The sequence below is a fragment of the Sediminibacterium soli genome (assembly GCF_009939225.1).
GTDB classification, from domain to species: domain Bacteria; phylum Bacteroidota; class Bacteroidia; order Chitinophagales; family Chitinophagaceae; genus Sediminibacterium; species Sediminibacterium soli.
On the sequence record NZ_JAACJR010000008.1, the window covers coordinates 405,136 to 462,806 of the forward strand.

46 protein-coding genes (1 of these 46 running past the window's edge) are annotated in these 57,671 nt (G+C 52.5%); 19 read left to right on the top strand and 27 right to left on the bottom strand.

Annotated elements, in window-relative coordinates:
• Positions 1 to 110 precede the first annotated feature (110 nt).
• From GWC94_RS09000 to GWC94_RS09020, 5 genes are read right to left on the bottom strand one after another with little or no spacing between them, the layout of a single operon-like run.
• Positions 111 to 1,898, bottom strand: a complete 1,788-nt coding sequence (locus GWC94_RS09000; RefSeq protein ID WP_235918495.1) for a DUF885 family protein — start codon at positions 1,896 to 1,898, stop codon at positions 111 to 113.
• Between the two features lie 21 nt (positions 1,899 to 1,919).
• Positions 1,920 to 3,161 carry an NAD(P)/FAD-dependent oxidoreductase gene (locus tag GWC94_RS09005; RefSeq protein ID WP_161834705.1) on the bottom strand — a complete coding sequence of 414 codons (1,242 nt, stop codon included), beginning with the start codon at positions 3,159 to 3,161 and terminating at the stop codon, positions 1,920 to 1,922.
• A gap of 11 nt (positions 3,162 to 3,172) precedes the next feature.
• The gene (locus GWC94_RS09010) at positions 3,173 to 4,174 is read right to left on the bottom strand and encodes a 4-hydroxyproline epimerase (RefSeq protein WP_161834706.1); all 1,002 of its coding nucleotides are present in this window, start codon (positions 4,172 to 4,174) and stop codon (positions 3,173 to 3,175) included.
• Between the two features lie 8 nt (positions 4,175 to 4,182).
• On the bottom strand, positions 4,183 to 5,784 hold the full coding sequence (locus GWC94_RS09015) for an aldehyde dehydrogenase (NADP(+)) (RefSeq protein WP_161834707.1): 1,602 nt from the start codon (positions 5,782 to 5,784) through the stop codon (positions 4,183 to 4,185).
• Positions 5,768 to 6,712: a dihydrodipicolinate synthase family protein gene (locus GWC94_RS09020; RefSeq protein WP_161834708.1), complete on the bottom strand. Its 945-nt coding sequence runs from the start codon at positions 6,710 to 6,712 to the stop codon at positions 5,768 to 5,770. The genes GWC94_RS09015 and GWC94_RS09020 overlap by 17 nt, the downstream gene beginning before the upstream one ends.
• 585 nt (positions 6,713 to 7,297) lie before the next feature.
• Between GWC94_RS09020 and GWC94_RS09025 the strand changes: the two genes are divergently transcribed.
• On the top strand, positions 7,298 to 8,185 hold the full coding sequence (locus GWC94_RS09025; protein ID WP_161834709.1) for a helix-turn-helix domain-containing protein: 888 nt from the start codon (positions 7,298 to 7,300) through the stop codon (positions 8,183 to 8,185).
• 36 nt (positions 8,186 to 8,221) lie between these two features.
• On the opposite strand, the gene GWC94_RS09030 is transcribed toward GWC94_RS09025, so the two are convergent.
• From GWC94_RS09030 to GWC94_RS09045, 4 genes are all read right to left on the bottom strand, one after another.
• Positions 8,222 to 10,516, bottom strand: a complete 2,295-nt coding sequence (locus GWC94_RS09030) for a S9 family peptidase (RefSeq protein ID WP_161834710.1) — start codon at positions 10,514 to 10,516, stop codon at positions 8,222 to 8,224.
• Between the two features lie 13 nt (positions 10,517 to 10,529).
• Complete coding sequence (locus GWC94_RS09035; protein ID WP_161834711.1) at positions 10,530 to 13,100, bottom strand: alpha-L-arabinofuranosidase C-terminal domain-containing protein; 2,571 nt, start codon at positions 13,098 to 13,100, stop codon at positions 10,530 to 10,532.
• A 6-nt stretch (positions 13,101 to 13,106) separates the two neighbouring features.
• Positions 13,107 to 15,509 (bottom strand): glycoside hydrolase family 127 protein, encoded by a 2,403-nt coding sequence (locus GWC94_RS09040; protein ID WP_161834712.1) that lies wholly within the window; start codon positions 15,507 to 15,509, stop codon positions 13,107 to 13,109.
• Positions 15,510 to 15,575: 66 nt separating this feature from the next.
• Positions 15,576 to 16,733 carry an aldose epimerase family protein gene (locus GWC94_RS09045; protein WP_235918496.1) on the bottom strand — a complete coding sequence of 386 codons (1,158 nt, stop codon included), beginning with the start codon at positions 16,731 to 16,733 and terminating at the stop codon, positions 15,576 to 15,578.
• Positions 16,734 to 16,909: 176 nt separating this feature from the next.
• On the opposite strand from GWC94_RS09045, the gene GWC94_RS09050 reads away from it, so the two are divergent.
• The 5 genes from GWC94_RS09050 to GWC94_RS09070 all read left to right on the top strand — a co-directional run bounded on the left by GWC94_RS09050 (position 16,910) and on the right by GWC94_RS09070 (position 23,302).
• Positions 16,910 to 17,614, top strand: a complete 705-nt coding sequence (locus tag GWC94_RS09050) for an NUDIX hydrolase (RefSeq protein WP_161834714.1) — start codon at positions 16,910 to 16,912, stop codon at positions 17,612 to 17,614.
• Between the two features lie 85 nt (positions 17,615 to 17,699).
• A complete protein-coding gene (locus tag GWC94_RS09055) occupies positions 17,700 to 19,370 on the top strand; it encodes a ribulokinase (protein WP_161834715.1) in 1,671 nt (556 codons plus the stop codon).
• A gap of 3 nt (positions 19,371 to 19,373) precedes the next feature.
• The gene (locus GWC94_RS09060) at positions 19,374 to 20,072 is read left to right on the top strand and encodes an L-ribulose-5-phosphate 4-epimerase (protein WP_161834716.1); all 699 of its coding nucleotides are present in this window, start codon (positions 19,374 to 19,376) and stop codon (positions 20,070 to 20,072) included.
• A 22-nt stretch (positions 20,073 to 20,094) separates the two neighbouring features.
• Positions 20,095 to 21,585, top strand: coding sequence for an L-arabinose isomerase (araA, locus tag GWC94_RS09065; protein WP_161834717.1), 1,491 nt, complete (start codon positions 20,095 to 20,097; stop codon positions 21,583 to 21,585).
• Positions 21,586 to 21,616: 31 nt separating this feature from the next.
• On the top strand, positions 21,617 to 23,302 hold the full coding sequence (locus GWC94_RS09070; protein WP_161834718.1) for a sodium:solute symporter family transporter: 1,686 nt from the start codon (positions 21,617 to 21,619) through the stop codon (positions 23,300 to 23,302).
• A gap of 76 nt (positions 23,303 to 23,378) precedes the next feature.
• On the opposite strand, the gene GWC94_RS09075 is transcribed toward GWC94_RS09070, so the two are convergent.
• Together GWC94_RS09075 and GWC94_RS09080 are read right to left on the bottom strand one after the other, a co-directional pair.
• Positions 23,379 to 24,068, bottom strand: coding sequence for a VIT1/CCC1 transporter family protein (locus tag GWC94_RS09075; protein WP_161834719.1), 690 nt, complete (start codon positions 24,066 to 24,068; stop codon positions 23,379 to 23,381).
• Positions 24,069 to 24,113: 45 nt separating this feature from the next.
• Complete coding sequence (locus GWC94_RS09080) at positions 24,114 to 25,139, bottom strand: beta-propeller fold lactonase family protein (RefSeq protein WP_161834720.1); 1,026 nt, start codon at positions 25,137 to 25,139, stop codon at positions 24,114 to 24,116.
• A 359-nt stretch (positions 25,140 to 25,498) separates the two neighbouring features.
• On the opposite strand from GWC94_RS09080, the gene GWC94_RS09085 reads away from it, so the two are divergent.
• The 4 genes from GWC94_RS09085 (at position 25,499) to GWC94_RS09100 (ending at position 29,237) form a co-directional block, all read left to right on the top strand.
• Positions 25,499 to 25,930 (top strand): hypothetical protein, encoded by a 432-nt coding sequence (locus GWC94_RS09085; protein ID WP_161834721.1) that lies wholly within the window; start codon positions 25,499 to 25,501, stop codon positions 25,928 to 25,930.
• A 362-nt stretch (positions 25,931 to 26,292) separates the two neighbouring features.
• On the top strand, positions 26,293 to 26,973 hold the full coding sequence (locus tag GWC94_RS09090) for a response regulator transcription factor (RefSeq protein WP_161834722.1): 681 nt from the start codon (positions 26,293 to 26,295) through the stop codon (positions 26,971 to 26,973).
• Between the two features lie 20 nt (positions 26,974 to 26,993).
• On the top strand, positions 26,994 to 28,334 hold the full coding sequence (locus GWC94_RS09095) for an ATP-binding protein (RefSeq protein ID WP_161834723.1): 1,341 nt from the start codon (positions 26,994 to 26,996) through the stop codon (positions 28,332 to 28,334).
• Between the two features lie 99 nt (positions 28,335 to 28,433).
• Positions 28,434 to 29,237, top strand: a complete 804-nt coding sequence (locus GWC94_RS09100; protein ID WP_161834724.1) for a universal stress protein — start codon at positions 28,434 to 28,436, stop codon at positions 29,235 to 29,237.
• Positions 29,238 to 29,292: 55 nt separating this feature from the next.
• Here the strand turns inward: GWC94_RS09100 and GWC94_RS09105 are convergent, their stop codons facing one another.
• Positions 29,293 to 30,642 (bottom strand): chloride channel protein, encoded by a 1,350-nt coding sequence (locus GWC94_RS09105; RefSeq protein WP_161834725.1) that lies wholly within the window; start codon positions 30,640 to 30,642, stop codon positions 29,293 to 29,295.
• A 200-nt stretch (positions 30,643 to 30,842) separates the two neighbouring features.
• Between GWC94_RS09105 and GWC94_RS09110 the strand changes: the two genes are divergently transcribed.
• Positions 30,843 to 31,697 (top strand): pirin family protein, encoded by an 855-nt coding sequence (locus GWC94_RS09110; RefSeq protein ID WP_161834726.1) that lies wholly within the window; start codon positions 30,843 to 30,845, stop codon positions 31,695 to 31,697.
• On the opposite strand, the gene GWC94_RS09115 is transcribed toward GWC94_RS09110, so the two are convergent.
• On the bottom strand, positions 31,698 to 31,982 hold the full coding sequence (locus tag GWC94_RS09115; protein WP_161834727.1) for a GNAT family N-acetyltransferase: 285 nt from the start codon (positions 31,980 to 31,982) through the stop codon (positions 31,698 to 31,700).
• Positions 31,983 to 32,038: 56 nt separating this feature from the next.
• Positions 32,039 to 32,164 (bottom strand): hypothetical protein, encoded by a 126-nt coding sequence (locus GWC94_RS16940; RefSeq protein WP_262886249.1) that lies wholly within the window; start codon positions 32,162 to 32,164, stop codon positions 32,039 to 32,041.
• Positions 32,165 to 32,225: 61 nt separating this feature from the next.
• On the opposite strand from GWC94_RS16940, the gene GWC94_RS09120 reads away from it, so the two are divergent.
• From GWC94_RS09120 to GWC94_RS16945, 3 genes are all read left to right on the top strand, one after another.
• Entirely contained in the window at positions 32,226 to 32,711 is a 486-nt protein-coding gene (locus GWC94_RS09120) for a hypothetical protein (protein ID WP_161834728.1), read from the top strand.
• Positions 32,712 to 32,784: 73 nt separating this feature from the next.
• Positions 32,785 to 33,885, top strand: coding sequence for a Gfo/Idh/MocA family protein (locus tag GWC94_RS09125; RefSeq protein ID WP_161834729.1), 1,101 nt, complete (start codon positions 32,785 to 32,787; stop codon positions 33,883 to 33,885).
• A 523-nt stretch (positions 33,886 to 34,408) separates the two neighbouring features.
• The gene (locus tag GWC94_RS16945) at positions 34,409 to 34,813 is read left to right on the top strand and encodes a glycoside hydrolase family 16 protein (protein ID WP_394367114.1); all 405 of its coding nucleotides are present in this window, start codon (positions 34,409 to 34,411) and stop codon (positions 34,811 to 34,813) included.
• On the opposite strand, the gene GWC94_RS09135 is transcribed toward GWC94_RS16945, so the two are convergent.
• A complete protein-coding gene (locus GWC94_RS09135) occupies positions 34,810 to 35,133 on the bottom strand; it encodes a hypothetical protein (protein WP_161834730.1) in 324 nt (107 codons plus the stop codon). The genes GWC94_RS16945 and GWC94_RS09135 overlap by 4 nt on opposite strands.
• 62 nt (positions 35,134 to 35,195) lie before the next feature.
• Here GWC94_RS09135 and GWC94_RS09140 point away from each other — a divergent pair, with 62 nt between their 5' ends.
• Positions 35,196 to 35,372: a hypothetical protein gene (locus GWC94_RS09140; RefSeq protein WP_161834731.1), complete on the top strand. Its 177-nt coding sequence runs from the start codon at positions 35,196 to 35,198 to the stop codon at positions 35,370 to 35,372.
• 56 nt (positions 35,373 to 35,428) lie between these two features.
• On the opposite strand, the gene GWC94_RS09145 is transcribed toward GWC94_RS09140, so the two are convergent.
• Positions 35,429 to 36,001, bottom strand: coding sequence for a DUF4136 domain-containing protein (locus tag GWC94_RS09145; RefSeq protein ID WP_161834732.1), 573 nt, complete (start codon positions 35,999 to 36,001; stop codon positions 35,429 to 35,431).
• Positions 36,002 to 36,167: 166 nt separating this feature from the next.
• On the opposite strand from GWC94_RS09145, the gene GWC94_RS09150 reads away from it, so the two are divergent.
• From GWC94_RS09150 to GWC94_RS09160, 3 genes are all read left to right on the top strand, one after another.
• Entirely contained in the window at positions 36,168 to 37,268 is a 1,101-nt protein-coding gene (locus GWC94_RS09150; protein WP_161834733.1) for a hypothetical protein, read from the top strand.
• 12 nt (positions 37,269 to 37,280) lie between these two features.
• Complete coding sequence (locus GWC94_RS09155) at positions 37,281 to 38,417, top strand: Ig-like domain-containing protein (RefSeq protein WP_161834734.1); 1,137 nt, start codon at positions 37,281 to 37,283, stop codon at positions 38,415 to 38,417.
• Positions 38,418 to 38,528: 111 nt separating this feature from the next.
• Positions 38,529 to 40,424 carry a gamma-glutamyltransferase family protein gene (locus tag GWC94_RS09160; RefSeq protein WP_202628691.1) on the top strand — a complete coding sequence of 632 codons (1,896 nt, stop codon included), beginning with the start codon at positions 38,529 to 38,531 and terminating at the stop codon, positions 40,422 to 40,424.
• A gap of 15 nt (positions 40,425 to 40,439) precedes the next feature.
• Here GWC94_RS09160 and GWC94_RS09165 read toward each other — a convergent pair whose 3' ends face one another.
• The 8 genes from GWC94_RS09165 to GWC94_RS09200 form a co-directional block, all read right to left on the bottom strand.
• Positions 40,440 to 41,963 (bottom strand): TSUP family transporter, encoded by a 1,524-nt coding sequence (locus tag GWC94_RS09165; RefSeq protein ID WP_202628695.1) that lies wholly within the window; start codon positions 41,961 to 41,963, stop codon positions 40,440 to 40,442.
• A gap of 211 nt (positions 41,964 to 42,174) precedes the next feature.
• Positions 42,175 to 45,102 (bottom strand): TonB-dependent receptor, encoded by a 2,928-nt coding sequence (locus tag GWC94_RS09170; RefSeq protein ID WP_161834735.1) that lies wholly within the window; start codon positions 45,100 to 45,102, stop codon positions 42,175 to 42,177.
• Positions 45,103 to 45,385: 283 nt separating this feature from the next.
• Positions 45,386 to 47,056 carry an NADPH-dependent assimilatory sulfite reductase hemoprotein subunit gene (locus GWC94_RS09175; protein ID WP_161834736.1) on the bottom strand — a complete coding sequence of 557 codons (1,671 nt, stop codon included), beginning with the start codon at positions 47,054 to 47,056 and terminating at the stop codon, positions 45,386 to 45,388.
• Between the two features lie 40 nt (positions 47,057 to 47,096).
• A complete protein-coding gene (locus GWC94_RS09180; RefSeq protein WP_161834737.1) occupies positions 47,097 to 48,809 on the bottom strand; it encodes a diflavin oxidoreductase in 1,713 nt (570 codons plus the stop codon).
• A complete protein-coding gene (gene cobA, locus GWC94_RS09185; protein ID WP_161834738.1) occupies positions 48,793 to 49,641 on the bottom strand; it encodes a uroporphyrinogen-III C-methyltransferase in 849 nt (282 codons plus the stop codon). The genes GWC94_RS09180 and cobA overlap by 17 nt, the downstream gene beginning before the upstream one ends.
• A 35-nt stretch (positions 49,642 to 49,676) precedes the next feature.
• Positions 49,677 to 50,915, bottom strand: a complete 1,239-nt coding sequence (locus GWC94_RS09190; RefSeq protein ID WP_161834739.1) for a sulfate adenylyltransferase subunit 1 — start codon at positions 50,913 to 50,915, stop codon at positions 49,677 to 49,679.
• Between the two features lie 96 nt (positions 50,916 to 51,011).
• Positions 51,012 to 51,920, bottom strand: a complete 909-nt coding sequence (cysD, locus tag GWC94_RS09195; protein ID WP_161834740.1) for a sulfate adenylyltransferase subunit CysD — start codon at positions 51,918 to 51,920, stop codon at positions 51,012 to 51,014.
• The gene (locus tag GWC94_RS09200) at positions 51,917 to 52,666 is read right to left on the bottom strand and encodes a phosphoadenylyl-sulfate reductase (protein ID WP_161834741.1); all 750 of its coding nucleotides are present in this window, start codon (positions 52,664 to 52,666) and stop codon (positions 51,917 to 51,919) included. Before GWC94_RS09200 ends, cysD begins: the two co-directional genes overlap by 4 nt.
• A 389-nt stretch (positions 52,667 to 53,055) precedes the next feature.
• Here GWC94_RS09200 and GWC94_RS09205 point away from each other — a divergent pair, with 389 nt between their 5' ends.
• A complete protein-coding gene (locus GWC94_RS09205; protein ID WP_161834742.1) occupies positions 53,056 to 53,325 on the top strand; it encodes a hypothetical protein in 270 nt (89 codons plus the stop codon).
• 69 nt (positions 53,326 to 53,394) lie between these two features.
• On the opposite strand, the gene GWC94_RS09210 is transcribed toward GWC94_RS09205, so the two are convergent.
• The 3 genes from GWC94_RS09210 to GWC94_RS09220 form a co-directional block, all read right to left on the bottom strand.
• Positions 53,395 to 54,309: an NAD(P)H-hydrate dehydratase gene (locus tag GWC94_RS09210; RefSeq protein ID WP_161834743.1), complete on the bottom strand. Its 915-nt coding sequence runs from the start codon at positions 54,307 to 54,309 to the stop codon at positions 53,395 to 53,397.
• Positions 54,310 to 54,347: 38 nt separating this feature from the next.
• The gene (locus GWC94_RS09215) at positions 54,348 to 56,705 is read right to left on the bottom strand and encodes an alpha-L-rhamnosidase-related protein (protein ID WP_161834744.1); all 2,358 of its coding nucleotides are present in this window, start codon (positions 56,703 to 56,705) and stop codon (positions 54,348 to 54,350) included.
• Positions 56,706 to 56,796: 91 nt separating this feature from the next.
• Positions 56,797 to 57,671, bottom strand: the 3' portion of a protein-coding gene (locus GWC94_RS09220; RefSeq protein ID WP_161834745.1) for a glycoside hydrolase 5 family protein. The gene runs 184 nt beyond the window's last position; 875 of the gene's 1,059 nt are visible here — the last part of the coding sequence; its start codon lies off the right edge, out of view — the gene reads right to left on this strand; it ends in the stop codon at positions 56,797 to 56,799.

Here is a 57,671-nt window from a genome sequence, read left to right on the forward strand (position 1 = left end):
GAGCAGAGGCGCGCAGAGATGAGGGGGCTTGCCTTCTTTTTCTTCCGGACAGCTATGCTGCAGTGTTGTTAAATGAAAAGAGCACCCGTGTACAGATGCTCTTTCCGTTATTACTGTTTATCGTAAAAGCGCCAGCTTGTTTTAAAATCTTCTGTCAGCGGCTGGTTGGTCAGTATGGCCCTGATCATCTCAACCGGCATGGCGTTGAGACTCATTACCGCATCGTGGTATTGCTTATAGCTCATCTTGCCGCCGTCTACCAGTTCTTTTTTCAATGCGTAAAACTGTCTGCCGCCCGTCAGGTATGCCAGCTGGTACAGCGGAGGATAACTTCCCACAAAAGAACGGCGCACCTCTCCTTCCGCATTGGCGCGTTCATGCCCTACCCTGTCTACCAGGAAATCCACGCATTGCTGCGGTGTCCATTTCCCCATATGATAGTTCAGCGAAAAGATGATGCGTGCACAGCGGTGCATATGCCAGAACAGCATGCCGATACGGTCTTCGGGTGTTTTGGCAAAACCCAGGTCCCAGAGAATCAGCTCCCAGTACAGCGACCAGCCCTCTGTCCAGAACGGCGTGCCGAAATTGCGGTAAGTGCGGTTACGCTGGTTCACAAACTGCTGCAGGTTGTGTCCGGCGATCAGTTCGTGGTGTACGGTTGCCCTGGAAAAATGGGGATTGTTGCCACGCATGCTCATCATGCGGTCTTCAAAACCCATGGTGTTGGTGGGATAAGAGATCGTAATATCCGCACCGCCCGTAAAGAAGGGGTTCACCAGCTGCCGGTCGGGCGACATCATATTCATTCCCCATGTTTCCTCTGCCAGCGGCGGAACGGTGATCAGGTTATTTTTTTTCAGAAAATCGATCGACTCGGTATACAGTTTATAGATTGCTTCGGGTTGTTTACCCGCGGGCACATAAGTGTTCTTTACTTTTTCCAGCGCTGCTTTCCAGTTATCGCCAAAACCCATTTCGCGTGAGGCTTTCAGCATTTCGGCGTCGCACCAGGCAAATTCCTTATTGGCAATGTCGATCAGTTCTTCGGGTGTATACGGTATCATCTCGCGCTGCAGCTGTCTGATCAGGTTCTCCCTGCCTGCCTGCACACCGGTGATACCGCTCTTGTCGGTGGGTATCAAGGCAGTTGCCTTGCCCTTCCATGCGGCGGCATAGGCGGTAACTGCTTCGTCGAACGATTTATACGACGATGGCACCCACCAGCTGAACATCGGGTCGTACCCGTTGTAAAAATCGTAAACGCTCTGCGCTGTTTGCTTAATGTTGTTCAATACCTCTCCCGCAACTGCAACCGATTTTGCGTCGAAAGATTTTTCGTCTTTCAGTTTGGCCTGAAGCGATTTGATCTCGCCCGCCATGGCAGCCCATTCGCTGGCTACTTTTTCGGCATCGGGCTGAAAACCGCGGCGCCGTTTCTGTTCGAGTGCATATACTTTATCGCCAAAAGCGATCCATGGCCTGATCCTGCCCACTTCCTCCGCCTCCGACTGCAACTGCGTCATGCGCTCCTGCAGATCGCGTTTGAACAGGATATAATCGACTTTGCATTCCTGTGAAAGGTTCTTGAAATTCACAGCGGCCAGTTTCTTCCGGTATTCCGTCACCAGTTCCTGCAAACGCTTATTGCGCTCGGGAGAACCCGCCGCGGCATCTGCCCCGCCGCCGCCAAAACCAAAACCGCCGCGACCTGTTACAGCAGGCGAATAAAACCGGTTAAGTGTTCTGCTGTCGGTGCCGAACCCCTGGATAAGGGCGGGCATTTCCTGGCAGGGAACATAGGCGTCTTTGGATACCTGCGCCCTGGTGGTCTGCGGAACGGTCAGCAGCAGGCTGCAGCCAAACAGCAGGGAGATACAAGCGTGATGTCTTTTCATATAGCAGTTATAATTGGTTGATCAGTCAAACCGCGCCGGATCGAATGCGTGTACATCGATACTCGTTTTCCTGCGGGAAGCCAGCTCGGATAACAGCAGTCCTGTGGCGGGCCCCAGGCTCAAACCCATCATGGCATGACCTGCCCCGTACAGCAGGTTCTCGTATCTGGCGCCGTAGCCGATATAAGGAACCCCATCGGGAGAACAGGGTCGGAAACCATACCATATTTTGTCCTTTTCCGGCATCTGCACCGCCAGTCCGGGCAGGTAGGCGGGAACGGAATCCACAATGCCTTTGACCCGGTTCATATTCACCTGGCTGTTCACCGGTGCTATCTCCATGGTGCCGCCGAAGCGAACGCTGTTACCCATCGGCGTGATGGCCACCCTTGCTTCGCAGAGAATGGCGGGAATGTTCAGCTGCCGCGCGGGCTGCTGCATAAAAGAATATCCTTTACCCGGCATCAGCGGTAGCTGCAGTGCGGCAAGTTTCAGCAACTGCGGCATCCAGGATCCCGCGGCAAATACAAACACATCCCCTGCAATTCCTGCGCTGCCGGTTTGTATACCGGTGATGCGGTTGGCCCTGCTGTATACCTGGCGCACTTCCGAACCGGTCACAAACTGCACACCTTTCCATTTGAGCCATAGCTGCATCTGCTCCATCAGTTTATTGGGATAGAGATGGGCATCGCAGCGATAGTGCACCGCACCCAGCACATCCAGGTCCATATCCGGCTCGAGGGCCCGGGCTTCTGCTGCGGTAAGCGCCACCGCATCCAGTCCCATACTCCGGGCGGTCTCCGCCATATGGATCTCTTCTTCGGCAACTTTCTCCGTTTTGAAATACATCATGATCCCTTTTTTCTCGAGACCAAATTCAAAGCCGGGTTCTTTTGCCATATCCTCGTAGAGCTGTTTGCTCAACAGGTTGATGGCTTTCAGATGCGGCGCGGATGCGGCCACATTCTTTGCATTGGCAGAGCGCAGGAATTTCCATCCCCAGCCCACCAGCTGTGCATTCAGCGAAGGCTTTACATAAAACGGGCTGCTGGAGCTGAACATCCACCGCAGCCCCTGCGATACGATACCCGGTGCCGCCAGTGGCACAAAATGACTCGGTACGATCATACCCAGGTTGCCATAAGAACAATTGTCGCTGAGATCGGATCTGTCAACAACGGTTACTTCCCAGCCATCTCTGACCAGGTAATAAGCCGTGCTCAAACCAATAATACCTCCTCCTATAATTACTGCTTTCATCGTATGCTACATCAGATAACCTGGAAGCCGTGGGCGTAAGGGTCATCATCGTCTATGATAATGGTATTGTAGCCTGTTACCATGGCCCAGCCTTCTATACTGGGCACAATGGCCGGCTTACCGTTGATGGTTGTTTCTTCTTCTATGCGTCCGGTAAATTTGGAACCGATGATGCTCTCGTGCACAAATGCATCTCCTTTTTTCAGTTTGCCTTTTGCATACCATTGGGCCATACGCGCCGATGTGCCGGTACCGCAGGGAGAACGATCGATGGCTTTATCGCCATAGAATACCGCGTTTCTTGCGGTGGCTTCCGTATCGATGGTTTTACCCGCCCATAAGAGATGGCTCAGTCCTTTGATATTGGCATTGTCCGGATGCCCGAAAACATATTTTTCATTCAGTTCCGTGCGGCAATGCCGGCTCCAGGAGACCAGCTGGTCTGCGGTAAACGCTTCCAGCCCGGGAAAATTTTCCTGCGGATCCACGATGGCGTAAAAATTGCCGCCGAATGCCACATCCAGTGTAAGCCTGCCCAGATCCGGGCAGTTTACTTCGAGCCCTTCCGCATAGAGAAAAGAAGGCACGTTCGTGAGTTTAACGGAAGTCACTTTTTTACCTTTCTGCCGGTAGTCGATCAGCACCAGTCCTGCGGGCGTTTCAATCCGCAGGTGGCCGGGTGTGCGGGGCTGCACCAGCCCTTCTTCCACGGCGATGGTGATGGTGCCGATGGTACCATGCCCGCACATAGGCAGGCATCCGCTGGTTTCGATAAACAATACGCCGATATCGTTTGCCGGGTCGTGCGGTGGGTAAAGAATGCTGCCGCTCATCATATCATGCCCGCGGGGCTCAAACATCAGTCCCTTCCGGATCCAGTCGTATTCACGCAAAAAATGCAGGCGTTTTTCCATCATGGAATTGCCTTCGAGCAGGGGGCCCCCGCCCGCCACCAGGCGAACCGGGTTGCCGCAGGTATGCGCATCGATGCAAAAGAATTTTTTATGTGCCATGTCTGTTTTTACTGTTGGTTACTGCCGATCGGCTCCCTTGTATAATTGCCGTTTACCTTGCGTAAGATACCTGCTTCATTTGTATCCTGCAGGTACAGGGGTAACAGTTCCTGCGGACAATCCTGGTAACATACCGGGCGAACAAAACGCCGTATCGCTTCCGTACCCACAGAAGTACTGCGCGAATCGGTGGTTGCGGGGAAGGGTCCGCCATGCACCATGGCATGACATACTTCCACACCCGTGGGAACGGCGTTAAAAATAAGCCGGCCTACTTTCTGCTGCAATCGTTCCGCAACCGAACGGTATGCCGATAACTCGGTTGCTGTTCCGAACAGCGAACCGGTGAGCTGGCCATGCAGCGTATCCAGTGTTTGTTCCAGTTCAGCACGGTCTTCGCATACCACCGCCAGAGAGCAGGGACCGAACACTTCGTCCTGCAGCTGCGGCTGTTCCCTGAATGCTTTGGCGGGCACCTGCAGCAGGGCCGGGCTGGCTTTGTATTCTAAGGAGAGGTCTTCGCCCGCCGTGAGCAGGGTTACGCCCGCTGCGCCGGTGAGACGCGTGCGGTCGGTGTAATAACTTTTACAGATGGCGGTATTCAGCATAATGCCGGGTGCAGCGGTTTGCAATGCGGCGGCAAGTGCCTGAAGAAAGGAATCGGTTGCCGCATCGCGTATCACAAACAGCAAACCGGGATTTGTACAAAACTGCCCTACGCCCAGGGTAATGGAGGCGGCCAGTGAGCCGGCTGTTGCCTGCACGCGCGCTGCCAGTGTTCCGGGCAGCAGTACCACGGGGTTGATGCTGCTCATTTCAGCATATACCGGTATCGGTGTTTCGCGTTTCTGGGTGGCGGTGGCAAACAGGCTCATGCCTGCGCGGTATGAGCCGGTGAAACCGATGGCTTTGATGGCCGGATCGGCGGCCAGTGTTTGACCGAGCGTGGCCCCCCCGCCATTCAGCGAAGAGAATACGCCGTCGGGCATACCTGTCTGGCCGGCGGCTTTTTGTATGGCCCGCGCCATGAATTCGTTGGTGCCGGCATGCGAGCTATGCGCTTTCACGATCACCGGGCATCCGGCGGCCAGCGCAGAAGCCGTATCGCCGCCCGCAGTGGAAAATGCAAACGGAAAATTACTCGCGGCAAACACAGCCACCGGCCCCAGTGGCTGCAGCATGCGCCTGAGATCGCTTCGGGGCAAAGGCTTCCGTTCGGGCAGGGCGGTATCGATCACCGCATCGGTCCAGGAACCTTCGCGCAGCAAAGCGGCAAACAGTTTCAGCTGGTTCATGGTACGGTCGCGTTCGCCGGTAAGTCTGGCCAGCGGCAGACCCGTTTCCAGGTGCGCCCGCCGCAGCAGGCTGTCGCCTGTTTCGAGAATGCATTCCGCGATGGTTTCAAGAAATAATGCCCGCTGCACGAAAGTGGTATTACGAAAGATAGCAAAAGCCTTTACGGCCTTTGCTATCGCATGATCCACCTCCTGCTGTGTAGCAACATGAAAACGTTCGGGTAAATAATTTTTTTCAACGGTACTGAAGGATTGAAAAACATCGGTGCCTGCGGCACTGGTTTCCGCTCCGATCACATTATACCCATGCAGCATCTTCTTTCTTTTTGAGATTCAGGTAATCCGGCAGTGTTGGTCTTACCGCCAGTGCTTTTTTGATGATATTGGTCACAGCCTGCAGTTCCTCTCCTTCCACTGCCAGCCGCGGCGCACGTACATGGGCAGAGCCGATGCCCGTATGTGAAGCAGCGAGCTTGATGTACTGTACCAGTTTGGGATGGATATCCAGCTCGAGCACCGGAAGGAACCAGCGGTAGATCTTAAGCGCCTCTTCTATCCTGCCGGCTTTTACCAGGCGGTAGATGGCCACGGTTTCTTTGGGGAATGCGTCTACCAGACCGGCAACCCATCCGTCTGCACCCATGCAAAGACTTTCCATGGCAAGGGTATCCACACCGCAAAGTATTTTATAACGGTCACCGAAACGGTTGATCATGCGGGTTACATTCGATACATCCCTGGTGGATTCTTTCACCGCCCTGATGTTCTCGAAAGAACGGAGCTCCTCAAACATATCGAGCGTGACCATGATTTTATAGTCAACCGGGTTGTTATAGATCATAATCGGCAGCGATGTGGCACCGGCCACCGCTTTGAAATAGGCAAGTGTTTCACGGCTGTCGGCATAGTAACGCATCGGAGGCAGCAGCATCAAACCGTCCGCACCGTTTTTCTCCGAGTCCTGGGCCAACTGTACAGCAGCCCGGGTTGTCTGCTCTGCTATGTTCACGATCACGGGAAAATCTGCGGGCACCAGCTCTTTGGAAAAGAACAGCATGTCGCGTTTTTCTTCGTTGGAAAGAGAACTGGCTTCACCCAGCGATCCGCCTATGATAATACCATCGACACCGGCATCGAGCTGCGCCTGCAGATTGCGTTTGTAGCCGTCAAAATCCACCGATTCATCACTGTTAAAAGGGGTAAGCATTGCGGGATAAACACCCTTCCATGATACATTTGCCATACTGAGTTGTTTGTTTGCCTGCAAAACTACCAACGATTGCAGGGCGGGTATTTTCAAGTATTAATAAATAGTTTACATATTTTAACTTCTTCTCCGCCGCGGGCGGCAACCGGACAACCTGCTTCCACCATGCAAACACCCCCGGAAATTTACAGCCGTTTCCCGGGAAAACAGGTTTCTTCCAATAATTTCACCCTGTCATCCACCGGTTCGGAACGGCATTTTGCACACTGTTCTCGGCTAGCACACCGATCTGCCTCATAACGGCACAATAGTATGCCGCCATCGCCGAAACCATTGGTCCTATAATCCTCCGGGTTTTTCCCCGCAGGTATTTTTTAAAAATACAGACACAAATACCTTGTTGCCCTGTTCATACCGGAAAAATAAGCGTATTTTTGACACTAAATATAACCCGGGCTGTTTTCTGCCGACCAACAGAAATTAGCCATTTCTATCCGGATTTTAACCTTCTTCAAAAAATCGGGGGTAACGGTTCCGAAATGTGCAGCATATCCCCTATTTTAACTGCCTTTCCTGAAAACAGGCATATAAATAGAGAATTTTTGTAAAGAAAAGCTTTGTATGAAAGTACTTCAGTTTACCATTCCGGTTCCCAGCGACAGGAACATCATCATCATCCGCGATGTGCTGCCTTATTTTTACCAGCACCTGCACCGGCATGATGAAGTGCAGCTTACCTGGGTGCAGAAAGGAGAAGGCACGCTGGTGGTAGACAACAACATGCACCTGTTCGGTCCCAACGAGATTTATTTCCTGGGCGTCAACCAGCCGCATGTGTTTAAAAGCGATCCTGTGTATTTCTCGCCCAAGAGCAAACGGAAAGTGCATGCACTGTCGATCCATTTCAATCCTTACGGCAAACTGCAAAGCCTGTTCGAGCTGTCGGAGATGAAGAACATCCACCAATTCCTGGAGAAACACAACAACGGTTTTATCGTTCCGTCAAAACACGTAGCGGATATCTCGCATAAAATGATGCAGATCGGAAACCTGTCCGGCTCGGAGCAGTTGACGGCGCTGATAGACCTGCTGCGCAAATTCAGCAGCATCCCCAACCTGAAAAAATTATCGAGCATTTCCAATCTTACCAATGTGAGCGAGAACGATGGTATCCGGCTCAGCCATATCTACCATTATATCATGGGCAACTACGCCAGGAACATCACGCTCGAACATGTGGCGCAGCAGGCGCATATGACGCCGCAGGCCTTCTGCCGCTATTTCAAGAAAAGAACCCAGCATACGTTTGTTTCGTTCCTGAACGAAGTGCGCATCAACGAAGCCTGCAAGAAACTGACCACCGGCGATACCGACGGCGTAAGCATTTCCGCCATAGCTTACAACTGCGGCTTTAACACCGTCACCAATTTCAACCGGGTGTTTAAATCGGTGATAGGCAAATCGCCCAGCGAATACCTGGACGATTATTTCCGCAGCACTTATGAATGATAAAACAACAGGTCCCGCATGGCGGGACCTGTTGTTTTATTTTCCTCTGCGCTCCTGCAGTTCGTCGTTGTTCCTGTCTGGCGGATCAACGCCTAATAAACTCTTTACAAAGAAATCCCTTTTCTTAGCCCGGCCATAAGGACCGCCATCGCTGTGCCCCATACCCGGCACCGAAAGGAATTCGAAAGATTTTTTGGCTTTGATCAGTGCATCGGCCACGCGGTAGGTAGATTCGGGCGGCACATTGGTATCGGCTTCGCCTACGATCAGTAACAACCGGCCTTTCAGTTTGGCCGCATTGGTGATATTCGACTGCTCCTCGTAATGTTTGCCGATCGGGTAACCCATCCATTGTTCGTTCCACCACTGCTTATCCACGCGGTTATCGTGGCAGCCGCAGGCAGACACGGCGGCTTTGTACCATTCGGGATGAAACAGCAAACCGCCCAGCGAATTCTGTCCGCCGGCAGAAGTGCCGTACAGACCCACGCGCGTGGTATCGGCCTGGGGATATTTGGCAGCAAGCGCTCTCATCCAGGCGATCCTGTCGGGGAAACCGGCATCGGCGAGGTTCTTCCAGCAAACATCATGAAAAGCCTTGGAGCGGTTGGCCGTGCCCATGCCATCGATCTGCACCACGATGAAGCCCAGTTCGGCCATGCTCTGCATTTCGCCTGCGGGCATATAGGACTTGGGGACAAATGCATCCTGCGGACCTGCATAGATATTCTCGATGACCGGGTACCGTTTGGAGGGATCGAAGTCGGAGGGTCTGCAGATCACGCCCCATATATCGGTAACGCCATCACGGCCCTTGGCAACAAACGGCTCGGGCAAACGAAATCCCGCCGCTTTGTGCCGGGATACATCGGCGTGTTCTATCTCCATCAGCTGTTTGCCATCCAGAACGCGGCCCAGCACCGTAACCGGTGGCTGGTCTACCGTGGAATAGGTATCCACAAAATATTCCTTGTCAGGCGAATAACTTATGCGGTGGTTGAATCCCGGCCTGGTAAGCGTTACTAAATTTTTTCCATCGAAACCGATGCGGTAATAGTGCACGAAATAGGGATCCTCTGCCTTGTTCCTACCGCTGGCCTGGAACCATATCTCTCTTTTTACCCTGTCAACACTGTCGATGCCGCGCACCACCCATTCGCCCCGGGTTACCTGGTTCTTCACCGAACCCGTTCTGGCATCCACCAGGTAAATATGCCGCCAGCCGTCTTTTTCCGTTACCCATACGATCTCGGCTGTTGCCGGAAGATATTGCGTAAAGATACGCTGCTCGTAAATAAAGGTCGGGGTCTGCTCGTCAACGATGTTGCGTGTATTGCCATCGGCGGCATTTACTTCTATGATGCGGAAACGCTGGTGACCGCGATCCACTTTCTCATACAGGAAATGCCCGTTATCGCCGTCGTTCCAGCGCAGGCGCGGCGCGTCAAAAAAATCAATGATATCCGTATTGACTTTTACCAGTTTTTTATCCGCCACATGGATCAGGTACATCTCGTAGGCGGAGAAATCGTCGCCCGGCTGTTTATACGATTGCTGTTTCAGCTCGCCCCGCGTGGTACCGGGTTGCGAGGTAAGGATATGGTAAACCGGTTTGTCTGCCACGCGTTTGATCCTGTACGCCACCAGGTAAGCGCCATCGGGCGACCAGGTGGCCTCTCCCCAGGCCGAGGCAGCGCTGCCATCTGAAGTGTATGGCACGGCATCGCCGCCGCCTGCGGGTTCGAGAAAAATATTGTTGTCTTTCAGCAGCAGGTTCCATTTCTTATCCGGCGATACACGCTCGCCGCGGTTGCGCTGCCAGCGGCCCGGCTGACGCGTGAGCTCGGGATAGACCGTTTTATCGGATGGCAAGGAGTCGATCCTGGTAAGCTGGTAGCTGCCAAGATCCACATCATAGGTTCCGGCGGGAATGGCAACGGCTATCTTCCGCGCATCCGGATATACGTAGGCGCTGCGTATCGGTAATCTTCCGGCATCGATCTTCTGTGCAGAGACCGAAGCCAGTGCAGCCGCCATTTTTTCGGCGTCGAACAAGGGTTTTTTCTGTGTGGTTACGGGATCAACGAACAGGTATTCCGACTGGCTGTCGGGTAATGCATTGCGGTACCAGAAGGCATGCGGGCCCACCCAGTTAGGCGTAACGCTTAACCGGAAGGCGGTGCGGCGTGCAAGACTGTCGCGGTCCTCTGCACGGTTATAACGTTTCAGCATCTCTTCGCGCGAGGGTAAGAATCTCGGCAACGGCTGTTTCTGTGCCTGCACCGCCAGTGTAAAACAGGCGAGTGAGGCTGTTAGAAAATGTCTTTTCATAAGGCTGTTTGGTTTATCTGGTGGGTATCCTCAGCACCGTGATGGAATACCTGGGAAAAGTGTATTGCAGCTGGTTGCTGCGTACTCCATCCAACCCGGTTTTCACGGGAATGTACTGCTGTGGTTTTGCAAAAGAGTTCTCGCCATCGGTATCACCCGATGTCAAAGTGTATACCGTGGCCTGGCCGGCCGTTTTTACCGCACCCTGTAGGTCGATGCCTGTGGTGTAATCCTCATCATACCCGTTCACCACCTTGATGATGATATCGCCATTGTCTTTGTCGCGGCCCGCAATACCGATCAGTTTCTGCGGTTCCCGGTAAGAAAGCAGTAGGGTGTCGTTGAGGTAACAGTCCACTTTATCAGTACCCACTTCCAGGCGTATCTTATACCATACACCGGTTTCGATGGGTCTGGACAGTCTTTTCGACTGGGATATATTGGCCACCGACCCATCCTGTACAATTTCAAATACGGTATTGAGGTTCACATAAGAACCGATATGTGCGCGCAGCATGGATTTCTGCCCATTCACTGCAAACGGAATGATGAACGCATTGGTGCCCCCGGTCTTTCTTGCTTCGAGTGTCAGCGTATAGCTATCGAAGGAATGGTCTTTCAGGATCATCAGCCGTTGCGGGCCCTGCGCTGTCTGTGCGATGGCGCCATTTTTTTCCTCCCATACACCGCGCACCCGTTCCCATTCATCGGGTCTGGCGGCAAAATCGCTTTTGTACGCGGTTTTTCCTTCCTGTATCACTTCTATGTTCCTGTATTCCGTCTGCGTATCCCAGGTGGCGAGCCCGATACTGCCTTTGTGTCTGGGTTTGGCAACCTCGGGCGGCGCCAGGTTCAGTGTAACGGGATAGTTCTCATCGGCACGGTGATCGTTCATCATCCGGATGGCGTAGTAAGATATCCGTGCAAAACTGCTGTCTGACTTGTATTTGATCAGGTTCACCGGCCAGTGGCGGGTGTTCACGTTTTCGAACAGGGGTGCATAGCTCGACATCTTAACCAGGTCTCCGTTGTTTTCCATGCCGAGTATATAGGCCGCATCGTTCAACGCCGCCTGCATATTGCCGTTGCCTACGCCTGCATTGGTGGCGTACTCTCCCACATACACATCGTAATCGCCGCGTTTGTAACGGTCAAAATGATCGTAGTTGGCGAACGACCAGTAGGCCGCTTTGTACGCATGCTCGTCCGCCACATCGGTAACCCGGATGCTGTCGAGCGTGCGGCGGTTGATATCACCGATGCCCATGCTCGATACGATCCTGATATCCGGGTACTTTGCCCTGATGGCATCGTGGAAACGGTTATAGCGGCGCGCATACCAGGGACCATGCTGTTCATTGCCCACCTCCAGGTATTTCAGGGGAAAAGGTTTGGGATGCCCGTTCTGCGCCCGCAGCTTTCCCCATTTGGAAGTGACAGGACCTACGGCATATTCGATGGCATCGAGTACATCATCGATCACGGGTTGCAGCGCGTCATCGCTGATAAAAGTGCCGCTGCGGAATTCGCAGGAAACACCGGCATTGAATACGTACAGGGCAGCTGCACCGATGTCTTCGCAAAACTGCAGGTATTCATGGTAACCGAATCCGTCGCTGGACCAGTAACCCCATACGCTGAAGGTGCCCGGTCGTTTTTCAAGCGGACCGATCGTGTTTTTCCAATTGGGTGCACTCTCCACATTCACGCCTTCTACAAAACAGCCCCCGGGCCAGCGCACAAATGCGGGTTTCAGGTCTGCCAGCAGTTGCGCCAGGTCTGCGCGCAGGCCGTTTGGTCTGTTACGGAAAGTTTTTGCGGGAAACAGCGATACAAAATCAAAACCGATCTCACCAACCGATCCAAAACGGAAAGCGAAGCTGGCTTTTCCATCCGTTTCGGCGGGTACGAGCCGGCAGCTGTATGCTTTCCATTCCGCATTGTTGATAGCGGGGAAGGTATGCGAGGCGATCTCTTTGCCGCTGGCCGATAAGAGCACAACGGTCAACGGCCCTTTGTACGAACCACCATTGCGGACATAGAAACTCAGTGAATAGCTTTCTCCTTTCTGCGCATTGATTCCCCAGAAACCTTCGTTGACAAAATAGTCTTTGCCACCGGCGGATTGTTTTGTGATACGCACCAATGCCGACTGCGGTGTTGCGCCGGTCAGAGGATGCGCTTTGTCGAGAACGGCCTCCATCGCACCGCCCTCGCCTGTCTGCAGGTGCCAGTAAGGCATGTCCGTTTTAACGGGCCAGGGCATACGCCAGTCGCTGGGTTTGCCGTTGAGGTTGTAATGCGGTTTTTTACCGGGGTTGGCATTCAGCATCCCGTTCTCCACAACCGATCCCGGCGGGATGCGGCTTTCTTCAAAACCCCTGTTCTGGATCATTTCCGCGTACAGACCGCCCTCTCCGCCATGGCTGATCTCTTCGAAGAAAATACCGTGCAGCGTGGGCGATACCGTATTCTTTACTTTACCGGTCTGAACGGTCATCAACGCTTTCTGCTGCGCATGGGCAGGAACAAAACAAACAGATCCGATAACGGCTGCCGCGGCAGAACAGATAATGCGTTTCATGGTGTTTTACTTGAGTATCCACTCGTGCACACCGGTGGCATGGTCCTTGGGCAAGCGTATTTCCATACGGATGGCCCTGGTGACTACCGGTTTGAAAGTGGCTTTATTGTATTTGTCTTTTGACATCTCATCGGTCGATACCGGTTCCACCGGCACCCATTCCTCACCTTTTTTGTACAGCAGGCGATAGGAAGCCGGGATACGGCATCCGCCGAACGGCGCGTCATCGTACCAGTATACGCGCGACTCGGATACGGTTTCTTCCTTATCGAAATCGTATTGTATCCATTCGTTCGTATCCTTCTTCGGCCACCAATGCAGGTAAAGCGCCGATTTATCCTCCGATCCCGACGGATCGTACTGATCGTTCAGGGCATTCAGCATACGCGCATTGCTGATCGATGCACTCACTTTACTGCGGGAGGCAAGGGTCGGCGCGGGTTTGGGTCTTGCACCCGATTCTTCATAGGGTATCCATACCAGCATTTCGCCGGCGCCGCGGTTGTTCCATGAATAATAGGGGATCGCTTTTACCGGCACTTCCTTTTTCAGCAGTGCATCAGAATTCAGCTGGCGGCTGGTGGCATTGCCCTGTCCGTTCAATACCATCACGCCATTGAGCAGACCGTCCTCAAAATTTTCCTTTAAAACAGCCTGCTGCGGAACCACGATATTCTGTACCGAATTATCTGCATTGTCTGCTCCTTCCAGGCAGTATACGATGGGGCCGCGCTGCAGGGCATAACGGCCTTTGTCGTCTTTTACTTTTTCATTGGCGATGACTTTTTCCAATTCCATGGGTAAGTTGAATTCGACCACATCTCCCCTGTTCCAATTCCTTTTGAAAACCGCGTATCCTTTCTCCAGCGAATAGGCAACGGGCTTGCCGTTAATGCTGATCCGGATGTCGTTGCTGCGGGTATCTGCAAATCGGTAAAGATCACCGGGCACCGCCTGCTGTCTTGCCCATCCCGGTATGCGTACGCGCAGGGTGAACTCGGATTTTTTTTCGGGCTCCACCACCAGCTTCACAGCTCCCTGCCAGGGATACTGGGTTTCCTGTCTGATCTTCACTTTTGAAGCGGGCAGGTTTACCACCGCATCGTTAGACATATACAGGTTTACATAGAGATTGTTTTGATCCTGCGCATAAACATACCCCGGCACCGAAGGCATAAAACGGGTTACATTGGAAATACAGCAGGCGCAACCAAACCAGGCACTTCGCTGGTGCTGCCCCATAGAGGCAAGCGGGTTGGGATAAAAGAACCTGGTTCCGTTCAATGCAATACCCGACAATGCCCCGTTATACAATACTTTTTCCAGCACATCAATGTACTGCGCATCGCCATGCAGCATAAACATGCGGCTGTTCCAGAATACATTGGCAATGGAAGCGCATGTTTCTGCATAGGCCGACATATTCGGCAGCTCGTATGCGGCACCGAAAGCTTCTCCCGCGCCGGTGGCGCCGATGCCGCCGGTGAGGTATAGTTTTTTGGTGACCACATCCGACCATATATCGTCTATGGCCCTGATATAAGAGGCATCGCCGGTCAGGGCAGCCACATCCGCCATGCCCGTATACATATAGGCAGCGCGAACGGCATGGCCCACCGCCTCGTGCTGGTCGGTAACCGGCTTGTGCGATTGGCTGTACTGGCTTCCTTTCACCTGTCCGTTACCGCGTATATCGAGAAAATATTTTGCCAGATCGAGGTATTCTTTTTTTCCCGTTACCCGGTACATCTTGGACAAACCGGTCTCGATCACCTGGTGACCCGGAAAATAAGGCGCTTTACCATAGAGAAAATCCTTTATTAACAGATCGGCATTGCGGGTGGCGATATCCAGCAGGGTTTTCTTACCGGTTGACAGGTAATGCGCGGTGGCCGCTTCGTACAGGTGACCCATGTTATACAACTCATGGCTGAGGTCCGGATCTTTTTCCCAGCGCTTGGCGCCTATCCAGTCGTGCAGCTTTGCGGGCTTCATGGTACGGAAGGTATAAAGATACCCATCCGGCTCCTGCGCATCGGCAATGATGGCGATCAGTGTATCCAGCGATCTTTCGAGTTGCGGATTGGGTTTTACCTGCAGCGCATAGGAAGCACCCTCGATCACTTTGAAAACATCGGAATCATCGAACGGATATTCCGTCTGTTTCCCAGGCGGTTGTTTACCGGCGGCTTTCAGAAAATTATCGATCCTCCCCGTTTCGCGGCATTTCTGCAGTACATAGGGGATCGTAATGTCTGCGTTCACATCGATACGCGGTGCCCAGAAACGGTCGTGCACATGCACATGATTAAAGGTAACAGGCTGTATAGGATAATCCCTGTTCTGCGCAAATGCCGCAGCACCTGCCAGCACGGCGATGATCGTTCCTCGGGTTTTGTATCGATTCATACGGGTCAAATTTTGAATAATTTTTTATAGCGCAATTGCCGGATATTAACCTTTTCTACTTCTATTTTATGATTTCACCACGCCAAACCGGTAGGTGGTGGTGCTGCGGTATTGTTTACCAGGCTCCAGTACGGTAGACGGAAAGGCGGGCTGGTTTGGCGAATCGGGAAAATGCTGTGTTTCGAGACAGAATGCGGACCTGTGCCCGTATTTTTTCTGCTGTTTACCCACCAGTGTTCCATCGAGGAAATTGCCGCTGTAGAACTGGATCGCCGGCTCGGTGGTGAACACTTCCATACTGATACCCGTTTTCACCGACTGCACATGCGCGGCCTGTACGGAAGAAACGGCATCCACCCTGTCGAGCACGAAATTATGGTCGTATCCCAAACCGTTTTTGATCTGCACATTGTCTGCACCGATATCCTGGCCGATGGGTTTTGCTTTCCGGAAATCAAAAGGCGTTGCCGCCACATCCACGGGGGCGCCGGTCGGTATCAGCGTACTGTCTACCGCCGAATATTTTGATGCCATGATATTCAGCAGGTGATCCGTGATCGTTGAATCGCCCTGGCCGTTGAGGTTGAAATACGCATGGTTGGTAAGGTTCACCACCGTTTTCTTATCTGTTTCGGCCTGGTAATCGATCTTGAGTTCGTTGTTGTCCGTAAGCGTGTAGCTCACTTTTACGGTAAGCGTTCCGGGGTATCCTTCTTCGCCGTCTTTTGATACATACTGTAAAGACAGCGTGCCGGGACCTGCCTGAACCGCCTCCCAAACCTGGTTATGAAAACCTTTGGGACCGCCGTGCAGCGAATTTTTGCCGTTATTGGCGGCAAGCCGGTACGTGGTTCCGTCGAGTGCAAACCTGGCATCGGCGATCCTGTTGCCGTAGCGGCCGATCAGCGCGCCGAAATAGGCTTCGGGTTTGCTGAGGTAATGAGACAGGCTGTCGTAACCCAGCACGACATCTGTCGGCTTGCCGTTTTTATCGGGTACCACCAGCGATACCACCCTTCCGCCGTAATTGGTGATGGCCACCTGCGCACCTGATGCATTGGTCAGGAAGTAAAGCGATACGGGCTTGCCGCCGATCGTTTGCTGATAGGCTTTTTTCACAGAGGCCGTGTCTGCCGCGGGTGTTGTGCCGGCAGCAGGCGGATTACTGCAGTTAGACAGCAGGAATGCGCCTGCTGCGAACGGAATGGCAAAAAACTTTTTCATATGTTTCATCGGGTTTGTTTGGTGTCCTGGCGGTTGAAGGGGCAATATGGCAGCCTTTCCGGCAGGTAAATGGGTAACCAAAATAGCCAAAATATTAATTGTAGAAAAAACACTTATTATTTTATTACGCGGGAATGTCTATTTTTATAAATACCGTAACAGGAAAACCGACCACCATGCTCAGATACCACAAGCAGACCAGGATACTGGTCGCCATAGACTGTATCATCCTCGGATTTGACGGACACGACCTGAAGCTGCTGCTGGTGCAGCGCGGACTGGAGTACGAAAAAGGCAAATGGAGCCTGATGGGGGGATTTGTGCAGAAGGACGAGGATTTTGAAAAAGGCTCGGCCCGTATCCTTAAAGAACTGACCGGACTGGAAGGCGTATACATGGAACAGCTTTTTGCCTTCGGCGATGTAAAACGCGATCCCTATGAGCGTACGGTATCCGTTGCCTATTTTGCGCTGATCGATATTCACCAGTACGAGAAACAGCTGAATGCCGACTACCATGCCGAATGGTTCCCGATCAACGATACCCCGCGGCTGATTTTCGACCACCAGGAGATGGTGGATATGGCCAAGGAAAAACTGCGGTACAAAGCGGCCTTCCACCCCATCCTGTTTGAGCTGCTGCCCGAGAAGTTCACCCTGCCGCAGCTGCAGAGCCTGTACGAAGGCATCTTCGACTGCAGCTTTGATAAAAGAAATTTCAGCCGGAAGCTGCAGTCTACCAAATTACTGATCAGGCAAAAAGACAAGGAAAGACTGAGCTCCAAAAGAGGCGCTTATTATTACAAACTGGACAAAAGACGGTATGCGGCCAATTTTCATGCGTTCCTGAACCTGATTCCCAATCCCGGCAACCTGAAATAACAGGATTTTTCTCCTGTTTTTTTTGATTATAAATTTTAAGTGTTACTTTGACACGAATTAACCGACCAAAAACATTTGCTGTCAGATGAGAAAGCAACAGTATGCCATCGGGGTGGATTACGGAACAGACTCTGTAAGATCCATCATCGCAGATACCGCCACGGGAGAAGAGATCGCCTCCGCCGTTTATTATTATCCACGCTGGAAACAGGGATTGTACTGCGATCCCTCCGAAAGCCGGTTCCGCCAGCATCCGCAGGATTATATCGAAGGTCTTGAACAAACCATACAGGCCTGTCTGCAAAAAGCGGGCGCCGGAATTGCCGCACAGGTATGTGCCATTGGTGTGGACACCACCGGCTCCTCGCCTGTTGCCGTAGACGAAAGCGGGCAGCCACTGGCATTGAGTCCGGCTTTTGCAAAAAACCCCAATGCCATGTTCGTGTTATGGAAAGACCATACCAGCGTGGGCGAGGCCGCAGAGATCAACCAGCATGCCGGCAGGTTTGACACCAATTACCTGCAGTACGTAGGAGGTATCTATTCGTCCGAATGGTTCTGGGCAAAACTGCTGCACATACTCCGTGCCGATGAAGCCGTTCGCAAAGCCTGCCATTCCTGGGTGGAGCATTGCGACTGGATCCCTTTTTTACTGACCGGCGGCAAACATATTTCCGAGTTGAAACGCGGCGTATGCGCGGCAGGTCATAAAGGATTATGGTCTGAAGTCTTTGACGGCTACCCTCCCAACGAATTTTTTACCGGTCTCGATCCCCTGCTCAACGGTTATGTGAACACCCTTGGTAAACATACCTATACTTCGGACCAGCCCGCCGGCACCCTGTCAAAAGAATGGGCGCAGCGGCTGGGCTTACCCGAGACCGTGGTGGTGGCCGTAGGCGCTTTTGATGCGCATATGGGTGCGGTGGGCGGACAGATAGAACCCTACCACCTCAGCAAAGTGATGGGTACTTCTACCTGCGATATACTGGTGGCACCGAAAAAAGACCTGGAAGGCAATACCGTAAAAGGTATCTGCGGACAGGTGGATGGCTCGGTGATACCGGGTTTGCTGGGACTGGAAGCGGGACAATCCGCTTTTGGCGATACCTATGCCTGGTTCCGTAATATGCTCATCAAACCCATGCGCGAACTGCTGCAGCAATCGGGAATGGAAGACAGCGAAAAAACGATACAGTACCTCGATGAACAGTTGGTGCCGCATCTGTCCAGACAGGCTGCCGCATTACCGCTGGCGGAAAACGATGAACTGGCGCTGGACTGGTTCAACGGACGACGCACGCCGGATGCCAATCAGTATTTAAAAAGCAGTCTGCACGGGCTTGACCTGGCAACGGATGCTGCGAGGATATTCAAATCGCTGGTGGAAGCCACCTGTTTCGGCGCAAGAAGCATCGTGGAGCGCTTCCGCGAAGAAGGCGTGGAAGTAAAAGGACTGATCGGTCTGGGTGGTGTGGCAAAAAAATCGCCCTATATCATGCAGGTGATGAGCAATGTGATGAACATGCCCATCCGTGTTCACAAAAGCGAACAGACCTGTGCGCTTGGCGCCGCCATGTTTGCCGCCACCGCCGCGGGTGTATACGGCAAGGTGGAAGACGCGATGCAACATATGGGACAGGGTTTTGACACCACTTATTTTCCGCAGACCAATACGGTGGCACATTATAATGCGCGCTACCGCCGATACCGGGAGGCGGGCGCTTTTACCGAGCAGCATACAAAAAAACAATAGACCATGAGCAAGTACGAAGCAATCAGGCAGCAGGCCTACGATGCCAATATGCAGTTGCCGAAACTGGGACTGGTGCTTTTCACCTTTGGCAATGTAAGCGTTGCAGACAGGGAACAGAAACTGTTCGCCATCAAACCCAGCGGTGTGGTATACGAGGAGTTATCGCCCGAAAAAATGGTGATCGTGGATTTTGACGGTCATACCGTTGAAGGAGACCTGCGGCCTTCTTCCGACACAAAAACACATGCGGTGCTGTATAAACACTGGGACGGCATCGGCAGCATCGTGCATACGCATTCCACCTATGCCACGGCCTGGGCGCAGGCACAGCGCGATATCCCCATCTTCGGAACAACGCATGCCGATCATACCACGGTATCCATACCCTGCGCGCCGCCCATGAGCGATGAAATGATCCGCGGCGATTATGAAACGGAAACAGGTTTCCAGATACTCAATTGTTTTACCGAAAAAAAACTGTCACCCGCAGAAGTGGAAATGATACTGGTAGGCAATCATGCGCCGTTTACCTGGGGAAAAAATGCCCACAAAGCGGTTTACAACGCAGCCGTGCTGGAAGAAGTGGCCCGCATGGCTTACCTCACCCTGCAGATCAATCCCGCCGCACCCCTGCTGAAAGACGCACTGATACAAAAACATTACGAAAGAAAACATGGTCCGGACTCTTATTACGGACAATAAACAGAACATAAATCGTTTTACTATGACCAATCTGAAACAACTGGAAGTGTGGTTTGTTACCGGCAGCCAGCATTTGTATGGAGAAGAAACGCTCAGGCAGGTAGCAGCCAATTCGGCCGTTATTGCCAATTCCCTTGATCAATGGCCAACGGTTCCGGTGAAAGTGGTGTACAAACCAACGGTAAAATCATCCGAAGAAATATTCGCCACCTGCCAGGAAGCCAATCAGACACCGCAGTGTATCGGCATCATCACCTGGATGCATACTTTTTCGCCTGCCAAGATGTGGATAGGCGGTTTGAAAATACTGCAGAAACCTGTGTTGCATTTTCATACGCAGTTCAACCGCGATATTCCCTGGAACACCATCGACATGGATTTTATGAACCTGAACCAGAGTGCGCATGGCGATCGCGAGTTCGGTTTTATCATGACGCGCATGCGGCTGAACCGAAAAGTGGTGGTGGGACACTGGAGTGATGGGGAGAGTGTTGACAAAATCGTGGGCTGGATGCGCGCCGCGGCCGGATGGCATGACTGGCAGGGCGCCAAATTTGCTCGGTTTGGCGATAACATGCGTTATGTTGCCGTTACCGAGGGCGATAAAGTGGAGGCGGAAATCAGGTTCGGTTATTCTGTCAACACCTACGGTATCGGCGATCTGGTGGAGGTGATCAGATCGGTGAGCGAAGCGGACCTCAAACAACTGGTGGAGGAATACGCGGCATCGTACCAGCTTTCGGAAAGCCTTCTGCCCGGAGGCAGCCAGCATCATTCGCTGCGCGAAGCGGCCCGTATTGAACTGGGACTGGAGACATTTCTCCGGAGCGGCGGGTTCAAGGGCTTTACCACCACGTTCGAAGACCTGCACGGGATGGAACAGTTGCCGGGTATCGCAGCGCAGCGCCTGATGGCAAAGGGTTATGGCTTTGCCGGCGAGGGCGACTGGAAAACGGCCGCGCTGGTGCGCGCCATGAAAGTAATGGCCACGGGTCTGGAAGGCGGCAACAGTTTTATGGAAGACTATACCTATCATTTTGACCCCAACAACAAACTGGTGCTGGGCTCGCATATGCTGGAGATATGTCCTTCAATCGCCGATGCCAAACCCGGCTGCGAAGTGCATCCGCTGGGTATCGGCGGCAAGGCAGACCCGGTGCGCCTGGTATTCAACTCAGGCTCGGGTCCGGCCATCAATGCATCGATCGTGGATATGGGTAACCGCTTCCGTTTGCTGGTGAACGATGTGATGGCCGTGGCGCCGATCAACAGCGTTCCCAAACTGCCGGTGGCAAGGGTGCTATGGAAGCCTTACCCCGATATGCAGACCGGCTGTGCCGCCTGGATACTCGCCGGCGGCGCGCACCATACCTGTTACTCACAGAATATCGGCGCAGCACAGATGGAAGACTTTGCCGAGATCGCGGGCATAGAGTATGTGCTCATCAACAATGAAACAAGACTTCACCAGTTCAAGAACGAATTGCGCTGGAACGAACGTTTCTACCAATAGTATTGCTTATTCATCACCCTAAACAAAACACATGAAAGGGCTTGCCACTATCGACATTGTCGTATTCCTTTTTTATTTCGTCATCGTTGCCGGTTATGGTTACTGGATCTACCGGCGCAAAAAGAAAGCGGTAACCGACACCAAGGATTTTTTCCTGGCCGAAGGATCGCTTACCTGGTGGGCGATCGGCGCCTCGCTGATCGCGTCCAATATCTCAGCGGAACAGTTCATCGGCATGAGCGGCGAAGGCTTCTTTGTGGGCACCGCTGTTGCAGCTTATGAATGGATCGCTGCACTGGCCCTGATCATCATAGCGGTATGGTTCATGCCCATTTACCTGAAGAACAAGATCTTCACGATGCCGCAGTTCCTTACCACAAGGTATAACCAGACCGTGGCGCTGATATTAACGGTATTCTGGCTGTTCCTGTACATATTCGTAAACCTGACATCGATCCTGTACCTCGGCGCACTGGCGATCAACGGACTGATAGGCGGACAATACCTGCACCTGATCATGATACTGCTTGCTGTTTTTGCACTGCTGATCACACTCGGCGGTATGAAAGTGATCGGGTACACCGATGTAATACAGGTAGCGGTGCTCATCATCGGCGGTCTGGCAACGACCTATATGGCGCTGGTGATCGTAAGCGAAAAATTTGGTCTGGGAAGAGACGTGCTATCCGGTTTCAATACGCTGCTGAAAGAAGCACCCGATCACTTCCATATGATGCTGAGCAAACCCGGTCCCGGCGCTTCACAGGAAGAGATCAACAAATACCTGGTGCTGCCCGGCCTTGCCATGTATTTTGCAGGACAGTGGATCGTGAACCTCAACTACTGGGGCTGCAACCAGTACATTACGCAGCGGGCCCTGGGCGCCAACCTGCAAACGGCGCGCACCGGCATCCTGTTCGCAGGTTTGCTGAAGCTGATGATGCCGGTAATCGTTATGCTGCCCGGTATCGCCGCCTATGTACTGCACAAGAACGGGCACCTGCCCCAGCTCGAAGGCGGAAGCAAGGATGGCGCTTACTCAGCCATACTGGGCTTTCTGCCCGCAGGATTGAAGGGACTGTCGATCGCTGCGCTTACCGCGGCCATTGTGGCTTCTCTTGCCGGCAAAGCCAACAGCATCTCCACCATCTTTACGCTCGATGTCTTCAAAAAATACATCAAACCCGAAGCCAGTGAAAAGAAAATGGTATGGACAGGCCGCATCACCATTGTGGCAGCCATGTTCGTGAGCCTGCTGTTCACCTGGAACGATACGCTGGGTATCGGCGGCGAAGGTGGTTTTACTTTTATCCAGAAATACACCGGCTTTATCAGCCCGGGGGTGTTTGCCCTGTTCCTGCTGGGTATGTTCTGGAAAAGAACCACGGGCGCTGCGGCGGTGGTGGGCGTGATCCTCGGATTTGTATTGTCGGTTTTCTTCAACAACTACGCCCCTGCGCTGCTTGGCAACGAAACCATCCTGTACACCGCTTTCCCGAACGGAAAAGGCGGTTACGAGATACCGTTCCTGATCAATATGGGCTGGTCTTTCTTCTTTACGATCGCGGCGATGGTACTGATCAGCCTCGGCGGTCCGAAAGTAAACCCGAAAGCATTTATATTCGAGAAAGGTATGTTCCAAGTCAGCAACCGCGTGATCGTACTGATCGTGGTAACGCTGTTATTACTTACCGCGCTGTATGTTCGGTTCTGGTAACCCTGGCACAGCCTATCCCGAAAAAGCCCGGAGCAATCGTTCCGGGCTTTTTGTTTCGCGGGGTAATACGGTGCGGCTATGCCGTTTGTACGCCAAACAGGTAACCCACCAGCGCCGTTACGCCCATTGCCACGGTACCCCAGAAGCAGATCCTGGTCACCGCCTTGCCCGCCGGGGAGCCGCCTGCCTTGGCGGCAACAAATGCCGATAAAGCCATAAACCCGATCGCGAAAACATATTGACTGATCACCATCTGCGGCAGCGGTGCAAACAGGGCCACAAGCAGGGGCAACACACCGCCGCAGATAAACGATGCGCCGGAAGCAAAAGCGGCCTGCATCGGCCTGGCCTGTGTGATCTCGTTAATGCCCAGTTCGTCTCTTGCATGTGCGGCCAGCGCATCATGCGCCGTAAGTTGTATGGCAACCTGTTTTGCGAGCGATTCATCCAGGCCCCTGTTCCGGTAGATGGCCGCCAGTTCTTCGAGCTCCGCTTCGGGCATGGCAGCCAGTTCCTGTTTTTCGCGCGCAAGATCCGACTGTTCTATATCGGATTGCGAACTGACGGACACATATTCACCCGCAGCCATCGACAGGGCGCCCGCCACTATACCGGCCAGCGCAGCCAGTACCACCGGTTGCCGCGCGCTGCCCGCCGCGGCGATACCGATGGCAAGACTCGAAGTGGATAGTATGCCGTCGTTGGCGCCCAGTACCGCGGCCCTGATCCAGCCGCTTTTGATGTTGTAGTGTTTTTCAGCATCCATGGAATGTTCAGGTTAATCGTTCAACAGGCAAAGCCCCTCGACCCTTCAGGGTTTGAGGGTAAGAGGGGAATAATATATGCCATCGGGCGTGTTGCCCGTCTGGAAACTGCCGGTAATGGTCCAGGATCGGGTATCGATCATGGCCGCAAGTTTGTACCCGGTTACGGATACGAAAATATAGCGGTCGTCTTCGCTGACGGTAATCCCTCCGGGAACAGGCTGTGCAGGTGGCTGTCCCTTACTGTCGGGCTGTGCATACGGCACCAGCGTTTTGAAATCGATGTCTTTTATCCGCTGTTTTTTAGCCACATCGTATATGCTGAGGTTACCCGCATTGCCATTGCTGACCATAACATATTTTCCGCTGTGCAGAAACCTTACGCGGTACGCAAGATCATGGGCGGGCAGTATGGCAAGCTGTTTCCAGCTTTTGGTATCGATGGCCGTAACGGTGCTGTCGTTGCGGTTGGCCACCCATAGTTCTTTTCCATCGGGCGAAACGGCAATGCCTTCGATACCCTGCTTGAGCGCTGCCAGGTGCACTACGGTATCCTGTTTTGTATCGACGGCGCTGACCGAACCCGAGACAATATTGGATACATAAGCCATGGCATCAGAAGCCGACCAGGCCACCATATGGCTGCGCTCCTGCGCGGTATGCACCACCCGCGATACCTTATCCGTTTGCAGGTTCAGCCTGAACAGCTGCCGGGTGGCTTCGCTCGTGATGACCAGTTCGTGGTTGCTGGTAAATTCGATACCATGCGGACGGGTATACTGTCCTGTTGAAATGGTGCGCAGCGCCTTTCTGCCGGATATATCGATAACGGTAACCGAATTGCCCGGTGTGGCCGCCCCGTAATTGCAGACAACGGCGGTTCTACCATCGGGCGAAACGGCCAATTCATGGGGCGCCTCTCCCACCGGCAGCAACGCCAGTTGTTTTTTGGTGGCCACATCAAAAACAGAAACGGTATTGTCCGACTTATTGGCCACGAGTAAACTGCCGTGCTGCGCCGCGGCGGCGGCCCATAACAATACAAGCGGCAGTACGGTGAAAAGTCTGCGCATGGGGTATTAATTGTTCAGACAAGTTACTCAAACAGGCTGATTTTTCAACTTATTAACGGCAGGTAGGCAGGCGGGTCTTACGGGTTATTGTATTTTTGGAGATAAACGCGTTGTTATGAGTTTTGCATTTTCAAAAATCGTTTCCCGGCTTGCGCTGGGTCTGACGCTGCTGGCAGGCAGAATGGACACCCGAGGAACTGAAAGAACTGTTTGCCTATTGCGAAAAACCCGAGCTGGTAAAACAACTGAAGCTATCCGAAGAAACCGCCGACCGGATCGGCGAGATACATTACTGGGCGCTGCAGCAAAAGATCAGTATTGCCGCCAACACCAATGCCGCTTATGCCACACCCAACGAAGTGGAAGAAGATGTGATCAAGAAATACAAAGCGCTGAAACTGTCGGGCGACCAGGTAAAAGCGCTGACAGAATGCCGGCAGGCCAATCCCGATGGAATGGGTTCCTGCGCCGTTACCACGCTTACACCCGATAAACAGTTCGATACGCTTACACCCCAGCGGGCGGTACAGCTATACAAAACAAAATACCGCAAGACACTGATCGACAAACTCGATATCAACGGCCGCCAGGCAGATATGCTTTTCGATGCAGAGGTATGGAAGCAGAAGGAAATGCTGGCGCTTTCCGCCATGCCGGCAACCGATTTCAACCGCATCCGCAAAACGGTGGAGATGCACCGTACCGCCGATACCAAATTCAAAGCCATCGGTCTCACCGACTCCCAACTCCTGTCTGCGCAGGATTTCTTCCGGGAGAACAGGTTGAGGTGAGGGGATGGTTAAATGGCTGGTTTGCTGGGAGTTCCCCATTCAGCTGGTTAACCATGCAGCCATTTATCCACCCTCCCCTCTTTCTAATCCGAAATTAATCTGTTCCTTATCTGCCGTTTATGACAGGGGAATAAGTTTGTCTGGATTTTAGCCATGCCACTATCGCATTGCAGGGCCGGAAACGGGCCCGAGGATAGCCAATTCTCTTATACAGTGTTTAGGAATACACCCGCCGGGAGATTCTTCTCCTGGCTTTTTTTTGTCGGGTGGGCTCCGATCCGGCCCATAAAATACTTTGACGCCCGTTGTCATTGAACGATATTTGTTTACCGGGGCGCAGCTTCCCAACCCAAGCCTGAATTATGCATATACTGATCGTAGAAGACGAAAAAAAGATCGCCGATTCCCTGCAAAAAGGATTGGAAGAACTTGATTACCAGGTAACCGTTGCCTATGATGGCAAGATCGGTGAGAAACTGTTTTTCCAGCAGCGGTTCGACCTGATGATACTGGACATCAACCTGCCGGGTATCAACGGACTGGATCTGTGCCAGCACATACGCCAGCAGAACAAACAGGTGCCGATACTGATGCTGACCACTTTTGGTTCTGTTGCCGACAAGGTGGAAGGTTTCGATGCCGGGGCAGACGATTATATGGTCAAACCATTTTCGTTTGCCGAACTGGTGGTGCGCATCCGCGCCCTGTTAAAAAGAAGCAGCCAGGATGTGCAGCCCGTAGGTAATCTCCTGCAGTTCGCCGATCTTGAAATGAACCTTGATACCAAACAGGTGAGCAGGTCGGGCAAACCCATTGCGCTTACGGCAAAAGAGTTTCTGCTGCTCGAATACCTGCTGCGCAACAAGAAAAGAGTGGTAAGCCGCGCCGATATAGGCGAAAATGTCTGGAATATCGACTTCGACACCAATACCAATACCATCGAAGTGTACATCAACTACCTCCGTAAGAAGATCGACAAAGACAACCCCGTGAAGCTCATACACACCCAGGTGGGATTTGGTTATATTCTCAAAGAAGGATGAGGGTACGCTATATCATAACCATGGCATTTACGCTGCTCACCATGACGGTGCTGGCCGCGCTTTGCCTGATGATCTATTATATCACCGCCGAACAGCAGGCGCGTGATTTCCGGTTGCGTATGCGTAACAGGGCGCTTACCGCCGGTACCATGCTGGCGCATTTGCCCAAGAATGGCAATGAAATGCTCTCCACGCTCGACAGCAATACGCTGGTGTACGAGAACATCAACGTTTATAATGAAAAGAACGAGATCATATACGAGTTCGACCGCAATAAATCCGACAGGTTGTTTGTGGAGGCCAAAACGCTCAGCGATGCAAGGCTGCAGGAAGAAGTGCGGGTTGCACAGGGAGAAAAACACATTATCGCCCTGTATTATGCCCAGGGTAAAGAGCCTATCGTAGTGGTGGCCGCCGCCCGGGATGTGATCGGCACCAAAAACCTGCTGGACCTGCAGCAGACAATGGTGATCGCGTTTGTGGCAGGTACGCTGCTGGCGATTGTTACGGGCTGGCTTTTCAGCAGACAGCTGCTGAAGCCGCTCACCAAGATCTCGGAGAAAGTGAACAGCATCTCTGCAAACAATATCGAGGCGCGCCTGCCGGTGCCCGGCATCAACGACGAATGGAAGCGGCTGGCAGAGACTTTTAACAACCTGCTGCGGAGGCTGCAGGATTCGTTCGAGATACAGGGACGTTTTATCTCGAATGCATCGCATGAGCTGTCAACACCGTTAACAGCCGTGAGCAACCAGATAGATGTAACGCTGCAGAAAGAAAGAACCAACACGGAATATCTGGCCGTACTGGAATCGATACGCGGCGATGTGCAGCATATGACCGATCTCACGCAACACCTGCTTACCCTGGCGCGCACCGCACGCGGCGGCGCGGTGCAGACAAGCCCGATAAGGGTGGATGAGATATTGATGGAACTGCCCTCCCTGCTGAAAAAAATATCGGCCGATTATACCGCCATCGTTCATTTCGACGAATTGCCCGACGACGAAAACCTGAGCACCGTACAGGGCAATTACGAACTGCTTTTATCCGCTTTCCGGAATATAGCCGAGAACGGCTGCAAGTATTCACCGGACCATACGGTGCAGATCTCGCTCTCGTTCGTGGGAAGCCGGATCGTTGTGCTGTTCAGCAATAACTACGAAAGTTTCAACCCGGCCGAGCTGCATTCCATCTTCCAGCCCTTTCAGCGCGGTAGCAATGCGGAGGCCGAGCCGGGATACGGTCTCGGGCTTTCGCTTACCAGGCGCATCATCCTGCTGCACAAAGGGGAGATCAATGCGGAAATACCCCAACCGGGCAAAATACTGATCTCGGCGGTGCTGACTTCTTCTTTTTAATAGCATTCTAATCGGTACTTAAACTCAGTCCAAGAGCGGCGTTATACTTTGAGGAGGCATTTTATTTTTTCGATAAAAGCGTATCCTTTGAAAGATGTCGTGAAAAAGATATTAGCGCCCGTTGATACAGACAGCCGTTCGCTGGCCGTTGCCAGGCAGGTTGCAGAACTTGCCAGGGAATATGATGCCGAACTGGTACTGCTGCATATTGCCGACATCCGCGAACGCCCCAACCGGTTCCTCTCATTTTTCACAGGAAAAGGAGCCGAGGCTTTTGATCGCCTTACAAAAGAAAAAAGCGAGCTGCTCCATACCTGGAAAAGATCGCTGGAAAAAGACTATGGCATCAGGGTACAGGTGCAGGTGCACTGGGATCAGCGGAAGAAAGGGATATTGAAATATGCAGACTCGCTGGAGGTGGACATGATCGCCCTGAAAGCCACGAATTTCGCCGCCCGAAACGTATTCGGGAAACAATGCCTCGAATACCTGATCGAGGAAAGTCACTGCCAGGTAGTGAGCTTCCTCTCAGATACCACCTCGATCGGTCAGTGGAAACAGGTAGTGATGCCGGTGACCGATTTTGTTCCCGAAACCCGTATCCGCACCATCGCCGAGATCGCAAGGTCCTTCCGCCTGAAAGTGCACCTGATCGCCGTGCCGGCGCAGCACAGCAACCCCGACCAGGATTTCTATTTTCTCACCGAAACCCTCAAAAGGTTAAAACCCCTGGGCAATATACAGGTGGAATGCAGGTGCCTGAAGCAGAACGGGAACCATACGCATAGTTTTCTCCGCTATGCAAAAGAAGTGGGGGCAGACATCATCCTCACCAACCGGCTCTTCAGTTTCGATTACCAGGGCGTTTCCAGGCATAACCGTTTTCTGTTCGATTACGTATAACTGTCCGGTTTTTTCGTGTTTCTTTTATTCTTTATCCACGATTGCGGAATCATCTTTACTGCGCGGACTGCAGTTCGCGGATATAACCGTGCTTGAGCTGATCATAGAGCGAATGCTTATCGACAAAATAAGCGATCAGGTTAGCGGCAAGCGCTGCGATCATGAGGTAGAAGATTACCGTGTGTCCGTCGGTCATTTCGAGCACCAGTATGGCCGAAGTGAAAGGAGACCGCGTTACCCCCGTGAGAAACGCCACCATTCCGGCCAGTACCATCAGGTTGATATGTTGGGGCGTGAGATGAAACCAATGGGCAACCACAGCACCGATGCCGGCGCCGGCGCTCAGTGCGGGAGCAAACACCCCGCCTGCGCCGCCACTCGTAAACGAAACAACGGAACCGAGCATGCGAAGCAGGGGCATATACCAATCCACCTGTTTTTCGTCTGTGAATAACAGCTGTGTCATCAGGTCTTTTCCTGAATTCAATGTGTGCTGTCCTACGAAATAAGCCATCGCCCCTACCGTCATCGCGCATAATAACAGGTACCCCCGTTTTTTCCACACCGATGTCAATTTCATTTTCCAGCGAAAGATCTTCAGCAGCAGTTTACACATCATACTGGAGAACAGGCCTGACAGCAGCGCTACGATCACTACCACAAAAACCATCGACAGGGAGAGATGCTGAAGATCGGGATACCCGATATACAGATAGGATCCCAGCATCGATTGCGCGGTAAGACCGGCAATGATCACCGCCGAAAAGATCGCGGTCTTATAAAAACTGATATGGGTTCTGCTGAGTTCTTCCATCGCAAACACGATACCGCCCAATGGTGTGTTGAAGGCCGCTGCCAGTCCCGCGGCCGCACCTGTCATTACCATATTCCGCTTGGATATCCGCGGCCACCACTCGGGCAGCATATTATTGATCTTCCGGAAAACAGATCCTGCAATCTGTATGGTGGGACCTTCGCGTCCGATAATACCACCGCCTATTGCCATGATGCAACTCGAAATAACCTTTACCACAATGATCCGGATACTGAGCAGTTTATCAACCAGGTTATGTTCCCTGGGCGTGGCAAGTTCTATCGCCGTGATCACCTGTGGAATACCGCTTCCTCTTGCCAGCGGCGCAAACCGGTTCACCAGCCATACCGCTACAAAAAAACAGATGGGCGTGGCGATAAAAAACGACCAGTGCGCCTGCTGGTACAGATACCCCGCACCTTTTTCAGCATAGGCAAACAGTTTTGCATAAATCACGGCAAACACACCTGTTATCAGCGAAGCGATCCAGAAGGGAAAAGCCTGCAATATCAGGCGCCTGATCTTTTCATTGCGGATCTTATCGAAATAGTGTTTGAGGTTGCGGCGGATAAACTGGTCTGACCGTAGCATGCAGGGCGGATTTTCTATCTGATGGCGAAGGTATCTATTCCAGTTTAAGCGGGTGGAGGTTCTAATTAAATTCTAAGGAAGGAGGAGGGGTAAAAAGCTGCATTGTTTAATTGTTTTATGGCTAAATGGTTAGCCCAGCCATTAAACAATTAAACAATGCAGCCATTTACTGTAATTTTATCCTCCCCAACCCTATCATCATGGAAAAAGCCATCCTCCATATTCTGGCCGGGCGTGAAAAAAAGATCACGGAAGACGAGACCGTGCGTCAGCCGTTGCCGCATAAGGATTTCCGGTTTGCCAATCCGTTTATCGTGCTCCATCATATCGGACCGGAATATATCAAGCCGGGTGCCACTATGCGCATACACCCCCATCCGCACCGCGGGTTCAGTCCGTATACCTTCATGCTGCAGGGTGAAGGGTTTCATCGTGATAATGCAGGCAACAACGAGATCATCGGCGCGGGCGGTGTACAATGGATGTTTGCCGGCCGCGGCATCCTGCACAGCGAAGGGCCCACACCCCGGTTGCTGCACAATGGCGGCATACAGGAAATGGTGCAACTATGGATCAACGCACCCAGATCGGAGAAATGGGGTAAGCCTTTTTACCAGTCTGCTTCGCAGGAGCAATTGCCGCTGGCGATAGAAAAAGACGGTATCAGGTTCAGGCTGGCAAGCGGTGACTACAACGGGTTCAGCGGTCCTATCCGGCATTTTACCCCGGTGATATCCATGACAGGAGAAGTGGAGGCGGGCAGAACGCTTACACTGAACGCCACTCCCGGATACTGGGCGTTGTTGTATGTTATCCGTGGCGAGATAGTTATCGGTGAACAGCAGGTGGCGCAATACCACCTGGTGGTATTCGAAAACGAACATGATACGATTACGCTGACCGCCGGCAAAGACAGCCAGCTGATGTTTCTTTCCGCTGAACCGCTGGATGAACCGGTAGCGGCAAAGGATAATTTTGTGATGAATACCGCGGAGGAGATCGAGCAGGCCATCAGCGATTACCGGCAGGGCCTGTTCGGAACACTGAGTTCCTGATCAGAACAGCACGTCCTGCCATTCTTTTACCTTGTCAAAAGTGGCTTTGGCAAACGGGCAAAGCGGTACCACTTTAATGCCTTTTTCACGCACATACATGACCAGCGTTTCGAGCAGTTTTTTGCCAACGCCCTGCCCTTTCAGTGACTCACCCACTTCTGTGTGTTCGATGATCATTTTATGGGCGCCGGCGAGCACATACACCATTTCGGCCAGGCGTTTACCGTCTTTTTCATAATAGAAAGAACCGCCTTTTTCCGTTGTTTCATGCTGGATCTCTGTCATACATGGCTGTTTTTGTAATCAGCCCTAAAGATCCACACAAACCATGGCATTGCCAATTAATTACAGCCCACATGCCCCAACAGCCAGTACAGGATGATAAACACCAGGATGGTTCCCAAACAGCCACCACCCCATTTATAAGCGCCGTACCCGGCGATCAGTGTACGCAACCAGTCACGCATAGGAATCGTTTTCCTGGCAGGTAAAAAAATTATTCCAGACACCGCCGGTTTTCCCGATCCGATGCAGACCCTTATTTTTGTTGGTAATATGCTCACCGGAAAAGCAACCAACAACCTGTTTCTCTGTTTCTGTTTACTGGCAGGCACCTGCGTGTGGCTGCAGGGATGCAGTAAAAAAGAAGACATAGACCCCGAAGAAAAAGTCATGCAGTATATTACGGGAATGGGCAACCGGTATTGGTATATTAAGGAGATCTATGTAAACGGCACCCGGGTTACACTCACCTCCGGCCAGCAGAAATACACCAAAACCTATACCCGCAAACCATTTACCGACGACCACACCGGCACATTCGTAGACTCGGATGGTATGCAGGGCTTATGGAAACTGACCGATCTGCGTACGCTTACCGAGATCATCACCAATAACCCCGGTGGCAATACCACGATCGTGAATACCATTAACAAACTTTCGGCCAACGAAATCGATCTGGGGTACACCGGCGCCAATAACGACAAAGTGCGGCTGGTTTATTTTGCCTATTGAGCCACCGCCCAAATCCACCCTGTATTTTATCCGGTTGCAAAATTCTGCGTAACTTACCGGAAACAGGTTTGCCATGTCTACCCGACGCGATTTTATCCGTAAGATAGCCGGTTCGGCTATCACCGCAGCAGCAGTACCCCAGGCACTTATGGCCGGTAACCAGCCCGAGGGCGCCGCACTGAAAGTGGCCATCATGGGTCTTGGCAGTTATGGCAACCGCGTTGCCGAAGCCATGCAGGCATGCACCCGCGCAAAACTGGCAGGCGCCATCAGTGGCACGCCATCCAAACTGGCTGCCTGGCAAAGCCGCTACGGTATTGCTGAAAAGAACTGTTATCACTACGACAATTTCGATGAGATCAGGAACAACAGGGATATAGATGCGGTATACGTGATCGTTCCCAATGCGCTGCACCACGATTTTGTGCTGCGCGCAGCCAGAGCGGGCAAACATGTGATCTGCGAAAAACCGATGGCCGTCAACGCAAAGCAGGCCGCCGAAATGGTAGCGGCATGCGATAAGGCTGGTGTAAAATTACTTGTGGGCTACCGCATGCATTTTGAACCCAAGACCCTCGAAGTGATCCGTATGCGCAAAGCCGGCGATTTCGGGAAGATCAAATTCTTCCAGGGACTTTCCGGTTTCAATATCGGCGATCCCACACAATGGCGGCTGAAAAAAGAACTGGCTGGCGGCGGCGCCATGATGGATATCGGCATTTACTCGATCAACGGCGCAAGGTATATGATCGGCGAAGACCCGGTATGGGTAACCGCGCAGGAAACCAAGACCGATTTTGTAAAATTCAGGGAAGGCGTGGATGAAACCATACAGTTCCAGCTGGGCTTTCCCGGCGGCGCCGTGGCATCCTGCCTGTCTACCTACTCCCTGAATAACCTGGACCGCTTTTTTCTCGACGGAGAAAAAGGCTGGGCCGAAATGCTGCCTTCCACCGGCTACGGTCCGATCAAAGGCCGTACCCACAAAGGAGAACTGACGCAGCCGCATATCACCCACCAAACGATCCAGATGGATGAAATGGCAGCCATCATCCTCGATAACAAACAACCTGTGGTGCCGGTAGACGGACGCGAGGGATTGAAGGATATGAAGATCATCGATGCCATTTACGAAGCGGTTAAGACAGGAAAAAAAACCGAACTCAGCCTCTGATAACCGCAGGGCTTTATCCGCAACCAGTTTACACCATGCAAAAAACCTGCTTTACGCTGCTGACGCTGCTATGCGGTTTACAAACACTAACCGCGCAAACAACAGATCCGTACCGGCCCGATTTCAGTCAGGCCAGATCCGTCCGGGGTATGGAACTGGCCTGGCACGATGAATTCAATGCCACGGGCAGACCCGATACCGCCAACTGGACTTTTGAACATGGTTTTGAACGCAACCGCGAACTGCAGTGGTACCAGGAAGAGAATGCCCGCTGTGCCAACGGAGTACTGCGGATAGAGGCCAGGAAAGAAACAAGACCGAACCCGCGTTACCGGGAACAAAGCACCGACTGGCGCTCGGCCCGCGTTAATATTGACTATACTTCTTCCAGTCTCAAAACGCAGGGGCTGCGGCAGTTTCTGTTCGGGCATTTTGAAATAAGGGCGCGGGTGGATACCAGCAATGGTTCCTGGCCGGCGATCTGGATCTTGGGCACCGGCGGCAGGTGGCCGCTGGCGGTGAAGTGGATATCATGGAATTTTACCGTGTGGGCGGCCAGCCCACCATTCTCGCCAATCTTGCGTGGGGAAGGGCGCAGAACGGCCAGCCTGTGTGGAATACGGGCCGGACGGCCCTGGCACATTTCCTGGCGAAAGACCCCGACTGGCCAAAGAAGTTTCATGTATGGAGCATGGACTGGACAAAAGACTCCCTCTCCATTTATCTTGACGGCGAACTGCTGAACAGCCAGCGCCTGCAGCAAACCACCAATCCCGATGGCAGCAATCCCTTCCTGCAACCGCAATACCTGTTATTGAACCTGGCCCTGGGGGAGAACGGCGGCGATCCGTCCGGTTCAAGATTTCCCATTACTTACGAGGTGGACTACGTTCGCTACTACAAACCACTCCCCGACCCGGCGCGTTAGTCACCCGCCGGTGTTTTCTCCAGTATGATCTCTCCCGCATTCGTGCTGCTGCTGTCATATACGATCACATCGGGTTTGGTAGTGACTTTATATGGATAGCGGCCATCTGCGATCAGCCGGTACCTGCCCGGCCGCAGGTTTCGGATCTCGTACATGCCATTCTGGATCACGGCACGGCCGGTATCGTTATCGGATACGGCCCAGACATGCAGGGCGGCGTTATAGGGAATAACGCGGCCATAGATGCTGCCGGCATCGGTCATGGTAAACGCGGTAACCAACAGGATCAGGGGAACAACCAGTAAACAACCATAGCGCATACGCAATCAGCAAAAACCGCGTGCCAGGGGCATGGATTTTTTGGTACTGAGGTAAAAAGATCATGGACAAACACAGCAACAAGAAAAAGCCCTACGAGACCGAGGCCGAAGAACTCGGCGATCCGCGCCCGCAACCACAGGTATCCGGCGCCGATTTTTCGGAGGAAGAAACCGTACCCCAAAACCCGCCGCCGGAGAAGCCGGTGAAGAAAGAGAAAGAGCAAACGGACAAGGAATAACGTACCGCTCCCTTGAAGGATGAGGCTTCCGCAAACCCATTATAGCGGTCCGTCTGTTATGGCAGCTTCTTCAGGATATTGTGTACCATTTTGTTGAGCTGGTTTTCGGTGAAGCGGGTATAATTCATGCGTTCGGTGGTCCAGCCCTGCCAGATGGTCTTATCGGTTTTGGCATCGGTCAGCGTAATCGTAAGCGTGCCTTCGCGAACAGGCACCGAATAATTCTGGTAGCCGATGAACTGCGAGGGATAATAGATCGAGCCCCAGCGTCTTGAATAGGGGTTATAATACATCCTGGTAAAAGGCTGCGAATACACCGGGTCCGATCTTTCCTCTCTCGAGCGCTCCACGATTACATCGTAGCTCAGTATCAGATCGGGGTTATCGGCCGCTTCGCGCCATCCTTTCTGCTGCAGTTCCGCCGAGCCCGCATTGCGCACCGAAATATCGGCATAGGCCATCGCCCGGGAGGCTTTGTCATCCTGGTTACTGCGGGTCTCCACCCAGCTGTAGGTATGGTAATCGGCAAGGTTCAGGGCAGGATCCTGCTGCACATGAACCGGTGCGGCGCAGGCCGCCAGCAACAGCAGCACCAATGCTGCCCCGCTTGTATGATGGATCGTTTTCATGGCTGTGTATATTTGTCAACATCGCAAAAAACCCGTTCCAGCCCCATCATTTTTTGGCATAGCGAACCGATATCGCCCCGGTTTCCGTAACTTGACATTCCGCAAAACAACCTGTTCCGCTTATTCCGCGTATCAACATTTATCCTTCACCTTTAAATACCTAACGATGACAAAAAAGTATATCTACGCAGGCTTGTTGCTGGCAGGTATTGCCCTTTCTGCAACAAGGCCTTTCTTTACAAATCCCTACGGGTTCGTTAAAGGAACGCCGCAGATCGGTTCCATCAGCGCCCTGGGCTTTGGCCAGGACGGTATCCTGTTTATCGGCGATTCCAAAAACGCCGCTGTATATGCCGTGGAGACCAGGGACGCAAAAAACGACCAGGCCGCTGATATCGCCGTAACCGGTATCGACCAGAAAATAGCCGAGGCGCTGGGTACACAAAAACAGAATATCACCATCACCGATATGGCCGTGAACCCCGTATCCAAGAAACTGTATGTGGCGGTGCAGCATGCCGACGGCACACCCGCGCTGCTGACGGTAAGCAGCCGCAGCATTGAACCGGTGGTGTTAAAAGACATCCATTTCTCCCGCATTGTGCTGAACGATGCGGTGGCGGAAGATGCCAAAGGCGGCCGTGGCCGCCCGCTGCGCATGTCTGCCATATCCGATCTCAGCTTTGCCAACGGGAAAGTGTATGTAAGCGGTTTATCCAATAAAGAATTCAGCTCCACTTTCCGCAGCATACCGTTTCCTTTTGGCGACAAACAGGAGCAGGCTTCGCTGGAAATGTACCATGCCTCGCATGGCCGCTACGAAACCACCTCTCCTATCCGCAGTTTTACCATCAGCAAAGTGAACGGAAAGGATTACCTGATTGCCAGCTATACCTGCACACCGCTGGTATTGTTTCCGCTCGACGAGCTGAAAGCCGGTACACATGTAAAAGGCAGAACGGTTGCCGAAATGGGCGCAGGCAATACACCGATCGATCTGACCACTATTACAAAGAACGGACAATCCTACCTCATCATGGGTAATACGGCGCGCCCGGTTTCGGAACTGAACTACCAAACGATCGCCGCATTTGAGGGCACACTTACCGAGCGCGTAGCCGGCAAGGCGGGAACGCCGTTCAACGAAGTGGCATCGCTTACCAAAGTGTTGCAGCTGGATAAACTCGATAACGGCAAAGTGGTGATCATGCAGAAAAAAGACAATGGCGATATCGATGTGCTGACCGCAGCAAATGAAACCCTGTAACCGTCCATTGAGTTGAAGGACACAAATATGTTATCGCCAACCGGATCCGGCATATCGCATTCACGCAGCAGGTTATGCATCTTGTATAACCTGCTGTTTTTTGTATGCACCGGCATACTCTCCTGTAGAAATCATTCAACGGCAAACAAGGGCATCGCCATCGGCTGGAAGGATGGGCAACCTGTTTCGGTAGCCGTTCCCGAACAAATGCTGCCGGTAAGCAATACCGATTCGCTGCTCGCCTACACAAAACTGCGGCTGGAGTACAGCAATACCGATATACTCGGCAGTGCAGCGGTTAAGAACGGATGGGTATTTTCACCGCTGGTTCCTTTTACACAGGGACAGGTGTACCGGGTGTTCTACAAACAGACGGGTATCGGCAGTTTTACCGTTACCCCGGCAGATACGGCAAAACCGGAACTGGCAAGGGTATATCCCGAAACAGATACCGTGCCTGTTAACCTCCTGAAGATCTACCTGCAGTTTTCACAACCGATGCAGGAGAACAGGTCGGCAGATATGGTAAAGCTGATCGATAATGGCGGCGATACCATGAAGCAGGTATTCCTGGACCTGCAACCCGAGCTCTGGAACAAAGACAGAACGGTGCTGACACTATGGCTTGATCCGGGCCGCATCAAACGCGCGCTACAGCCCAATGAACGCCTGGGCGCACCGCTGGCGGAGAAAGCCCGTTACACACTGTACATACCTGCCGGATGGAAGAATACCCATGGGTTGGCCATCGGGCAATCCTATCGCAAAACACTGGTAACCGGTGGGCGCGACAGCCTGCTACCCGATCCCATGCAATGGCAGCTTTCCGTACCGGCGGCCGGTACATCTGCGGCTTTGTCGATCGGTCTGAACAAGACGCTGGATCATTTTCTGCTGCAGGAATCGATTAGCATTCAGACCGCCGACGGAAAAAAAATACCGGGCAGTATCAAAACCGGCGATAAAGACCGGCAGGTCCGTTTTATACCCGCACAACCCTGGCAGGCCGGATCATACAGCCTGGTGGTTGATGCAAAACTGGAAGACCTTGCGGGCAACAACCTCAACCGTCCGTTCGACAGGGATATGAAGTCGGGCAAAGCCCCCGCCCGGCAGGAGTGGTACAGAAGGGATTTTCGTATTTACTGATACGCCTTGCCACGCAGCACTGTTTTCCGTAAAGAGAAAGAGATGGATCAGTAAGCCTGCGGCTCCGCATTATTTACCATTCTTTCGTACATTGTCGGATAACCTGATTGCATGAGAACAAAGATCGCTTTATCGGTTGCCGGATGTTTGTCCGCACTACTGTCGTTTACCCAACCCACCCAGAAACCGCCGTTGCATGGCAAACACTGGATGGCCGTAACGGGCAAGCCGCTTGCGGCAACAGCGGGCGCCATGATCTTTCAGAAAGGAGGCAATGCGGTGGATGCGGCCTGTGCCATGCTGGCCGCCACCTGCACCATGTGGGATGTGCTTAGCTGGGGCGGCGAAACACAGGCGCTGATCTATCATCCCAAACTGAAAAAAGTGATCGCCATCAATGCCATGGGCGTGGCCCCCACAGGTGCCACACCCGAGTTCTTCAAAAGCAAAGGATACCAGTTTCCTCCTGAATATGGTCCGCTTGCGGCCACCACGCCGGGCACACCCGGCGGACTCTGTCTGATGCTCGCGGAATACGGCAGCCTGAGTCTCAGAGAAGTGCTTGCCCCCGCCATGCAGATGGCTGCGGGCTACCCGATCGATGCACAGACGGCAAACAGCATCGAGCGTAACAAAGCCATGATCAGAACCTGGCCCTATTCAGCCAAAACCTTCCTGACGCATAGCGGTGAAAAAAGAGAAGCGCCCGAGGCGGGCGAGATCTTTGTACAGCAGGACCTGCTGCGCACCTTAACCAGAATGGTGGAAGCAGAACAGACCGCGCTGAAGAACAGGAAATCCCGCAAAGAAGCGATCATGGCTGCCTACGACAGGTTTTACAAAGGAGATATCGCACAGGAATTTGTACGCGGCAGCAGGGAACAGGGCGGACTGATTACGCTCGAAGACCTGGCAAAATGGAAGCCCGTGGCAGAGGAACCGCTGCACACCAATTACAAAGGCATCGAAGTGTACAAACTGCAGCAATGGACACAGGGGCCCATGCTGCTGCAATCGCTGAACATACTCGAGAACTTTGACCTGAAAGCGATGGGATACAACAGCACGAAGTATATTCATACGCTTTACCAGACACTGAACCTCACATTCGCAGACCGCGATTTTTATTATGGCGACCCGAATTTTCCGCCGCAGGAACCGATCAGGGGCCTGCTGAGCAAGGAATATGCAAAAGAGCGGGCAGGTCAGATACGCATGGATAAGAACGATGCTTTTGCCGCCCCGGGCGACCCCTATCCTTTTGAAGGAAAGACCAACCCTTACCTGTCGCTGCTGAAACAGCGAAGCAGCGATACAACAGGCGGTAAGGGAAACGCCATTCCCAAACACGACCAGACAAGCCAGGTGTCTGCGCTGCCCATGGATGAAGCCTATATGGACCGGTTATGGCGCGGCACCACTTCGGTTGAAGCGGCAGACACATCGGGCTGGGTGGTATCGATCACGCCGAGCGGCGGCTGGCTGCCGGCATGCATTGCAGGAAATACGGGTGTGGGTATGAGCCAGCGCATGCAGAGTTTTGTACTCGACTCCACACTTGACCCCTTCAACGTGGTGCGGCCGGGCAAGCGGCCCCGCGTAACGCTTACTCCTTCGCTGGCACTGAAAAACGGCAAACCATTCCTTTGCTTTGGCGTGCAGGGCGGCGATACGCAGGACCAGAACCTGCTGCAGTTTTTCCTGAACATGGCAGAGTTCGATATGACGGTGCAGCAGGCAACCGAAGCGGCTAATTTCAACACCAACCAGTTATGGCTTTCGCTGGGCGGCACACAGGTGGCCGACAGGAAACCGAGGGCAGGAAATATCCTGTTACCCCGCACCACACCCGATGCGGTACGCAGTGAACTGAAGCAGATGGGCTATACCCTCCAGTACGGCGACCGTACCAGCGGCCCGATCAACGCGATTTATTTCGATACAAAACACAAAAGCCTGTGGGGCGGCAGCAGCAACAACGGCGAAGATTATGGCATAGGATGGTAAGCGACCGCCCGCCGTTTACAACAGTATCTTCAGGGCTTTCCAGAGAGTGAACAGGCTTGTTACAATAACCAGTCCGCCCACCGCGTAATAAGTTGTTTTAAGCGGAAGTTTACCCACCAGTCTGGCGGCTATCGGTGCGGCTACTATGCCGCCGAGGATCAAACCGATCACATCGGCGATGGGTATATGCTGCAGCAGTATAAAAAAAGTAAGCGCGCTGGCAAATACCACAAAGAATTCTGCGAGACAAACGGAACCGATCACGTAGCGTGCATTTTTTCGCTTGGAGATCAGCGTGCTGGTAACCAGGGCGCCCCAGCCGCCGCCGGCAAATGCATCCATAAATCCGCCGATACCGGCCAGCCAGCCGGCCCGTTTCACTTTTTCCTGTCCTGATTTTTTCTTCAGGGCTTTGCGAATGATAAAATAACCGAGATAGGTGGTGTAAAACGCCAGCGGTATGCGCACGTACATAGAGTACCGCTGGCCGATGTATGCGATCGATGCACCCGTAACGGCGCCGACGATACCCGGTATCACCAGTGTTTTGAAAAGTTTTTTGTTGATATTGCCAAAACGGTGGTGACTGTATCCCGATACACCGCTCGAAAATACACGGGCTGTATGCACCCGGCTGCTGACGATAGCGGGATTTACACCGTTGGCAAGCAGAAAAGTGGTTGATATGGTGCCATAGCCCATACCCAGCGAACCATCTACCATCTGCGCGATAAAACCGGTAAGCAGCATCATCAGGAAAGAAGAGGTGTCAACATAGTTGGGAATGGCACGGATGGCGCCAAAAAACTCGCCCGATGGGAAAAAAGGCAATACGGTATGACCGATCATCATAAACACAAAAGCGAACAGACACCACTTAACGATCTGCTGGCCTTTTTTCTCCCTGGGTTTTTGGAGACTGATATCTTCCAGCGTGGCTTTTTTGGCCACCAGCACTTTGGTAAGGTCATTCAGTTGCTTCACTTTCTCCGAAAACCCGCCCTGTATATCGCGGCGGATATGCTCCATATTGTGCAGCACATCATCCACCTCGCCCGGTATCATTTCGTTGAGCACTTCCTTCATCCGTTTGGCGATGGTGGGCGATTTGCCGTTGGTGGAAATGGCGATCTTGAGATTGCCCTTGCTGACAACCGACCCGAGATAGAAATCACATAACAGCGGCGTATCGGCAACATTCACCAGCAGGTTACGCTGATCGGCATCCTGCTTTATCTGCTCGCATACCGACAGATCGTTTACCGCAACGATCACTATGTCCGCTGCATCCAGGTCATCCACCGTATATTTTTTTTGCAGCAGGGTTACGTTGGCGTGCAATGCCGCTACCGACTGCACCCGCTCATGAAAAACCGGTGCCACCACCCTTACCCGGGTATCGGGCGAATTACCCAGAACGGCCTGCAGTTTTTCCAGACCGATATTACCCCCGCCGACGATCAGCACGCGTAATTGCTCCAGTTTGAGAAAAACGGGAAAAAGTTTGTTCGTTTCGATAGGTTCCGAGGATGCTTCCAAACAGGTATCACCGCGGATTTGCCGCAGCCTGACGCAAAATACTACATTCTACCAAATCAGTAGACTTTTTATTTTTTCCGCAGGTCCAGGTTATGAAGATATGGTCTTGGCGGCGCAAATTTCGTGCAATAACGTATTGAAAAATACCTGTACCGGAAGTAGCATGCAGACAAAGAACAACAAATACTTCCGGATGATGCCGTTCCTGTTTTTATTTGCCCGCCAATCCCTCCCAGGTGATCGCTGTATAATACATGGCGCCGATCGTTGGTCCGCCTGCATACTGTATGTGACGCGTATCCAGTATATTGGCGCCGCCCAGTTTGACCGTTGACCTGAATGCAGGCAAACGGAAAGTCAGCTGCGCGTCAACCGTACTGATGGCTTCAACCCTTCCGTTCACCAGCGGACTCTCCCATAAAAAACCATCCTGCCATTTCCATACGATATTGAAACCGATGTTGCGCGTAACAGCCCTGTTACCGAACGAGAGATTGGATGTCCAGGCAGGTGTATTGAACCCGGTCACAAAAAGATCCGGTGTATGATTGCCCCTGATACCGTTGTAATTCGCATTTCCCGACAGTGCATACCCCTGCTGAAAGCGATACGTAATGCCCAGCGAAGAACCGTAGCTGGTATAATGGTTTACCGCGTTGGTATATACCCTGTACCGTTCCTGCCCTTTGCTGGCCGCATTGCCATTGGCGGCTGCGGTTGCATCGCGGTTACGATCGATCATAGCGATAACCGCGGCATCGGAACCGATCTGCTCTCCCGTCGGTACAAAAACCTGCACCTGTCCCAAAAAACCGTCATACACATTTGTATAGGCGTCGATATCAAGCAGCAACCTGTCGTCGAACAACACCGTTTTATAACCGATCTCGAACGATACAATGCCTTCGGGCCTGCCATCGGGCAGGTTGGCTGCCTGTAACAGGTTGCGGTTGGCCAGCGCCGCTGCATCTGTGTTGCCGGCAGCTTTTACCGCGGCGTTGAAAATAGCCACCGAAGATTGCGTATAACTGTTCTCACGGTAACCCAGTCCTTCGTTGATCACCGGTAAAATACCCACGCGTTTTACACGGCCGTTGTTAACATACGACAATGCCTCGAACAGCGCAGGAAAACGATACCCTTTCTGGAAAGTGAACCGGATATTGTGTTTTTTGGCGATCGTATACACCACCGCCGCTCTTGGCGTGAACTGTACGGGAAAAGCGGTGTTGCCATCCGCACGCAGCGAAGCATTCAGTTTCAGCCGGTCTTCGAGCAGATTTTTTGTCAGCTGAATAAACCCGCCTGCTTTCCGGTAATAGGTCCTGGCACCAAAACTTCCATCGGGCAAGGGTGTGTTGCGGTCTGCGATGGGTCTGCTGAAGTCGACAAAGTTATTTCCGTCGGGAATCAGTTCATATACCCTTACATCAGCACCGGTGAGTACATTGGCGAACTTCAGGTAGGGTGTAAGATTCCACTGCGCTTCGATATGATACAGGTTACTTTTCTGCACCAGCGCCGCACCGCCGGTTACCGGTGCGTTGGGAATGGACGAAGAGCGGATATCCCAGTTATTGATGCGGATAATGGAATCTTTCACCGCTGCAAAACGCGGAGTGCCCGGTTCAGCCCTGCCAAGATCCGCCTGCTCGCGGGCATACTGTGTGGCTGCGACAAGATTGGCCGAGGTGAGCGCTCCGCCATGCGATCCGGCATAGGCGTTGAGTGCATCCCTGTACTTGGCTCCCCATTGCGATGCGCTGCCACCGGTATACAGGTCAAGGTTATCGGCCAGCGGTTTTACATTATACGAATTGCCGGTGTTCTCCTGCGAAACATATGCTTTCACCGTAATATTCCTTGTCTTCAGTTCCAGCTGGTGGTTCTGCACCACCACATTGTCCAGCCTTATCTTGTTGCCCCGCTGAAATACGCCATCCATCTTTCCTGCACGGTAAGAATAGGTTATGGCCGCACCCTCGCTGAAACGGTATTGCAGCGCCATATCAAACTTGAGGTTGTCCACTTTTGGATCCACCAGGTCTTTTTCCCAGTAACCGGTGCGTGCCACGGTAAGCGTTCTGTTTGTCTGCCCGTCGATGGTCAGACCCGTAACAGACACCGTATTGCTTCCGGCAAGTGCATCGTCGCCGTATTTATTCCATCCGTCAAAAGCAATGTTCCCGGCGCCGTTCAGGGAGCTATAAGAAGGATTTGCGGTTATCCTGCTGTTGGGATTCTGGTCGTTCCGGTTATCCGATATCCAGTCGGTGCCGCGCAGATAATCCAGGTTCAGTTTAAACGCAAAACGGTTGCCAAAGGCTCTTGCATACCGGATAGCGGTTTCAGTCAGCAGCGATGGCGGATGGTCTTTTCCATTTACATGATTCACCCCCGTTCGCTGGTATACACTTAGCCCCTGCGAGGTAAAAGGATTTTTGGTGATCAGGTTGGCCATACCATTGATCGCGTTCATGCCATACAGCGCCGATGCCGCGCCCGGCGTGATCTCGATACTCTGTATATCGAGTTCGGTGGGACCGATGGCATTTCCCAGGGGAACGCCTAAAGTAGCCGCCTGCATATCGATGCCATCCACCAGTTGCATGAAACGGAAATTATTGGGGATATTGAATCCCCTTGTATTCGGCACTTTGAATGTGAGCGATGAAGTGGTGAGCTGCACGCCTTTTACATTGCCCAGTGCATCGTAAAAACTGGCGGCGGGTGTTTCTTTCAAAGCACGCAGATCTAGCTTTTCGATGGCAACGGGTGAGCGCAGCAGCTTTTCGGCAGTGCGACTGGCCGTTACCACCACTTCGTTGGCGATATATGTTTGCGCCGTAAGCTGAACGGTCAGTTGCGAGCTGCTGTTCTTTATCTCCAGTTCCTGCGGTGCAAAACCGATTGCCGTTATCACCAGGCGGAAAGGCAGTTTCTGACTCACGATAAGCGAAAACCTGCCGGCTGAATCGGTCAGCGTTCCTTTTGTTGTATTTTTTACGGAAACGGCCACGGAAGGCAATGCTTCGTGGCTCTCGCCCACGATCTTACCACTGATGATCAGCGCGCCGTTGAGCTGGGCATGGGCGAAAAAAGGAAACAGCACCAGCGATAATATCCATTGTTTTTTCATAACAGTATTTTGTGAGACAATAACCTGCCACATCGTATGCTGACGATGATAAGCGTAGGTATTGCTGTGTGTATTCGGGTTTTATATTGAACCGGAAGCAGTCTGGCTGTCTGTCCGCTGGGAAACAAAACAACATCGGCGCTGGAAAATGATGACCGGAAACAGGTATAACATGGGGTTTGTGTGATTACGGCGTAAAAATATTAATTCTCTACTAAATTAGTAGACTTTTAGTCAATTATTTTTTATCACATAAAAAGCAGGAAAAATGTTACGGAAAAAATCAGTTGCGTAATACCGTTACCAACGCAAAATCCCCGAAGGTCTGGCCTGGTTTCCGGCCGGAGGAATAAGCCGCAAAAAGATCATCCAGCACGGGTAATATCTCCGTTTCGTCGATGTTCTCTTTGTAAATGCGGTTCAGCCGTTCACCCAGTCTGTCGCCGCCGATATGCAGGTTGTAGCGGCCGGGGCCTGTGCCTACAAAACCGATTTCGGCCGCATAAGAACGTGCGCAGCCGTTGGGGCAACCGGTCATCCGGATGATGATCTCATCGTTTGCCAGGCCGTGTTTGTCCAGCAGCGATTCGATCTTATCGATCAGCGAAGGCATGTATCGCTGCGCCTCGGCCAGTGCCAGCGGGCAGGTTGGCAGGGCCACGCAGGCCATGGAATGTTTGCGGATAAGTGAGGTTGTTTCGGTATGGGCTATCACCCCGTATTGCGCCAGCATTGCATCGATTGAGGCCTTATCTGCCTCTTTTACATCGCTGATGATCACGTTCTGGTTGCAGGTGAAACGGAAATTGGTTTTACCGGTTTCTGCAACGGTGAGCAGGGCCGACTTCAGTTTGATTTTTTCATCATCCAGCACCCGGCCGTTCTCAATAAACACCGTGTAATGCCAGTCGCCTGATTCGCTCTGCTCCCATCCGAAATGATCTTTTCTCTCGGTGAAGGTATAGTCGCGCACAGGCTCCAGCGCAAAACCGGTCCGTTTCTCAAGTTCCGTTCTGTACCAGTCGGCGCCGTATTTGTCAACGGTATATTTCAGTCTCGCAAGCTTACGGTCTGAACGGTTGCCGTAATCGCGCTGTATGGTGGCAATCTCGTAAATCGCTTTCAGTGTTTTTTCCTCCGTATCGGTGAACCCGATAAGGGTGGCGAGTCTCGGGTAAGTTTCGGCATTGCCATGTGTGCTCGATAATCCGCCGCCGATGGCAATGTTAAACCCTTTCAGTTCGTTGTTTTCGATCACCGCAATAAGACCGATATCGTTGGCAAACACATCCACATCGTTATTGGGTGGTATGGCAATGCCTATCTTGAATTTACGCGGCAGGTAGCGGTCCTGGTACAGCGGATCTTCCTCTTCTTTTTTGTCAACCAGCTGCTGATCGCCCAGCCATATTTCGTAATAGGCTTTTGTTTTGGGCATCAGCAGGCTGCTGATCTTAGCTGCATAGCCAAATACCTGTTCGTGTATGGCTGATTGCGCGGGATGCGAACTGCACAACACGTTTCGGTTAATATCGCCGCAGGTGGCGATGGAATCCAGCCGGGCAGCATTAAACGCCTTGATGGTTGGCCTGATCGATGATTTCAGTATACCGTGCAGCTGTATGGTCTGGCGCGAAGTGATCTTGATCACACCCGTTGAATTCTGACCGGCAACATCATGCACGGCTATCCATTTTTCGGCCGATAAAAAGCCGCCGGGCAAACGCAGGCGTATCATAAAAGAATACAGCCTGTCGAGCTTCCTGGCCGCGCGCTCCTCTCTTCTGTCACGGTCATCCTGCTGGTACATGCCATGAAATTTGATCAGGGCCTGGTCGTCTTCGCGGATGGCACCGGTATGTTCATCGCGCAGACTCTGTTTCAGGGTGCCGCGCAGGCCGTCACTGGCCATTTTGATCTTTTCTATCTGGGAAAGGTTACCTGGTTCAGGCATCGGGTTCTGGTTAAGCGGGTGGTTTGTTTGCAATCAGGTATCAATACACATCTTTGTTGTACCGTCCTGTTGTTTTCAGGTTTTCAAAATAAGCGGCGGCATCCGTTGCAGACAATCCGCCATATCGTTCAATGATGGTCAGCAGTATGTATTCCACATCCACACTCATCGGCGTTTTTTTACCGCCCACGTACAGGTAAGCACCGTTTTCGATCCATTCAAACACTTCCCTGCCCTGCTCCAGCAGTTTGTGGTGTACGCGCGTATAAGGCCTGTCTTTTGCAAATGCGAGACTGAGTTTATTCAACACACCTGTTTCATACCAGTTCTGCAGCTCTGTCTGGTACAGGAAATCGGATACAAAATGATCTTCGCCAAAGAACAGCCAGTTTCTGCCGCCCGCCCCCGTGGCATCGCGCTCCGACAGGAACGATCTGAACGCCGCAACACCTGTTCCCGGGCCGATCATCAGCACATCCTTATCCGCTTCGGGCAACCTGAAGCGTTTGTTCTTCTGCACAAAAAATTCAATGGCATCGTCTTCGTGCAAACCGGCAAAATACTCAGAGCAAACGCCTGTTTTCTGCTGGCCGCCGCTGAGAAAAACATCTTTCTCCACGGTAAGATGCACTTCGCCGCTATGCGCAGCCGGTGAGGATGCGATGGTATAGATCCTGGGCGACTGTGCCGGCAATACCTGTAATACCTCCTCAAACTGGCTGCCGCCTGTTACGGGGTAAATACGAAGCAGGTCCAGCAGATCCATCTTTGTTTCGGGAATAGACTGCTGTACGATCTCCGCGTATTTTTTCACCACCCGTTCGTGCAGGTAGTTTAGGGACAGTTTTTTCTTCAGCAGATCGTATACGCTGTATTCATGGTCTTTGTGTTTTACGGTTTTCTCCCTGTCTGCGTTGGCCAAACCGATGATCTGCTCCACCAGCGCCGTTGTATTCTCCGGAACGATGCCTATGGAATCACCGGGAAGGCAGTCCACTTCTTCGTCTATACCCAGTTCAATATGCCAAGTCTCCTTCGGAGAGTCGGTATCATGCAGGTTGATATGGGTGAGTACGGTTCCCCTGTAAATTTTCTTATTCGATTTCTGCGCAGCAACGGCTGCGGGTTTAACGGCAACAACCGGGGCGGCGGCTGCGGTGGCAGTGTCAAAGGTCTGCAATACCTGTTCAAACCAATGCTCCGCATCGGTTTCATAATCCACATCGCATTTACGCATGGGAATGATGCGGCGGCCACCCAGTTTCTGCAACTGCTGGTCAACATCCTCGCCTGTTTTGCAGAAGAACGGGTACGAAGTGTCGCCCAATGCCAGCACACTGTATTTCAGGTTATCGAGGCGGAAACCGTTTTTGTGAATATGATCGTAAAATTTCTGCGCTGCCGCCGGCGGCTCTCCGTCTCCCTGCGTGCTGATCACCACAAACAGGTTTTCCTCTTTGGTGATATCGTTCACGCGGTACTGGTCGAGGCTCAGCAGTTTCACCGGAAGGCTTTTTTTCTTTGCCCTTGCGGCAAGATCGGTTGCCAGTTTTTTGGCATTACCTGTTTCCGTTCCGTAAACAACCGTCATTTTCTTTGACAATGCCGGTGCGTTCTCTTTGACCGCCTGTGACGGCAATAAGGCAACATCAGACAGTATGCCTGAAAGATATCCGCTGATCCATACCAGTTCTTCCTTACTGCAGGAGGCGGCAAACTCTTCCCATATTTTCTGTTTAGGCCCTGTCAGCATAACGTTTGTTTTTTGTAGCCGTGGCTATTGGTTCCACAGCGGCGGTCAAAGGCTGGAAATAATATTTTCTTTCTTCCGATTCTTCCTGCCACTGAAGCGATGCGTGGAGACCGACCACATCTCCCACTACGATCAGCGAAGGCGAAAGGAATTCGATACCCTGCAATTTAGACGCGTATTCATGAACCGGCGCGGTGTATACCCGCTGGTAAGGCGTGGTTGCCTGCTCTATTACGGCAAGCTGTTTGTCCCTGCCGATACCATGTTCGATCAGTTTGTCAGCAAGACCGTTCAGGGTTTCCGACGACATATAAAATACCAGCGTATCGTTTGTCTGTGCAAGATCTTTCCATTGCGCATCGCCGATCAGCGATGACTGGTAATAAGTGAGGAAACGAACGGCGGTTGCATATCCCCTGGCGGTGAGCGGCATTCCTGCATAGGCTGCGGCGCCCGACGCTGCCGTTACGCCCGGAACGATCTCGTAGGGAATCTTATTTGCCGCAAGCACATTCAGTTCGTTCAGGATATTGGAAAAAAAAGAAACATCACCGCCTTTTAACCGCACCACATATTTTCCCTGCATTGCATATTTAACCAGCAGCGCATCGATCGTTTCCTGTGGCGTGGATATACCCCGGCGGCATTGCTTACCCACTTCCACCAGCTCTGCACCCGCGGGCACATAGCGGCGGATGATCTCTGCACTCACCAGCCGGTCTGTCAACACAACATCGGCCCGGCGAAGACAGTCAGCCGCCTTCACCGTGATCAGGTCCGGATCGCCCGGTCCCGCTCCCGCAAGTATTACTTTGCCAATGTTCTTTTTCAATGCCGTTTATTTAAAATTCGATACCCGTTACACAATTACCGGATCATACACGCGCCCACCGTTACATTGCTGGTTTCATCGATCAGTATGGCCCCGCCGTTTGCCCTGAAATCATCATAGGGATCGTAGGCCACCGGTGTTGCCGTTTTAATCTTTACGCGAACGATATCGTTCAGTCCCGCTTCCGCAGACGCCTTCTTTTCAAGTGTATGAACATCCAGTTTGTATTCGATCTCTTTTACGATCGCTTTTACCCTTTTGCTGTTGATCTGCAACAGGTATTTGTTTCCTTCATTAAGCGACTTGCTTCCCATCCAGCAAAGATCCACCAGCAACTCCTGCTCCAGCCTGGGAAGATTGGCAGAAGGAACGATCAGGTCGCCGCGACTGATATCGATATCGTCTTCGAGGTGCAGAACAATACTCTGCGGCGCAAAAGCTTCCGCAACTTCCTGTCCGCCGATCTCGATGGATTGTATTTTACTGCGGTGACCCGAGGGCAATACCGTTACCGCATCCCCTTTCCGGTAAATACCGCTGATCAGTTTGCCCGCATAACCCCGGTAATCGTGCAGGTCTTCTGTCTGCGGACGTATCACATACTGCACCGGAAAACGTGCATCGCTCAGGTTGGTGGCGCTTTCCACTTCAATCGTCTCCAGCAGATCCAGCAGGGCCCTTCCTTCGTACCAGGGAATATTGGCCGAGCGCTCCACCACGTTATCGCCGTCAAGTGCGCTGATAGGGATATAGGTTACGTTTTTAATTCCCAGCGACTGCGCCAGGTTGGCGTAATCGATCACGATATTGTTATAGGTATCCTGTGAATACCCCACCATATCCATTTTATTCACCGCCACCACCACATGCGGAATGTTCAGCAACGCGGCAATGATGGAATGCCTGCGCGTTTGCTCGATCACGCCGTTGCGTGCGTCTACCAGAATGATGATCAGGTCTGCATTGGAAGCGCCGGTAACCATATTGCGTGTATACTGGATATGACCGGGCGCATCGGCGATGATGAACTTTCTTTTGGGTGTTGAGAAATACTTATAGGCCACATCGATGGTGATACCCTGTTCCCTCTCTGCACGAAGACCGTCTGTCAGCAATGCCAGGTCGATATCGCCTTCTTCGCGGTTCTTTGTCTGTTTTTCTATCGCTTCCAGCTGGTCGATCATGATCGATTTGCTGTCGTAGAGCAAACGCCCGATCAGGGTGCTCTTCCCGTCGTCAACACTTCCTGCGGTGATAAATCTTAAAATATCCATTGTAAACGGTTAAAAAGTTAAAGTTGTGAGACCTTGGCGGAGAATATTCCGTTTCCGCTCACGATTCCTATACGCTGTCTGTCTTTATCCCAGCCCTTAAAAATATCCTCCTTTCTTCCTGTCTTCCATAGCGGCTTCGGAGACTTTGTCGTCGATACGGGTTTCGCCTCTTTCGCTGGTTTTGGTGGCGATGATCTCGTTGATGATATCGTCTATCGTTGCCGCGCCGGATTCCACCGCCGCGGTACAGGTCATATCGCCTACGGTGCGGTAACGCACTGTTTTCACACTCACTTTGTCGGTTTCTTCCACCTGTATGAATTCGGATACCGCCACCAGTTGTCCTTCGTGCTCCAGCACCTCACGCTGGTGCGCAAAGTAGATGGAAGGCAGTTCTATCTTTTCACGCCTGATATAATTCCAGATATCGAGCTCCGTCCAGTTACTGATCGGGAACACGCGGACATTCTCTCCTTTATGGATCCTGCCGTTATAGGTGTTCCATAATTCCGGGCGCTGCAGTTTGGGATCCCACTGACCGAACTCGTCGCGAACGGAGAAGATGCGTTCTTTGGCCCGCGCTTTTTCCTCGTCGCGCCTGGCGCCGCCGATACAGGCATCAAACCGGAATTCGCTGATGGTATCCAGCAGGGTATATGTCTGCAGGGCATTGCGGCTCGCAAATTTTCCTTTTGGCTCGGTCAGGTTCTGGGCCTTGATGGTATCGCCCACATGGCGCACCACCAGTTTCTCACCGATGCGTTCCGCCAGCGTGTCGCGGAAATCGAGCGCTTCGCGGAAGTTATGACCGGTGTCAATATGCACCAGTGGAAAGGGAAATTTACCCGGTCTGAACGCTTTCAGTGCCAGGTGCACCAGTGTTATCGAATCTTTTCCGCCACTGAACAAAAGCGCAGGACGTTCGAATTGCCCGGCCACCTCGCGGAGTATGTGTATGGCTTCGGATTCCAGCTGGTCCAAATGGTCTAAACGGTACTTGCTCATCTTATCACAGGTTGATCATTTGTTATCGAATGTTGTTTTTCATGCAGTCCGCATTCCTTGCGGCTGCTGTCTTCCCACCACCATCTTCCTGCCCTGAAATCTTCGCCGGGCCTGATCGCGCGGGTACACGGCGCACAGCCGATACTCACAAAACCGCGGTCGTGGAGGGGGTTATACGGAATATTATGCTGATCGATATAGGCACGCACCGCCTCGGTTGACCAATGCAGCAGCGGATGAAATTTCAGCAGGCGGTTTGCTTCGTCCCATTCGAGTAGCTGCAGATCCTTTCTTACGGGCGAATGCTCCGCGCGCAAACCGGTTACCCATACGGCGTTGCCGGCAAGTGCGCGTTTCAGCGGCTCCACTTTGCGGATACCGCAACAACTCTTCCTGTTTTCCACTGATTCATAAAAAGAATTGGGACCTGTTTCCAGCACAAACGCCTCCAGCGCACCGGCATCGGGATAATAGGCTTTGATATGGGTCTGGTAGCGCTGGTTGGTGCTGCTCCATACCGAATAGGTTTCGGAGAACAAACGGCCGGTATCCAGTGTGAATACAGAAACAGGCAGGGCGTTGGAGAGGATATCGTGACTGATCACCTGGTCTTCAAAGCTGAAGCTGGAAGAAAAAGTGACCTGCCCGGGAAACTGCTCAGCCAGCAATGCCAATGCCTCTTTTACAGGAAGAGAAGCCAGCTGCTGTTCAAGTTGATCAAGGTATTCTTTGGAAGGTGTTTGCATGAGAAAAGTTGTTGTGATGAAGGAAAAGGCAATCGGGTCGCCGGATCAGCAACAACACGGAACAGGCATGTAAAAAATAGTTTCCGTTCTCATAAAATGATTTAGTCTACCAAAACAATGGGGTAAAGATAAAGTCTATAAGATCACTGGACAAATATTTTTCATTTTTTTTGTTCCAAACGAATCTTCGTTAGTATCCGCCCCTGTCTGTGTAACTGCTGCACCCGGGATTTTGCCTGTTAATCAGTTGCCTGTGTATAAATAATAACCGGAAGACCAGCACCCGGGGAAGTTGTGTATAAGTTAACACGGACCAAAGCAGCAGACCGGCGGGTGTGCCCATCTTATAAACGGTAAAGCTGCGTGCTATGGAACCCGAAACAATTCAAGTGAGCAACCAGGAAGGTATTTCCTGTTTTATTCCCGTTAAATTTATTGGCAAGGAAACGCATGTAGGCGATAAATTCCTGTCTTACCAGGTATTGCGGCTGAAGCAGACCGGACTTTTTTCCATGGAAGAACTGTACCGGATCGCATTGCTGATCGAATCGAAAGACCCGAACAGCCTGATCGACTGGACAGAGACATTTATGTTGCTCGAAAAAGATTCAAGACCGCATATCAGCCGGAAACTGCGCGCATTGCAACTGGTGCAGTAACCGGTTGTCTTGCTTTTTGTGACTGAAATGCAGCTGTTGTCTTTGCCGGTGTCCGGCAAAACCCGCTCCTTATTCGCCTGCAGCAAACCATTTACCCAGCGCTTCCGTGATATCCGATGCGATCAGGCCCTGCATCGATATTTCCGCCGCCGCCATATCCCCCGCGGCGCCGTGTATACAGGCTCCGATGCAGGCCGCATCCGCCGCCGCATATCCCTGCGCCAGCAAGGAAGTGATGATACCTGTTAATACATCACCCGAACCCGCTGTGGCCATGCCGCTGTTACCGCTGGTAATAAAACAGACACTGCCATCCGGCATAGTAACCGAAGTATACCGCCCCTTCAGCAACAGGTTGGTCGCGTATTTTTTTGAAAACCCGATCTGTGTATGCAGTCTTTCCCAGGCCGAGGCATGCGGTGCCGTCAGCCGATCAAATTCTCCCGCATGTGGCGTGAGTACGACGCGATCGGAAAGCTGCATATATAATTGGCGGTCCTGTGACAACAGCGTAAGCCCGTCTGCATCTATCACCAATGGCCGTTCCGCCGGCAGCAGCGCTCGTAAGACAGCGGCGGCATCCATGCCTGCGCCGGGACCAAAACCGATCGACTGATAAACGGACAGGTCAGGTGTTTTGTCCTGGCCAGCGTTACGGGTAAGCGTCATGGCTTCGGGCAGGGCCACCAGCAGCGCCTGCTGTACATTCCGGGGAACCCAGGCCGTTACCAGTCCGCAACCTGTTCGCAGCGCTGCTTTTGCACACAGCACCGCGGCCCCTCCTTTTCCTTCGCTGCCGGCTATGATCAGCGCATGACCAAACTGGTGCTTGTATGCAGCAGGATCGCGCGGCTGTATCTTTTGCCGGACCGTTTTTTCCGAAAGAAAACGATACCCGTTCGTTTCTTTTTCGAGAAACGAATGCAGCTCGGTCCTGGCGATGCCTGGAAACAGATCGGCTGGTATCTCCGCTGGGGATGACATGATACAACGAAGGTAAAATAGAATTGATGTGTACCGAACTACAGGCTGATTTTCTGTTTTCCCCCGTTTAAAACAACAGATTTTCCCCGCCATACAAACGTACCCCGCAGGTTTTGCGGCAGCGTTACGCTGGCTTCCACCCCCGTTTTGCCTTTACGCGTCAGCGATACCTCTATCTCTCCGAGCGGATGAGGCATTTTTCCCTCTGCCGTCTGCAACTCTCCCATCGCCGGTTCAATACGAACCGTTGCAAAGCCCGGCGATGCGGGCACGATGCCACAGATCGTGGCCAGGAAATCGTAGTTGGGACTTGCACTCCATGCATGGCAATCGGAACGCGTGGGATCAGGGTTTTCGGCAAAAGTGGTCAGTCCGTTGGCGATCATATCCCGCCAGGGGGTCAGCTGCGAGTAATAGAGACTGGCCATACCCGCTTTTTTCAGCGCGCGGTTAAGATAGAACCGGTAATAAAAAGTTGCCTGGCTAAGCGAAGTATCATACAACACTTTTTCCATTACTTTCTTCCGGGCTGCTTCCGGTATAGCGCCTGTGATAACACCCATGATGCTGGCATGCTGGCTGAATGTTTTCTTAAGCGGTGTATTTGCCATTACACCTTTGGCTGCATCAAAACACTGCCGGTAGGTGGCTTCGCGGAGTGTGGCGGCCAGCTGGGTATAATGCGCAGCGTCCGCAGTTCTGCCGTAGGCCGTAAATAATTCGGCTGCCTGCTGCAGCGTATTTACGTATTGCAGCGTGATGATCGCTGAATGGCCGTCCATGGCGCCATCCGGCGTTCCGCCGGGGAAAGCATGGTTCCAGTCAACAAAACTCCACCATGGCATCGGCCCGAGCATCTGCTTCGAAGGGTCGATCTTTTTCTCAAACCAGTCGAGCACACCCTGCGCCGCATGCAGGAACCCGGATACAAATTTTTCGTCCTTCCGGTGCATCCAATAATCGTGTATCATCGATACCCAGAATAAAGAGAACGGCGGTATCACCTGCAAACGGCTGCTGGGATAACGGCCCTGTGTCAGTCCCTCGGGCACCCGTGAATGATAGAAATCAAGCAGGGCTTTCCGCATCAGCCTGTCGTCGCCGGTTACATACAGCGATATCAGCGACTGTATGCGTGTATCGCCCTCGTACTGCAGCTGTTCATAATAAGGACAGTCAAAATAGGTTTCACCTGCACAAAGCTGTGCGGTACGCCACCCGATATCCCATACCTGCTGCAGCGATGCATCATTGCTGCGGAAAGAGGCTTTTACCTCGAAGGGATAGCCGGTGGCTATGCCATACAGATCCTCCAGCACCAGCGGCTCGCTTTTGGTGACGATGTCGAGCTGCATATACCGGTAGGTGCGGAACCATAGCGGGCGAAAACTTCTTTTATCGCCGCCATCGGGCAGAAAAACATCGTAGTTGCCGATAATGGTTTTATTATCGACCTCGTTACGGTTCAGCTTCCGGTTGTCTTTTGTATACAATGCCTCGGCATAGGTAAGTTTAACCGAAGCGCCTTTGCCCCTGCTTGTGACCAGCTGCGGATAGGCCACGGTATTATACGACTGATCGAGCAGGATGCTTACGGTCTGGTCGGCGGGAATCACCAGGGGTTTTGTTCCCCTTAGGAAAGCGGGATCCGCAGCAATGCCATCGGCCCTTCGAACAGACCCTATCCGTTGTTCTTTCTCGAACATCAGCGGTATATTGCGCGGGGCCAGTGTCCATAAATTATCGGAACCGTAACCTGCCGGAACCGCACCGGCAATACGTGCTGCCTGCTGCCATCCCGCATCGGAAAAATCTGCCGACTCCCATCCCCAGGGATAGGCCGATGCATTCAGCTCATCGCCCGGACCAATCACCATATACGAACGCATACGGGCGCCGTTATCGGTAGAGCAGGGATGATAGGCGGTATCCTGCAGCACTTTCCAGCTGCTGTTGGTGTTAACGGATTTTTCTTTTTCGCCATCGCCCTGTAATACAAAAGCCGTTTGGTTGGTTACCTGTGCCACGGGCGCATACACACCCATATTCCATACCAGCGCCGCAATGGTATTGTTGCCGCTCTGCAGGTAAGACGCTATATCAACCGTTTCGAAATACCAGTTATACAGGTCACCGCGAGACGGGCCTGCGCATACCTGCCTGCCGTTAACGAATAAGCGGTAACGATTGTCCGCAGAAACATGCACGATGAACCGCTCCGGTTTACTGTCGAGCGAAAAGGTCTTACGAAAATGATACACGCCGTAATCGCGCTGCGGCACCCTGGGGCAGGTGATCCAGGATGCCGGCCAGGAGCCATGCAGCAAAGAAGAATTGACCGGCTGTGCGCCAAGTTCTGCTGTGAACAGCAGCAGTGCGACAAGTATTTTTTTCATAAGAGCAGGTTCAGCATATTTTTTGTCGGGATGGCGCAGAGTAACCCGGTGTTTATCCCGCGTTATCCCAGCCATCCAATAATACAGGTGATCATTTCTTCGTCAGCTTCCTGATCAGGTTCACTTCGTCTTCGCGATAAGGCCTGCCGTCGGCGAAGAAAATATCGTGGAACCATTCGTTCGGCTGGCTGCCGTCGGCGATAGGTGTATCCCATGCATAGATGGTATTGGTTTTGCCGCCCGCAAATCCCCAGTTGATCGCTCCCACATTCTCTTTTTTCAGCAAGGGCAGGATATTGGTGAAGCGGCTGTTGCGTGTACGCGCCATGTATTCTGTACAGATCAGCGGACGACCGAACGCTTTCAGCAACTGTATCACACGCTGGTGCTGTGCAGGCTCATCATAATTATGATAGGTGATGATATCGGAGTTCAACGCCTGGAATGCATTCAGCTTTTCAAAATCCCATGCCCATAACCCGGCGGAAATCGGCTGGTCGGGATTGACCGCGCGGGCCCATTCAAATGTTCTGCGCAGCAGGTTCATGCTCGAATCGCGCTTGCCGCTGTTACCGGGTTCGTTGTACAGGTCCCATAGCAGTATGCGTTTGTCGTGCGCAAAATGTGTCATCACATCTTTCACGTATTTCTCCAGTTCAGGAAACAGTTTTTCGTCGCTCGACGCAGGCTGTCCCGGATCCTGCATCCATCCCGAATTATGGATGCCTGTTTTGGGCGCGGGCTGTTTGCCGATGGCAGGCAGTTTGTTCCAGCAGTCGTCGAAGAACACGAACATGGGTTCTATCCTGTGTTTGGCGCAGATATCGAGGAACTGCTCCATTCTTTTCTTAAACCCCTGCGGATCCTGTTTCCAGGCAAGGTTATGCAGGAACACACGCATGGTATTGAAGCCGATGCCTTCGGCCCAGCCCAGTTCCTTATCGATCGTTGCGGGGTCAAAGGTAT

Excerpts from the sequence above, each read along its gene's own strand:
- GWC94_RS09000 (WP_235918495.1), bottom strand. The coding sequence starts at position 1,898 with ATGAAAAGACATCACGCTTGTATCTCCCTGCTGTTTGGCTGCAGCCTG.
- GWC94_RS09005 (WP_161834705.1), bottom strand. The coding sequence starts at position 3,161 with ATGAAAGCAGTAATTATAGGAGGAGGTATTATTGGTTTGAGCACGGCT.
- GWC94_RS09010 (WP_161834706.1), bottom strand. The coding sequence starts at position 4,174 with ATGGCACATAAAAAATTCTTTTGCATCGATGCGCATACCTGCGGCAAC.
- GWC94_RS09015 (WP_161834707.1), bottom strand. The coding sequence starts at position 5,784 with ATGCTGCATGGGTATAATGTGATCGGAGCGGAAACCAGTGCCGCAGGC.
- GWC94_RS09020 (WP_161834708.1), bottom strand. The coding sequence starts at position 6,712 with ATGGCAAATGTATCATGGAAGGGTGTTTATCCCGCAATGCTTACCCCT.
- GWC94_RS09025 (WP_161834709.1), top strand. The coding sequence starts at position 7,298 with ATGAAAGTACTTCAGTTTACCATTCCGGTTCCCAGCGACAGGAACATC.
- GWC94_RS09030 (WP_161834710.1), bottom strand. The coding sequence starts at position 10,516 with ATGAAAAGACATTTTCTAACAGCCTCACTCGCCTGTTTTACACTGGCG.
- GWC94_RS09035 (WP_161834711.1), bottom strand. The coding sequence starts at position 13,100 with ATGAAACGCATTATCTGTTCTGCCGCGGCAGCCGTTATCGGATCTGTT.
- GWC94_RS09040 (WP_161834712.1), bottom strand. The coding sequence starts at position 15,509 with ATGAATCGATACAAAACCCGAGGAACGATCATCGCCGTGCTGGCAGGT.
- GWC94_RS09045 (WP_235918496.1), bottom strand. The coding sequence starts at position 16,733 with ATGAAAAAGTTTTTTGCCATTCCGTTCGCAGCAGGCGCATTCCTGCTG.
- GWC94_RS09050 (WP_161834714.1), top strand. The coding sequence starts at position 16,910 with ATGCTCAGATACCACAAGCAGACCAGGATACTGGTCGCCATAGACTGT.
- GWC94_RS09055 (WP_161834715.1), top strand. The coding sequence starts at position 17,700 with ATGAGAAAGCAACAGTATGCCATCGGGGTGGATTACGGAACAGACTCT.
- GWC94_RS09060 (WP_161834716.1), top strand. The coding sequence starts at position 19,374 with ATGAGCAAGTACGAAGCAATCAGGCAGCAGGCCTACGATGCCAATATG.
- araA (WP_161834717.1), top strand. The coding sequence starts at position 20,095 with ATGACCAATCTGAAACAACTGGAAGTGTGGTTTGTTACCGGCAGCCAG.
- GWC94_RS09070 (WP_161834718.1), top strand. The coding sequence starts at position 21,617 with ATGAAAGGGCTTGCCACTATCGACATTGTCGTATTCCTTTTTTATTTC.
- GWC94_RS09075 (WP_161834719.1), bottom strand. The coding sequence starts at position 24,068 with ATGGATGCTGAAAAACACTACAACATCAAAAGCGGCTGGATCAGGGCC.
- GWC94_RS09080 (WP_161834720.1), bottom strand. The coding sequence starts at position 25,139 with ATGCGCAGACTTTTCACCGTACTGCCGCTTGTATTGTTATGGGCCGCC.
- GWC94_RS09090 (WP_161834722.1), top strand. The coding sequence starts at position 26,293 with ATGCATATACTGATCGTAGAAGACGAAAAAAAGATCGCCGATTCCCTG.
- GWC94_RS09095 (WP_161834723.1), top strand. The coding sequence starts at position 26,994 with ATGGCATTTACGCTGCTCACCATGACGGTGCTGGCCGCGCTTTGCCTG.
- GWC94_RS09105 (WP_161834725.1), bottom strand. The coding sequence starts at position 30,642 with ATGCTACGGTCAGACCAGTTTATCCGCCGCAACCTCAAACACTATTTC.
- GWC94_RS09110 (WP_161834726.1), top strand. The coding sequence starts at position 30,843 with ATGGAAAAAGCCATCCTCCATATTCTGGCCGGGCGTGAAAAAAAGATC.
- GWC94_RS09115 (WP_161834727.1), bottom strand. The coding sequence starts at position 31,982 with ATGACAGAGATCCAGCATGAAACAACGGAAAAAGGCGGTTCTTTCTAT.
- GWC94_RS16940 (WP_262886249.1), bottom strand. The coding sequence starts at position 32,164 with ATGCGTGACTGGTTGCGTACACTGATCGCCGGGTACGGCGCTTATAAA.
- GWC94_RS09120 (WP_161834728.1), top strand. The coding sequence starts at position 32,226 with ATGCAGACCCTTATTTTTGTTGGTAATATGCTCACCGGAAAAGCAACC.
- GWC94_RS09125 (WP_161834729.1), top strand. The coding sequence starts at position 32,785 with ATGTCTACCCGACGCGATTTTATCCGTAAGATAGCCGGTTCGGCTATC.
- GWC94_RS09135 (WP_161834730.1), bottom strand. The coding sequence starts at position 35,133 with ATGCGCTATGGTTGTTTACTGGTTGTTCCCCTGATCCTGTTGGTTACC.
- GWC94_RS09140 (WP_161834731.1), top strand. The coding sequence starts at position 35,196 with ATGGACAAACACAGCAACAAGAAAAAGCCCTACGAGACCGAGGCCGAA.
- GWC94_RS09145 (WP_161834732.1), bottom strand. The coding sequence starts at position 36,001 with ATGAAAACGATCCATCATACAAGCGGGGCAGCATTGGTGCTGCTGTTG.
- GWC94_RS09150 (WP_161834733.1), top strand. The coding sequence starts at position 36,168 with ATGACAAAAAAGTATATCTACGCAGGCTTGTTGCTGGCAGGTATTGCC.
- GWC94_RS09160 (WP_202628691.1), top strand. The coding sequence starts at position 38,529 with ATGAGAACAAAGATCGCTTTATCGGTTGCCGGATGTTTGTCCGCACTA.
- GWC94_RS09170 (WP_161834735.1), bottom strand. The coding sequence starts at position 45,102 with ATGAAAAAACAATGGATATTATCGCTGGTGCTGTTTCCTTTTTTCGCC.
- GWC94_RS09175 (WP_161834736.1), bottom strand. The coding sequence starts at position 47,056 with ATGCCTGAACCAGGTAACCTTTCCCAGATAGAAAAGATCAAAATGGCC.
- GWC94_RS09180 (WP_161834737.1), bottom strand. The coding sequence starts at position 48,809 with ATGCTGACAGGGCCTAAACAGAAAATATGGGAAGAGTTTGCCGCCTCC.
- GWC94_RS09190 (WP_161834739.1), bottom strand. The coding sequence starts at position 50,915 with ATGGATATTTTAAGATTTATCACCGCAGGAAGTGTTGACGACGGGAAG.
- cysD (WP_161834740.1), bottom strand. The coding sequence starts at position 51,920 with ATGAGCAAGTACCGTTTAGACCATTTGGACCAGCTGGAATCCGAAGCC.
- GWC94_RS09200 (WP_161834741.1), bottom strand. The coding sequence starts at position 52,666 with ATGCAAACACCTTCCAAAGAATACCTTGATCAACTTGAACAGCAGCTG.
- GWC94_RS09210 (WP_161834743.1), bottom strand. The coding sequence starts at position 54,309 with ATGTCATCCCCAGCGGAGATACCAGCCGATCTGTTTCCAGGCATCGCC.
- GWC94_RS09215 (WP_161834744.1), bottom strand. The coding sequence starts at position 56,705 with ATGAAAAAAATACTTGTCGCACTGCTGCTGTTCACAGCAGAACTTGGC.